Annotated in this window: 55 protein-coding genes, 2 tRNA genes, 1 other RNA gene and 1 pseudogene (1 of these 59 only partly in view); 28 read left to right on the top strand and 31 right to left on the bottom strand. The window is 70.0% G+C overall.

Annotated elements, in window-relative coordinates:
- Positions 1-238 precede the first annotated feature (238 nt).
- From QQX04_RS12945 to QQX04_RS12955, 3 genes are all read right to left on the bottom strand, one after another.
- Entirely contained in the window at positions 239-1,930 is a 1,692-nt protein-coding gene (locus tag QQX04_RS12945; RefSeq protein ID WP_301129875.1) for a methyl-accepting chemotaxis protein, read from the bottom strand.
- Between the two features lie 153 nt (positions 1,931-2,083).
- Entirely contained in the window at positions 2,084-2,779 is a 696-nt protein-coding gene (locus tag QQX04_RS12950) for a LytR C-terminal domain-containing protein (protein WP_301129876.1), read from the bottom strand.
- A 48-nt stretch (positions 2,780-2,827) separates the two neighbouring features.
- A tRNA-Ser gene (locus QQX04_RS12955) sits at positions 2,828-2,915 on the bottom strand.
- A gap of 128 nt (positions 2,916-3,043) precedes the next feature.
- Here QQX04_RS12955 and ffs point away from each other — a divergent pair.
- The 3 genes from ffs (at position 3,044) to recR (ending at position 5,992) form a co-directional block, all read left to right on the top strand.
- Positions 3,044-3,140, top strand: an RNA gene (gene ffs, locus QQX04_RS12960) — signal recognition particle sRNA small type.
- A 43-nt stretch (positions 3,141-3,183) separates the two neighbouring features.
- Complete coding sequence (locus QQX04_RS12965; RefSeq protein WP_301129877.1) at positions 3,184-5,292, top strand: DNA polymerase III subunit gamma and tau; 2,109 nt, start codon at positions 3,184-3,186, stop codon at positions 5,290-5,292.
- Positions 5,293-5,395: 103 nt separating this feature from the next.
- Complete coding sequence (gene recR, locus QQX04_RS12970; protein WP_301129878.1) at positions 5,396-5,992, top strand: recombination mediator RecR; 597 nt, start codon at positions 5,396-5,398, stop codon at positions 5,990-5,992.
- Between the two features lie 521 nt (positions 5,993-6,513).
- Here the strand turns inward: recR and QQX04_RS12975 are convergent.
- Complete coding sequence (locus tag QQX04_RS12975) at positions 6,514-7,758, bottom strand: ABC transporter permease (RefSeq protein WP_301129879.1); 1,245 nt, start codon at positions 7,756-7,758, stop codon at positions 6,514-6,516.
- Positions 7,755-8,693, bottom strand: a complete 939-nt coding sequence (locus QQX04_RS12980) for an ABC transporter ATP-binding protein (protein ID WP_301129880.1) — start codon at positions 8,691-8,693, stop codon at positions 7,755-7,757. The genes QQX04_RS12975 and QQX04_RS12980 overlap by 4 nt, the downstream gene beginning before the upstream one ends.
- Positions 8,694-8,942: 249 nt before the next feature.
- Here QQX04_RS12980 and QQX04_RS12985 point away from each other — a divergent pair, with 249 nt between their 5' ends.
- Positions 8,943-10,214, top strand: a complete 1,272-nt coding sequence (locus QQX04_RS12985; RefSeq protein ID WP_301129881.1) for an aspartate kinase — start codon at positions 8,943-8,945, stop codon at positions 10,212-10,214.
- Positions 10,211-11,254: an aspartate-semialdehyde dehydrogenase gene (locus QQX04_RS12990; protein WP_301129882.1), complete on the top strand. Its 1,044-nt coding sequence runs from the start codon at positions 10,211-10,213 to the stop codon at positions 11,252-11,254. The genes QQX04_RS12985 and QQX04_RS12990 overlap by 4 nt, the downstream gene beginning before the upstream one ends.
- Here QQX04_RS12990 and QQX04_RS12995 read toward each other — a convergent pair.
- From QQX04_RS12995 to QQX04_RS13010, 4 genes are all read right to left on the bottom strand, one after another.
- Positions 11,251-12,489 carry an ROK family transcriptional regulator gene (locus QQX04_RS12995; RefSeq protein WP_301129884.1) on the bottom strand — a complete coding sequence of 413 codons (1,239 nt, stop codon included), beginning with the start codon at positions 12,487-12,489 and terminating at the stop codon, positions 11,251-11,253. The two genes, QQX04_RS12990 and QQX04_RS12995, sit on opposite strands and share 4 nt — an antisense overlap.
- A gap of 167 nt (positions 12,490-12,656) precedes the next feature.
- Positions 12,657-12,730, bottom strand: a tRNA-Pro gene (locus QQX04_RS13000).
- Positions 12,731-12,795: 65 nt separating this feature from the next.
- Positions 12,796-13,719 carry a metallophosphoesterase gene (locus tag QQX04_RS13005; protein WP_301129885.1) on the bottom strand — a complete coding sequence of 308 codons (924 nt, stop codon included), beginning with the start codon at positions 13,717-13,719 and terminating at the stop codon, positions 12,796-12,798.
- Between the two features lie 5 nt (positions 13,720-13,724).
- Entirely contained in the window at positions 13,725-16,310 is a 2,586-nt protein-coding gene (locus QQX04_RS13010; protein WP_301129887.1) for a penicillin-binding protein, read from the bottom strand.
- A gap of 71 nt (positions 16,311-16,381) precedes the next feature.
- On the opposite strand from QQX04_RS13010, the gene sp36 reads away from it, so the two are divergent.
- Positions 16,382-16,534, top strand: coding sequence for a Sp36 family protein (gene sp36 / locus QQX04_RS13015; RefSeq protein WP_301129889.1), 153 nt, complete (start codon positions 16,382-16,384; stop codon positions 16,532-16,534).
- A gap of 2 nt (positions 16,535-16,536) precedes the next feature.
- Positions 16,537-17,007, top strand: coding sequence for a RidA family protein (locus tag QQX04_RS13020; protein ID WP_301129890.1), 471 nt, complete (start codon positions 16,537-16,539; stop codon positions 17,005-17,007).
- Positions 17,008-17,096: 89 nt separating this feature from the next.
- Here QQX04_RS13020 and QQX04_RS13025 read toward each other — a convergent pair whose 3' ends face one another.
- Entirely contained in the window at positions 17,097-17,810 is a 714-nt protein-coding gene (locus QQX04_RS13025) for a Crp/Fnr family transcriptional regulator (protein ID WP_301129892.1), read from the bottom strand.
- Positions 17,803-18,210 (bottom strand): hypothetical protein, encoded by a 408-nt coding sequence (locus QQX04_RS13030; RefSeq protein WP_301129894.1) that lies wholly within the window; start codon positions 18,208-18,210, stop codon positions 17,803-17,805. The genes QQX04_RS13025 and QQX04_RS13030 overlap by 8 nt, the downstream gene beginning before the upstream one ends.
- A gap of 103 nt (positions 18,211-18,313) precedes the next feature.
- Here QQX04_RS13030 and nth point away from each other — a divergent pair, with 103 nt between their 5' ends.
- Positions 18,314-19,021, top strand: coding sequence for an endonuclease III (gene nth / locus QQX04_RS13035; protein ID WP_301129895.1), 708 nt, complete (start codon positions 18,314-18,316; stop codon positions 19,019-19,021).
- An 89-nt stretch (positions 19,022-19,110) separates the two neighbouring features.
- On the opposite strand, the gene nhaA is transcribed toward nth, so the two are convergent.
- Together nhaA and QQX04_RS13045 are read right to left on the bottom strand one after the other, a co-directional pair.
- Complete coding sequence (gene nhaA / locus QQX04_RS13040; RefSeq protein ID WP_301129897.1) at positions 19,111-20,430, bottom strand: Na+/H+ antiporter NhaA; 1,320 nt, start codon at positions 20,428-20,430, stop codon at positions 19,111-19,113.
- Between the two features lie 116 nt (positions 20,431-20,546).
- Positions 20,547-21,257: a response regulator transcription factor gene (locus tag QQX04_RS13045; protein ID WP_301129899.1), complete on the bottom strand. Its 711-nt coding sequence runs from the start codon at positions 21,255-21,257 to the stop codon at positions 20,547-20,549.
- A gap of 56 nt (positions 21,258-21,313) precedes the next feature.
- Between QQX04_RS13045 and QQX04_RS13050 the strand changes: the two genes are divergently transcribed.
- The 8 genes from QQX04_RS13050 to QQX04_RS13085 all read left to right on the top strand — a co-directional run bounded on the left by QQX04_RS13050 (position 21,314) and on the right by QQX04_RS13085 (position 28,732).
- Positions 21,314-22,048 carry a hypothetical protein gene (locus QQX04_RS13050; RefSeq protein ID WP_301129901.1) on the top strand — a complete coding sequence of 245 codons (735 nt, stop codon included), beginning with the start codon at positions 21,314-21,316 and terminating at the stop codon, positions 22,046-22,048.
- Positions 22,049-22,060: 12 nt separating this feature from the next.
- Positions 22,061-22,495 carry a TlpA family protein disulfide reductase gene (locus tag QQX04_RS13055; RefSeq protein ID WP_301129902.1) on the top strand — a complete coding sequence of 145 codons (435 nt, stop codon included), beginning with the start codon at positions 22,061-22,063 and terminating at the stop codon, positions 22,493-22,495.
- Between the two features lie 129 nt (positions 22,496-22,624).
- The gene (locus tag QQX04_RS13060) at positions 22,625-23,062 is read left to right on the top strand and encodes a DUF4395 domain-containing protein (RefSeq protein WP_301129904.1); all 438 of its coding nucleotides are present in this window, start codon (positions 22,625-22,627) and stop codon (positions 23,060-23,062) included.
- A 139-nt stretch (positions 23,063-23,201) separates the two neighbouring features.
- Positions 23,202-23,753 carry a heme-binding beta-barrel domain-containing protein gene (locus tag QQX04_RS13065; RefSeq protein ID WP_301129905.1) on the top strand — a complete coding sequence of 184 codons (552 nt, stop codon included), beginning with the start codon at positions 23,202-23,204 and terminating at the stop codon, positions 23,751-23,753.
- A 13-nt stretch (positions 23,754-23,766) separates the two neighbouring features.
- Entirely contained in the window at positions 23,767-24,924 is a 1,158-nt protein-coding gene (gene ygfZ, locus QQX04_RS13070; RefSeq protein ID WP_301129907.1) for a CAF17-like 4Fe-4S cluster assembly/insertion protein YgfZ, read from the top strand.
- A 183-nt stretch (positions 24,925-25,107) separates the two neighbouring features.
- On the top strand, positions 25,108-25,440 hold the full coding sequence (locus tag QQX04_RS13075; RefSeq protein ID WP_301129908.1) for a DUF2516 family protein: 333 nt from the start codon (positions 25,108-25,110) through the stop codon (positions 25,438-25,440).
- A gap of 34 nt (positions 25,441-25,474) precedes the next feature.
- Positions 25,475-25,900, top strand: a complete 426-nt coding sequence (gene dtd / locus QQX04_RS13080) for a D-aminoacyl-tRNA deacylase (protein ID WP_301129910.1) — start codon at positions 25,475-25,477, stop codon at positions 25,898-25,900.
- Between the two features lie 258 nt (positions 25,901-26,158).
- Positions 26,159-28,732, top strand: coding sequence for an ATP-dependent Clp protease ATP-binding subunit (locus tag QQX04_RS13085; protein WP_301129912.1), 2,574 nt, complete (start codon positions 26,159-26,161; stop codon positions 28,730-28,732).
- 325 nt (positions 28,733-29,057) lie between these two features.
- Here the strand turns inward: QQX04_RS13085 and QQX04_RS13090 are convergent, their stop codons facing one another.
- On the bottom strand, positions 29,058-29,540 hold the full coding sequence (locus QQX04_RS13090) for an SRPBCC family protein (protein ID WP_301129914.1): 483 nt from the start codon (positions 29,538-29,540) through the stop codon (positions 29,058-29,060).
- A 101-nt stretch (positions 29,541-29,641) separates the two neighbouring features.
- Positions 29,642-30,553 carry a helix-turn-helix transcriptional regulator gene (locus tag QQX04_RS13095; RefSeq protein WP_301129916.1) on the bottom strand — a complete coding sequence of 304 codons (912 nt, stop codon included), beginning with the start codon at positions 30,551-30,553 and terminating at the stop codon, positions 29,642-29,644.
- An 84-nt stretch (positions 30,554-30,637) separates the two neighbouring features.
- On the opposite strand from QQX04_RS13095, the gene QQX04_RS13100 reads away from it, so the two are divergent.
- Positions 30,638-31,102: an anthrone oxygenase family protein gene (locus QQX04_RS13100; RefSeq protein WP_301129918.1), complete on the top strand. Its 465-nt coding sequence runs from the start codon at positions 30,638-30,640 to the stop codon at positions 31,100-31,102.
- Between the two features lie 108 nt (positions 31,103-31,210).
- Positions 31,211-32,227, top strand: a complete 1,017-nt coding sequence (locus QQX04_RS13105; protein WP_301129920.1) for an aldo/keto reductase — start codon at positions 31,211-31,213, stop codon at positions 32,225-32,227.
- Between the two features lie 291 nt (positions 32,228-32,518).
- Here the strand turns inward: QQX04_RS13105 and QQX04_RS13110 are convergent, their stop codons facing one another.
- The 4 genes from QQX04_RS13110 to QQX04_RS13120 all read right to left on the bottom strand — a co-directional run bounded on the left by QQX04_RS13110 (position 32,519) and on the right by QQX04_RS13120 (position 35,015).
- On the bottom strand, positions 32,519-32,935 hold the full coding sequence (locus QQX04_RS13110; protein WP_301129922.1) for an Imm26 family immunity protein: 417 nt from the start codon (positions 32,933-32,935) through the stop codon (positions 32,519-32,521).
- Between the two features lie 137 nt (positions 32,936-33,072).
- Complete coding sequence (locus QQX04_RS13115; RefSeq protein WP_301129923.1) at positions 33,073-33,669, bottom strand: SMI1/KNR4 family protein; 597 nt, start codon at positions 33,667-33,669, stop codon at positions 33,073-33,075.
- Positions 33,666-34,055, bottom strand: a complete 390-nt coding sequence (locus tag QQX04_RS14650) for a NucA/NucB deoxyribonuclease domain-containing protein (RefSeq protein ID WP_367312967.1) — start codon at positions 34,053-34,055, stop codon at positions 33,666-33,668. The genes QQX04_RS13115 and QQX04_RS14650 overlap by 4 nt, the downstream gene beginning before the upstream one ends.
- Positions 34,056-34,115: 60 nt before the next feature.
- A complete protein-coding gene (locus QQX04_RS13120; protein WP_301129925.1) occupies positions 34,116-35,015 on the bottom strand; it encodes an HhH-GPD family protein in 900 nt (299 codons plus the stop codon).
- Positions 35,016-35,074: 59 nt separating this feature from the next.
- On the opposite strand from QQX04_RS13120, the gene QQX04_RS13125 reads away from it, so the two are divergent.
- A complete protein-coding gene (locus QQX04_RS13125; RefSeq protein WP_301129927.1) occupies positions 35,075-35,689 on the top strand; it encodes a hypothetical protein in 615 nt (204 codons plus the stop codon).
- Positions 35,690-35,753: 64 nt separating this feature from the next.
- Here QQX04_RS13125 and radA read toward each other — a convergent pair whose 3' ends face one another.
- On the bottom strand, positions 35,754-37,151 hold the full coding sequence (gene radA, locus QQX04_RS13130) for a DNA repair protein RadA (protein ID WP_301129928.1): 1,398 nt from the start codon (positions 37,149-37,151) through the stop codon (positions 35,754-35,756).
- A gap of 120 nt (positions 37,152-37,271) precedes the next feature.
- Between radA and QQX04_RS13135 the strand changes: the two genes are divergently transcribed.
- The 5 genes from QQX04_RS13135 to proC all read left to right on the top strand — a co-directional run bounded on the left by QQX04_RS13135 (position 37,272) and on the right by proC (position 41,687).
- Positions 37,272-38,645, top strand: coding sequence for a hypothetical protein (locus QQX04_RS13135; RefSeq protein WP_301129930.1), 1,374 nt, complete (start codon positions 37,272-37,274; stop codon positions 38,643-38,645).
- The gene (locus tag QQX04_RS13140) at positions 38,642-39,247 is read left to right on the top strand and encodes a TetR/AcrR family transcriptional regulator (protein ID WP_301129931.1); all 606 of its coding nucleotides are present in this window, start codon (positions 38,642-38,644) and stop codon (positions 39,245-39,247) included. Before QQX04_RS13135 ends, QQX04_RS13140 begins: the two co-directional genes overlap by 4 nt.
- A gap of 27 nt (positions 39,248-39,274) precedes the next feature.
- The gene (locus QQX04_RS13145) at positions 39,275-39,994 is read left to right on the top strand and encodes an ABC transporter ATP-binding protein (RefSeq protein ID WP_301129933.1); all 720 of its coding nucleotides are present in this window, start codon (positions 39,275-39,277) and stop codon (positions 39,992-39,994) included.
- Entirely contained in the window at positions 39,991-40,740 is a 750-nt protein-coding gene (locus tag QQX04_RS13150) for an ABC transporter permease (protein WP_301129935.1), read from the top strand. Before QQX04_RS13145 ends, QQX04_RS13150 begins: the two co-directional genes overlap by 4 nt.
- Positions 40,741-40,853: 113 nt before the next feature.
- Positions 40,854-41,687: a pyrroline-5-carboxylate reductase gene (proC, locus tag QQX04_RS13155; protein ID WP_301129937.1), complete on the top strand. Its 834-nt coding sequence runs from the start codon at positions 40,854-40,856 to the stop codon at positions 41,685-41,687.
- Positions 41,688-41,738: 51 nt separating this feature from the next.
- On the opposite strand, the gene QQX04_RS13160 is transcribed toward proC, so the two are convergent.
- Positions 41,739-42,167 (bottom strand): cupin domain-containing protein, encoded by a 429-nt coding sequence (locus tag QQX04_RS13160; RefSeq protein WP_301129939.1) that lies wholly within the window; start codon positions 42,165-42,167, stop codon positions 41,739-41,741.
- A 77-nt stretch (positions 42,168-42,244) separates the two neighbouring features.
- Positions 42,245-42,820: a dienelactone hydrolase family protein gene (locus tag QQX04_RS13165; protein ID WP_301129940.1), complete on the bottom strand. Its 576-nt coding sequence runs from the start codon at positions 42,818-42,820 to the stop codon at positions 42,245-42,247.
- A gap of 220 nt (positions 42,821-43,040) precedes the next feature.
- Between QQX04_RS13165 and QQX04_RS13170 the strand changes: the two genes are divergently transcribed.
- Together QQX04_RS13170 and QQX04_RS13175 are read left to right on the top strand one after the other, a co-directional pair.
- Complete coding sequence (locus QQX04_RS13170) at positions 43,041-43,985, top strand: NAD-dependent epimerase/dehydratase family protein (RefSeq protein WP_301129942.1); 945 nt, start codon at positions 43,041-43,043, stop codon at positions 43,983-43,985.
- A 113-nt stretch (positions 43,986-44,098) separates the two neighbouring features.
- A complete protein-coding gene (locus tag QQX04_RS13175; RefSeq protein ID WP_301129943.1) occupies positions 44,099-45,376 on the top strand; it encodes an ATP-binding protein in 1,278 nt (425 codons plus the stop codon).
- 6 nt (positions 45,377-45,382) lie between these two features.
- On the opposite strand, the pseudogene QQX04_RS13180 reads toward QQX04_RS13175, so the two are convergent.
- From QQX04_RS13180 to QQX04_RS13200, 5 genes and pseudogenes are all read right to left on the bottom strand, one after another.
- Positions 45,383-45,958 (bottom strand): annotated as a pseudogene (locus QQX04_RS13180) (dienelactone hydrolase family protein); the annotation flags it as partial.
- Positions 45,959-45,979: 21 nt separating this feature from the next.
- Positions 45,980-46,441: a VOC family protein gene (locus QQX04_RS13185; protein ID WP_301129950.1), complete on the bottom strand. Its 462-nt coding sequence runs from the start codon at positions 46,439-46,441 to the stop codon at positions 45,980-45,982.
- A gap of 132 nt (positions 46,442-46,573) precedes the next feature.
- Entirely contained in the window at positions 46,574-48,364 is a 1,791-nt protein-coding gene (locus QQX04_RS13190) for a carbohydrate-binding domain-containing protein (protein ID WP_301129952.1), read from the bottom strand.
- Positions 48,365-48,382: 18 nt separating this feature from the next.
- Positions 48,383-49,159: a VTC domain-containing protein gene (locus QQX04_RS13195; RefSeq protein WP_301129954.1), complete on the bottom strand. Its 777-nt coding sequence runs from the start codon at positions 49,157-49,159 to the stop codon at positions 48,383-48,385.
- Positions 49,156-49,770 carry a DUF4956 domain-containing protein gene (locus tag QQX04_RS13200; protein WP_301129956.1) on the bottom strand — a complete coding sequence of 205 codons (615 nt, stop codon included), beginning with the start codon at positions 49,768-49,770 and terminating at the stop codon, positions 49,156-49,158. Before QQX04_RS13200 ends, QQX04_RS13195 begins: the two co-directional genes overlap by 4 nt.
- A 253-nt stretch (positions 49,771-50,023) precedes the next feature.
- Between QQX04_RS13200 and QQX04_RS13205 the strand changes: the two genes are divergently transcribed.
- Together QQX04_RS13205 and QQX04_RS13210 are read left to right on the top strand one after the other, a co-directional pair.
- Positions 50,024-50,713 carry a response regulator transcription factor gene (locus tag QQX04_RS13205; RefSeq protein WP_301129957.1) on the top strand — a complete coding sequence of 230 codons (690 nt, stop codon included), beginning with the start codon at positions 50,024-50,026 and terminating at the stop codon, positions 50,711-50,713.
- Positions 50,710-52,224 carry a sensor histidine kinase gene (locus QQX04_RS13210; RefSeq protein ID WP_301129959.1) on the top strand — a complete coding sequence of 505 codons (1,515 nt, stop codon included), beginning with the start codon at positions 50,710-50,712 and terminating at the stop codon, positions 52,222-52,224. Before QQX04_RS13205 ends, QQX04_RS13210 begins: the two co-directional genes overlap by 4 nt.
- Positions 52,225-52,250: 26 nt before the next feature.
- On the opposite strand, the gene QQX04_RS13215 is transcribed toward QQX04_RS13210, so the two are convergent.
- The 4 genes from QQX04_RS13215 to QQX04_RS13230 all read right to left on the bottom strand — a co-directional run.
- Complete coding sequence (locus QQX04_RS13215; protein ID WP_301129961.1) at positions 52,251-53,231, bottom strand: SRPBCC family protein; 981 nt, start codon at positions 53,229-53,231, stop codon at positions 52,251-52,253.
- A 22-nt stretch (positions 53,232-53,253) separates the two neighbouring features.
- Positions 53,254-53,601, bottom strand: coding sequence for an ArsR/SmtB family transcription factor (locus tag QQX04_RS13220; RefSeq protein ID WP_301129963.1), 348 nt, complete (start codon positions 53,599-53,601; stop codon positions 53,254-53,256).
- Between the two features lie 49 nt (positions 53,602-53,650).
- Positions 53,651-54,781, bottom strand: a complete 1,131-nt coding sequence (locus QQX04_RS13225) for a serine hydrolase domain-containing protein (protein WP_301129964.1) — start codon at positions 54,779-54,781, stop codon at positions 53,651-53,653.
- A gap of 82 nt (positions 54,782-54,863) precedes the next feature.
- Positions 54,864-55,404 carry the 3' portion of an NAD-dependent epimerase/dehydratase family protein gene (locus tag QQX04_RS13230; protein WP_301129966.1) on the bottom strand. It continues 464 nt past the right edge of the window, so only the last 541 of its 1,005 coding nucleotides appear in the window; its start codon lies off the right edge, out of view — the gene reads right to left on this strand; its stop codon occupies positions 54,864-54,866.

Consider the following 55,404-nt stretch of genomic DNA (forward strand, 5'->3'; position numbering starts at 1 on the left):
GGGCCGGGCCGGGCGCGCTGGGCGCTGGCCCCGCCCCCCCCCGCCGGGGGGGGGGGGGCCGGCGCCCCCGTGGGGGGGGGGGGGGGGGGGGGGGGCTGCGCGGCGACCGCCGCCGGGGCGGCGGCCGCGGGGTCTTCGGGCTGCACCGCCTCGCCGACCGGGGGGGCAGCCCCCTTGGCGGCCGGGGGCGGGGGGGGGGGCCCGGGGGGGGGCCCCCCCGCTCCTGTCATGCCACCTGTCAGTAGGTGAAGGTCTGCACCTTGTCGTGCATGCGCTGGGCGAGCTGCGCGAGCTCCTCCACCGCGGCGTTCATCTCGGTCAGCACCGCGGCCGACGTGGATGCGGCCTGCGCCACGCCGCCGATGTTGGCGGCGATGTCCTGCGACGAGGTCGCGGCGTCGGAGACTCCGCGGCCCATCTCGTTGGTGGTCGCGGTCTGCTCCTCGATCGCGGAGGCGATCGTGGACTGGAACTCGTTGATGCGCTCGACGATCGTGCCGATCTCCTCGATCGCGGTGACCGCGCCCTCGGCGTCGGCCTGGATCGCACGGACGCGGTTCGAGATGTCCTCGGTCGCACGCGAGGTCTCGCGGGCGAGCTCTCCGACCTCACCGGCGACGACCGCGAAGCCGCGGCCTGCCTCTCCGGCGCGGGCGGCCTCGATGGTCGCGTTGAGCGCAAGCAGGTTGGTCTGGTCGGCGATGCTCGTGATGACCTTGACCACGTTGCCGATCTCCTGCGAGGAGACACCCAGGCGGCCGATCTGCTCGTTGGCACCCTCGGCGGCCGTCGCGGCCTGCTGGGCGACACGAGCCGCCTCGGAGGCCGAGTGCGCGATCTCGCGGATCGACGCGGTCATCTCGTCGGAGCCCTTGGAGACGTCCCCGAGGTTCTGCGAGACCTGGTCGGCAGCACCGGAGACGTTGCCGGCCTGCACCGTCATCTCCTCCGCACCGGACGCGACCTGGCGGTTCGACGCGGACAGCTCCTCAGAGGCACCCGCCACCTGGGTGGCCGACTCGGCGACGCTCTCCATCGTGGAGCGCAGCGACAGGGTCGCGGCGTCGAGAGCCTGGCCCATGCGGCCCAGCTCGTCCTTGGACGAGGAGTTCGAACGGACGGTCAGGTCACCCGCAGCGAGCGCGTCGGCCACGGCGTGGACGTCGCGCACCTGACGACGGATCGTGTTGGCAGCGGCGAGCGCCACGCTGAGGGCGAGGGCCAGACCGATCGCCAGCGCGACGAGAGCGCCGACGGTCGACGAGTTGGCAGTGTCCTGCGCCTGCTGGGACAGCGCGCTGGACGTGTCAGCCACGAGGATCTCCTCACGCTCGAGCGCGTCGATAGCGGCGGACAGGTGCTCGGAGGCGGCGTCGAAGGCGGACTGGAAGGCGACGCGGTCACCGGTGGCGGCCGCGGGGAGCATCTCCGCGTCACGCTCGGTGGTCCAGTCGGCCCACGCGGCGTTGAAGTCGGCCCAGTCCTGGCCACCGAGAGCGGCGGCGGTCTCGCCGAGGGAGGCGATGCCCTCCTCGTACAGCGCGGCGGCAGCGGCGAGGTCGGCGTCGGTCTCCGCGATCTTCGCCTCCCACTCGGCCACCGCGGCCGGGGTGTCGAGCGGCATCGCGGCGGCGGTGCCGATCAGCATGCGCGCCTTGAGCTCCTCCTGGTGGACGAGCCCGATGTTGAAGGACACGTCGTTCTGGAGCGTGGTCAGCTCCGCGGCGTTGTTCGCGATCATGCGCATGCCGTACACGGAGAAGCTCGCGACGAGCAGCGCGACGGCAGCAAGCGCGACGACGATCGAGACGATCTTCGTGCGGATGCCCCAGTTGCGGAAGGCGTGGATGGGGTTGAGTCGGGAGAGCAGGGGCGTGGCCTGCTCAGCGGTTCCCGCCGAGGACGGCGGCGTCGAGACAGCGGAGCTCATGGAGGGGGATCCTTTCAGGCGATGTCGCCCGACCCATCGGCCCCCGGGTGCCAGAAGTGAGAGGGCATGCGCGCCCTCAGTCAAGAACTATCTCTCAGCAGGGACTATGCACACCTGTGCAGGAGACGTCGAGCTGCCTCCGGGCCCTCCGCGCTACTCCTCGGCGTCAGCGGACGGGCTGGCCGAGGGCTCCGGTGCGAGCGGGTTGTTCGGCAGGACCGCTGGCGCGGGGACCGCATCGATCTGGGTCCACGGCAGGCACTCGTCGTCCGTGAAGAGGTTCAGGTCCGGGTCCAGTAGGTCGTCGAAGGTGCTGCGGAGCGACACGGCGGCGTCGTAGTCGCCGCCGACGACCACGTCCACCGTGGGACCCTCACGGTTGTCGAGCATCAGCTCCACCTCGGTGAAGTTGCGCGCGAGCGTGTAGGCCTCGGCGATGCCGTCCGAGCCGAACAGGATCCGCACGGTGCCATCGAGGTTGCCGCGCGACCAGTTCGCCGCGCCGACCGTCAGGTAGCCGCGATCGGACAGCTCCGACTCGACCGCGCCGGCCAGGCCGTTGGTGTCGGTGCCGTTGAGCACGCGCACCACCACCTCGGCAGGATCCACCGGAGGCGTGCTGGCGGGCGGGCACACGAGGGTGATGTCCGACTCGAAGTCGCCGGCCGGTGAGACGAACTCGGTCTCGAACGGGCCGACGGCATCGCCTCGGTAGACGGCCGCAGCTCCGACGCTGAGAGCAGCGATCAGGATGATGAGCAGACCGAAGACGACGACCTGTCGTTCACGGCGGTGGCGGCGCACGACCTCGCGACGCGTGCGAAGACGCCCGCCCCTGCTCTCGCTCACGTGCACCACTCTCGACGACGGACCGGGATGCCACGATGTGGCCACTGCTGGCGGAGGATGGGGGATTCGAACCCCCGAGGGCTTGCACCCAACACGCGTTCCAGGCGTGCGCCATAGGCCGCTAGGCGAATCCTCCAGGCCCGTAGATGATACCCGAGCATCGGCCAGGGACGAAAACGGCGCGGGGAACCGCCGTCGACCCCTGCCCGCAGGGCCCATTCCGGCGGGGATGAAGAGGGCCGCCACGACACGATAGGCTTGTCCCTAGACCCCCCACGTGGCGCTATCTCGCCCAACTCCCCCAGGTCAGGAATGAAGCAAGGGTAAGCGGGCTCTGGCGGGTGCGTGGGGGGTCCTTTCATGCCCGGACCCGCGCGTCGGACCCGACGGTTAGGCTCATACCCGTGAGCACCGCCCTGTACCGCCGCTACCGCCCCGACAACTTCGGCGACGTCGTCGGGCAGGAGCACGTCACGCTGCCGCTGATGCAGGCGCTGCGGTCGGACAAGGTCAACCACGCCTATCTGTTCTCCGGTCCGCGCGGCTGCGGCAAGACCACGTCCGCGCGCATCCTCGCCCGCTGCCTCAACTGCGCTGAGGGCCCCACCGACACCCCGTGCGGCACGTGCGACTCGTGCGTCGAGCTCGCGCGCGGCGGTGCCGGCTCGGTGGACGTGGTGGAGATCGACGCCGCGAGCCACAACGGTGTCGACGACGCACGCGAGCTTCGCGAGCGCGCCGCCTTCGCGCCGGCGCGCGACCGCTACAAGATCTTCATCCTCGACGAGGCGCACATGGTGACGCCGCAGGGCTTCAACGCGCTGCTGAAGCTCGTGGAGGAGCCGCCGCCGCACATCCGCTTCATCTTCGCGACCACCGAGCCCGACAAGGTGATCGGCACCATCCGCTCGCGGACCCACCACTACCCGTTCAGGCTCGTGCCGCCGCCCATCCTGGTCGACTTCCTCGGCAAGATGTGCGGCCTTGAGAACGTGACGGTCGACTCGGGCGTGCTCCCGCTCGTCGTGCGCGCGGGAGGAGGCTCCGTCCGCGACTCGCTGTCGGTCCTGGACCAGCTCATGGCGGGCTCGGGGCCGGAGGGTGTCACCTACGACCGGGCCATCTCTCTGCTCGGGTTCACCGACGCGACCCTCCTGGACGACGCCGTGGGAGCCATCGCCGCCGCCGACGGGGCGAGCCTGTTCGACGTCGTCTCTCGCGTGATCTCCACAGGGCATGAGCCCCGCCGCTTCGTCGAGGACCTCCTGGAGAGGCTTCGCGACCTCGTCGTCCTCGCGGCCGCGGGTGAGTCAGGCGCGAAGGCGCTCGGCGAGCTCCCCGCGGACCAGCTCGAGGCCATGAAGGAGCAGGCGCGCGCACTCGGCCTCGGACGCGCGTCCCGTGCGGGCGACCTCGTCAACGAGGCGCTCACACGCATGGTCGGCGCCACGTCGCCGCGCCTGCATCTGGAGCTGCTGTGCGCGCGTCTCCTCGCCGCTGATGTCCCGGTCGCGGCGGTGGCTCACGCACCCGTGCAGTCGGCGCCCGCGCCGGCACAGACCGTTGCCGCACCCGCGAGTGCGGCTCCTGCCGCACAGCAGCCCTCGGGTGCCTCGGGCGTCGAGGCGGCCATGGCCGCCGTGCGCGCGGGCCGCGAGAAGCCGGCCGGCACGAAGCCCGCAGCAGAGCCCCAGGCGTCTCCCGCGGCCTCGACACCCCCCTCCCGCCCCGCCTCACCCGCACCCTGGGACGAGGATCCGACTCCGGAGCCGACCCCTGCAGCGAAGCCCGAGCCGACGGCACAGAGCGAGGCGGCGCCATCGCAGCGTTCCGGTCCTGCAGAGCCCCCGCCGTGGGACGAGGAGCCGGCACCCTGGGACGGCGCACCCTCCCCGTCGACCGAGGCGATCCGCACCGTCGCGAAGCCAGAGCGTCCCGCACCCCGGCCAGCCGCGGACGAGGCGCCGGCAGCTGCAGCCCCCGCCGCGTCCCCCGCAGCGCCCGAGCAGGCCGGCCACGCGCCCAGCCCTGCCGGGGGCGCAGAGGACACCGGGCTCGTCAGGCGGCGCTGGCCCGAGGTGCTCGGCACGCTCGAGAGGCACCGCGTCACCTGGGCGATGGTCAGCCAGAGCGCACAGGTGGCACGGCTCGACAGCGGCGTGCTCCACCTGGCCTTCGACTCGCCCGCCCTCGCCACGCGCTTCGGCTCGGGCCCCCACGCGGAGAACGTCGCTCTCGCGGTCCGGGAGACGCTCGGGCTGAAGGTGCGTGTCGAAGGGGCGCACGGAATCGCCGCAACGCCTGACGCCCCCGTCGGCGGCCCGCCCGCGAGCGCAGCAACCCCCCGAAGCGCCGCGTCCGCCCCCTCCGCACCTAGCGCCCCTGCCGCACAGTCCCACGCGAACGACGACTACGAGGAGATCTCGGACGACGACGCCTCCGCGGACGATGCGGCAACCGCCGGAGTCGACGTGGTGACCAAGCTGCTGGGCGGCCGTGTCGTCGACGAGTGAGACAGCCTCTGCGCGGGTGTCAGAGTCGCAAGTCGAGTGCCGGTCGCACCGTCGCACGCGTCGGTGACAGGCGCGGTCAGCCGGTCCGCCTACTCTTGACCCCATGTACGACGGCGCGGTTCAGGATCTGATCGACGAGCTGGGGCACCTCCCTGGCGTGGGCCCCAAGAGCGCCCAGCGCATCGCCTTCCACCTGCTCGCCGCGGACGCGATCGACGTGAAGCGGCTCGCGGACGCGATCACCACCGTCAAGGAGCGCGTGCGCTTCTGCGAGACGTGCGGCAACGTCGCGGAGTCCGAGCAGTGCCGGATCTGCGCCGACCCTCGCCGCGCGGAGGACCTGCTGTGCGTCGTCGAGGAGCCGAAGGACGTCGTCGTGATCGAGCGGACCCGCGAGTACAGGGGTCGGTATCACGTGCTGGGCGGAGCGATCGACCCGATGAACGGTGTGGGCCCGGATGACCTGCGCATCCGGGAGCTGATGGGGCGCCTCGGCGACGGGAAGATCCAGGAGGTCATCATCGCCACCGACCCCAACATCGAGGGCGAGGCGACGGCCACGTACCTCTCACGCATGCTCGTGCCCATGGGGGTGACCGTCTCGCGGCTCGCATCGGGCCTCCCGGTCGGCGGGGACCTCGAATACGCGGACGAGGTGACGCTGGGGCGCGCCTTCGAAGGACGACGCCAGGTCAGCTGACTCCAAGGCGACGGCCGCGCACCGGAGAGATCCAGCGCGCGGCCGTGCCATGCGATCGCCAGGCCGAAGGGGTGGTGCCTGGGATCTGGTCCGAACCGCCTCGGGGGGGGTGTGGCGGCTCGGCGTCTATCAAGCCTGGCTCCCGGGTCCCGCCGCGCGGGCCGCGGTGACGCGCGGCGCGTGGGCGGGCCCGGGGGCAATGCGGTGCCGAGCCGGGAACCAGCGGCTCGCACCGTCGGGCACAGCACCGTCGCGGGGGTGCGCGGCGCGGCATGCACGAGGCTTCGCGGAGTCGGCATGGAGGTAAGGAATCTCCCGCGAGGCCGTCGTCATGCGATCTGCGCCGAGATCGGTGACCGTGTCCATGTCTCCATACAAGCCCTCATGCCTGGGAGAACGCTGAGAGTGTGCGGTGAGGATCCGAAGAGTTCACCCGATGCCGAGGCACGTCGGCCGGCGGAGACGGCGCAGGGCCGGTCGATCTGCGCGATCGACCGGCCCTGCGCGTCAGGTGTCGGCGGTCAGGCCACGCGAGTGCCTGTTCGCAGCGTGCGGTAGGGCACGCGCAGGCGGCGGATCACGATCGCCATCGACCCGACGAACAGGACGGCCTGCACTGCGAGGCCGAGCCACGGCGCACGCGGATAGTTCGCCTGCTCCTCCTGCTGCTCAGCCCACTGGTCCTCCCACTCGGAGTCGTCCCACGTCTGCGTACCGGCCTCGGCCCAGCGCACGAGCTCGGCGCACTCGTCGTACGAGCTCGACTCCAGATCGAACTCCGTCGGTCCGATGCGTGCGCTGCTGACCATCTGATGCATCATCGCGAACAGGCCGGGCGCGGCGCGACCGTCCTCCTCGTAGGTCTCGGTGCTGACGATCGGCGACACCTCGCCGATCACGACCACCGGGTTCACCAGGACCATCCAGGCGGTGCGCTCGGTGTGGGCGACGCTCATGTCCCAGGTGTCCTCCACGCACACGTAGGACTCGGCGTCGAGCTGCGAGAAGTCGCCGGTCATGTAGGCCTCGTCGAGCGCCTCGCTCTGCTCCGGGGTCAGCCTCTCCCAGTCGATGTAGCGCTGGCCGTTGGTGACGGTCTCGGACACGAGCGGCATCGTGAACGCGAAGATCACGAGCGTGCCGATGAGGAAGAAGCCAGTGGTGAGGTGAGCGAGCGACACCGAGGCCACCGCGCGCGCGGCGATCGCGGACCACGCGAGCCCGATCGCCGTGGACACGAGCACCACGGCCATGATGACGCCCAGCACCGTCAGCAGCTCGTGCCAGTGCCATCCGGAGCGTGAGTACGCGTAGAGGAGGAACGGCGCCGTCGTGACCAGTACCGCGAAGGACACGAACCACGACGCGAGGAGCTTGCCCACGGCAAGATCACCCGCGGTGAGGTGGGTCATCTGGAGCGGTGCGAGCACGCCCTCGCCCGAGTCACCGTTGATCGAGGTCGCCGAGAGCGACGGACCGATCAGCATGCCAGCGCCGAGCACGAGCACCAGCACGAGCTCGAGCGGTGTGGACGTCATGTCGTCGCCAGCGACGACCGCCACCAGGATGCCGAGCGCCAGGATCGCGGCCAGCAGCAGGCCGTAGAAGATGTAGCCCTTCACGGAGGGTCGACGGCGGAGCAGCTCCACCCGCGTGACGAGCCAGACGCCGCCGAAGGTGGGGCGCCATGGGTTGCCCTTGCGCGGCGGCACCTTGGTCGCCGGAGTCGGCGTCGGCGGGAAGGGAGCGGTGTCGGTGGCGGTCATCGGCGCTCCTCATCCATGGCCATGTAGGTCTGCTCGAGCGCGCTTCCGGCGGGGCCGAAGCGGTGCACCTGAACGCCCTGGCCCACGAGCCAGGCGAGCGCATACGCTGCCTCGGTCTGGTCGGCGATGCTGACGATCACTCCACCCTCGGCCTCCTCGAACGGGACGTTGCCGCCCGTCAGCGCCTCGCGGAGCTTGACCTCGTCCAAGGCCCAGACCCGATACCTGGTGCGCGCGTGCGCGACCATCGCGGCGGCGTCGTCCCCGAGCGTGCTGCCCTTGGACATGAACACCGCGTCGTCGACCATCTCGTCGAGCTCGGCGAGGACATGGCTGGACACGAGGACCGCAGCCCCCTCCGCTGCGATCTCACGCACGAACTCCCTCAGCTCCACGCGGGAGCGGGGGTCGAGCCCGTTGGCAGGCTCGTCGAGCAGCAGCACCGACGGGTCGTTGACCAGGGCACGCGCCAGGGAGAGCCGCTGCTTCTGACCACGCGACAGCACGCGCGTCGGCCTGTCCGCGAACTCGTCGAGGTGGACACGGTGCAGCAGCGCGAGCCCCTTCGCGCGCGCCTCCGCCTGCGGGATGCGATAGGCCCGTCCCACAAGGGTGAGGGTCTGCAGGCATGTGAGGTTGTCCCACGAGCCGAGCTGGTCAGGCATCCATCCGATCGCGGCCCTCACCGCGGCGGAGTCGGTACGAGGGTCTGCGCCTGCGACACGGATCTCCCCCGCGTCCGGCTTGAGCAGCCCGGCGAGCATCAGCATCAACGTCGTCTTGCCACAGCCGTTCGGCCCGATCAGAGCCGTGACCTTCCCTGCCTGCACGCTGAGCGTGGCGTTCTGGACCGCCTTCACGCTCCCGAACGCGCGGGCCACGCCCCGCGCCATGATCGCCTCCGTCATCGGCGGCGCCTCCTCGAGGATGGACATGGTCCCCCTTCTTCGATTGTGCGGCCGACGCCCCCCGTCGGCCTCGCTCATCCTGACACAGCGCAGCCTCCGACGGGATCAGGGAAGCCCCTGAATCGGCGGCCGACGCGGGGATACGACGGTATGACGGGCCGCGCTACCCAGGTATCTCAGCCCCGTTCAGCCGTGCTCAGCCGTCTGACTAGAATGAGATGCCGCGCCGCGCCCGCGCGGGCGGCGTCCCACGAACGAATTCGTAAGGAGCGCGCTGTGTCGCTTGTGGTGCAGAAGTACGGGGGTTCCTCCGTCGCGGACGCCGACGCCATCCGTCGCGTCGCCCGTCGCATCGTCGACACGCGCAACGCCGGGAACGACGTCGTCGTGACCGTCTCCGCCATGGGCGACACCACCGACGAGCTGATCGACCTCTCGAACGACGTCTCCGGCAAGGAGCACCCTCGCGAGATGGACATCCTCCTCACCGCCGGCGAGCGCATCTCGATGGCCCTTCTCGCGATGGCGGTGCGCGACCTCGGCGTCGGCGCCCAGTCGTTCACCGGCCCGCAGGCCGGCGTCATCACCTCCGGCTCGTACGGCCGCGCACGCATCATCGACGTGGCACCCGGGCGTCTGCGTCAGACCCTCGACGGCGGAGACGTCGCGATCGTCGCCGGATTCCAGGGCCTCAACCAGGAGACGCAGGACATCCAGACTCTGGGCCGCGGCGGCTCGGACACGACCGCCGTCGCTCTCGCCGCCGCGCTCGAGGCCGACGTGTGCGAGATCTACACCGACGTCGACGGGGTCTTCTCCGCCGACCCGCGCGTCGTCCCCGCCGCGCGCAAGCTCGACTCGATCACCTACGAGGAGATGCTCGACATGGCGGCCTCCGGCGCGAAGGTGCTCATGCCCCGCTGCGTCGAGTACGCGCGCAGGTTCAACGTGCCGATCCACGTCCGCTCGTCGTTCTCCGGCCTGGAGGGCACCATGGTGGTGGGACAGACCGAAGGAGAGGAAGCAATGGAGCAGCCGATCATCGCAGGCGTCGCCCACGACGTGTCCGAGGCCAAGATCACCGTCATCGGCGTGCCGGACGTGCCCGGTTCCGCCGCCCGTCTCTTCGAGGCCGTCGCGACGGCCGAGGTGAACATCGACATGATCGTCCAGAACGTGTCGGCCACCCACACGGGCGTCACCGACATCTCCTTCACGCTCCCGACCGCCCAGGTCGAGGCCGCGCGCTCTGCGCTCGAGGCCGACCACGAGGCGATCGGCTTCCGCGAGCTCGTCGTCGACGACACCATCGGCAAGATCTCGCTGATCGGCGCCGGCATGCGCTCATCATCCGGCGTCTCCGCCAAGTTCTTCTCGTCGCTGCGCGACGCCGGCATCAACATCGAGATGATCTCCACCTCGGACATCCGCATCTCGGTGGTCACCCGCTCGGAGCTCGTGGATGACGCCGTCCGCGCCGTGCACACCGCTTTCGGCCTCGACTCCACGCAGGGTGAGGCCGTCGTCTACGGAGGTACCGGACGATGACCCTCTCCCTCGCAGTCGTGGGCGCCACCGGCCAGGTGGGCGCCGTCATGCGTCAGCTCGTCGCGGAGCGCTTCCCCGAGGCGGACGTGCGCTTCTTCGCGTCGTCCCGCTCGGCGGGCAAGACCCTCGAGCACCTGGGCCGCGAGATCGTCGTCGAGGACGTCGCCTCCGGCGACTACGCCGGCATCGACATCGCGCTCTTCTCCGCCGGTGGCGGAGCCTCGAAGGAGTACGCTCCCAAGTTCGCCGCCGCCGGCGCGATCGTCGTCGACAACTCCTCGGCCTGGCGCAAGGACCCCGAGGTGCCGCTGGTCGTCTCCGAGGTGAACCCTGACGCCCTGAGCGACATCCCCAAGGGCATCGTCGCGAACCCGAACTGCACCACCATGGCCGCCATGCCGGTCCTCAAGCCGCTCCACGAGGCCGCGGGCCTCGAGCGGCTCGTCGTGTCGAGCTACCAGGCCGTCTCCGGCTCCGGCCTCGCGGGCGTCGAGGAGCTGCACGGCCAGGCCGAGGCCGTCATCGACGGCGCCAAGGCGCTCGCGCACGACGGCTCCGCTGTGGAGTTCCCTGAGCCCGTCAAGTACGTGGCGCCCATCGCCTTCAACGTCCTGCCCATGGCGGGCTCCGTCGTGGACGACGGCTCGAACGAGACGGACGAGGAGCAGAAGCTCCGCAACGAGTCCCGCAAGATCCTGGACCTGCCCGAGCTGCGCGTGAGCGGCACGTGCGTGCGCGTCCCCGTCTTCACCGGCCACTCGCTGTCGATCAACGCCGAGTTCTCCCGAGACATCTCCCCGGAGGAGGCCTACGGCATCCTGGCCTCCGCCTCAGGAGTGAAGGTCGAGGAGGTGCCGACGCCGCTCGCGGCCGCCGGTGGCGACCTGTCGCTCGTAGGACGCATCCGTCAGGATGGCGCCGCCGAGGGCAAGCGCGGCCTCGCGTTGTTCGTGTCGGGAGACAACCTGCGCAAGGGCGCAGCCCTCAACGCTGTGCAGATCGCCGAGATTCTCGCGGACAAGCTGACCGCACGCTCCTAGTCCGCGGCGACCACCCCGTCGACGCCGAGCCTGACGACCGCGTCGCGCGCGGCGAGCAATCCCTGAGGGTCCTCGAGAAGCCCCGCGAACGCCAGCTCTGCGGCACCCACGGGCATCATCCGCTCGCGAAGCGCATTGCGAACGATCGCCACGCCCGCCACCACCTCGGGCATCCCCAGCTGCTGCACCCGGGTCACGAAGGACGAACCCTCAGCGTCCAGGATCGCTCCCGGCAGCCCGCCGAGGATGACCCTCCTGGGCGCGAGGATCGTGATGATCGTCGCCACCGCCTGCGCGAGCTTCTCCGCTTGACGCTCGAGCTCCCGCCTCACCGGGAGCGGCGGGTCGCTCAGCAGCGCGTCCAGCTCCGCGAAGCCCAGGTCCGGGATCCCGGACGCAGCCCTCATCCGCGCCATCGAGACGTGCGCCTCAAGGCAGCCGTGGCGCCCGCACCCGCACCGCGCTCCGCCGGGCTGCACCGTCAGGTGGCCCAGCTCTCCCGCGAAGCTGCGGGAGCCGCGGAGCAGCCGGCCCTCCATGATCACGCCCGCACCGATGCCCGAGACCGAGCCGTTGAGGTACACCAGGTCCTGCACCCCCCTGCCGGCCCCGAACAGAGCCTCCGCCACGGCGCCCACATTCGCATCGTTACCCGCGACCACGGGCACGCCCAGCGCGTCCTCGAGCGCCGCAGAGGCACCCACCTCGCGCCACCCGAGGTGGTGCGAGACCTCCACGAGCTGCCCGTGCTCGTCCACGAGTCCCGGGACCGCCACCCCCGCGCCGACCAGGCGTCGGCCGGGCAAGGACTCGGATGCCGCCACCATCTCCCGCACCAGACGGACCGTCATCTCGGGCGTCGGCGGCGACGAGACCGAGCGGCGCATCATCTCGTGGACGGCTCCGCCCAGACCGATCACGCCGACGTGCACGGCATCGATCTCCGGGTTGATGCCGAGCGCGACCACGTCCCTGCTGGCGTGCACGAGCGGGCTCGGACGGCCGGAGCGGGAGGGGTGTGGCTCGGGCTCACGCTCCTCGACGAGGCCCAGCTCGACGAGCTCCGCGACCAGCACGCCGACAGTGGACCTGTTGAGCCCCGTCAGCCGGGTCAGATCGGCTCGAGAGGTGTCGCCATGATGGTGGACGTAGCGAAGGAGCGCTGAAAGGTTGCGACGGCGCGTCGCCTCGTTGCGCGAGCCCACGGGAGCACCGTCGACCTCCGGCTCCGCCATCCGCTCCTCCACCCCCGCGTCTCACCAGCCAGACCCAGGATAGGCGGAGCACGAAGATGGCGCTCGGTGTCACGTCCCGCGCACAGCGACGAGGCTGGCTCCAGAGACGACGAAGGCCCTCCCCGAAGGAAGGGCCTCAGCGCCGATGCTGTGCACATCGATCACGGTCGGGGTGACAGGATTTGAACCTGCGACCTCCTCGTCCCGAACGAGGCGCGCTACCAAGCTGCGCCACACCCCGTGATTTGAGCCTGCTCAGCATAGCCGACCGCAGGCCGTGTTGAGAAATCCGTCCCCGCTCGCCCGTCAGCTCGCCGGAACCAGCGTCAGGAGCGTCGCCTCCGGCCTGCACGCGAAGCGGAACGGCGCGTACGGCGAGTGCCCGAGTCCGGCCGAGACATGCAGCCAGGTCGAGTCGGTCCCACCCTCATCGGGCCGTGCTCCAGGCCAGCCGTGAAGGCCCTTCACCCGTCCCGTGTCGAGGTCAGAGTTGGTGACGAGCGCGCCGTAGCCCGGCACGCACACCTGGCCCCCGTGAGTGTGACCGGCCAGCATCAGATCGCAGCCATCCGCCTTGAGGTCCGCAAGCACACGCAGATAGGGCGCGTGAGTGACGCCCAGGTGCAGATCCCCGCGGTCTGACGACGGCGCAGGCATCGCGTCCCGCTCCAGATGCGCATCGTCGGTGCCCACCAGGCTGATCCGCCGGCCCGCGGCCTCGACCTCGCCACGGGTGTTCGTCAGGTCGACCCACCCCGCCTCACGGAGGATGGTCCGCAGAAGCTCATGCGGCAGCTCGAGCCGCTCCGGATCTTGGAAGGACGGGCCGCCGAAGTACTGGAACGGGTTGAGCGGCTTGGGACCGAAGTAGTCGTTCGAGCCGAACACGAAGGCTCCCGGCCTCGCGAGCAGCGGGGCAAGGGCCTCCACGAGCGACGGCACCGCGTCGGGATGCGCAAGATTGTCGCCCGTATCGACCACCAGGTCGGGCTCGAGGCCTGCGAGATCCTTGACCCACGCGATGCGATCCTTCTGCGAAGGCGTGAGGTGGATGTCCGACAGATGGAGGATCGTCAGGGGCGCAGCGCCGACCGGCAGCACCGGCACCTCGACCTCACGCAGCACGTAGCGACGTGCCTCGACCACTCCCCACGCGAAGCATGCCGCGCCCGCGAGGGCGACCGTGGCGACGCTGCGGCCGAGAACGCCCGCAGCGCCACGCGACTCCACGCGGGTCAACCCTCTTCGCCGGGATCCGGCGACTGGTTGTTGCCGTTTCCTCGGCCATTGCCGTTGTTGTCCGGCTCCTCAGCGACTGGCCAGCCGTCGGGCGGGTTGGTGGAGAACTCGGACGGGGGCCACGTTCCGCCCCAGTAGTCGTCGGGCGCGACGCTCGGGTCCCAGCTCGACGGCCAGCGGTACCACCAGTCGGGCCGCTGATCGGTCGCCAGGTAGTACGAGATGGTCGCGCCGGGCAGGGCCTTCGAGTTCGCGGACGGGGCCTGTCCCGCGACCGTTCCAGGCGAGTACAGGTTCGAGTAGACGGTGCGCGCCTGGGCTCGGAATCCAGCCTGGGCGAGCGCGTACCGCGCCTGCGACTCCGACATGCCGATCAGGTTCGGGATGTCCTGCGGCGTGCCGTACATGATCTCGTTGGAGGGTGTCTGGATGAAGTCGATGTTCGGCTCATCCTCGAGCGCCTTGTCCATGTAGCGCTTCCAGGTGGGCGCGGAGATCGTGCCTCCGTAGATCCACTGGTTGTTGTAGTTCACGCCGTTGAGCGTGATGTCGTAGCCCTTCTCGTCCTGGTCGGGGTTGCCGAGCCACACCGCAGTGGTGAGCTGAGGCGTGTAGCCGACGAACCAGAGGTGGGCGTTGAGCTGCGAGGTTCCGGTCTTTCCTGCCGCCTGGCGACCGCCGGCGAGCTCGGCGCGCGTGCCGGAGCCGTACTCGATGACCTTGGACATCGCGAACTGCACTCCGACCGCGATCTCCTCGCTCAGCACCCTGTTGCAGTTCTGCACGGGTGGCACGATCTCCTCGCCGTCGGAACCGACCGGCACGTCGCCGTTCGCGTCGGTGATCGACAGGATCGCGTACGGCTCGCAGTGGACGCCGTCGTTCGCGTACGTCTGCATGACCGACGCCATCGTGAGCGGCGAGGCGTTCTGGGTTCCGAGCGTGATCGAGGGCAGGTACTCCATGTCCTTGCCATCGGCACGGTGGAAGCCGAGCTTCTCCGCGACGTCCACGACATCGCACAGGTCGAGCTGCGAGGACATGGCCACGTACGCGGTGTTGATGGAGTTCGCGGTCGCGTTGAGGACGGTCATGCTCGTGCCTCCGCGGCCACCGACGTTCGTCGGCTTCCAGGTGCCGGTGAGGTTCCCGTCGAGGCAGGAGGCGGTCCAGTCGGAGAGGTCGTACTCACGGATCGAGGCGCTCACCGTCTGGTTGAGGGAGCGTCCGGACTCGAGCCAGGTGGTGAGGATGATGGGCTTGAACGTCGAGCCTGGCGAGAAGCCGCGGGAACCGCCGTAGTCGCGGTCCGTGGCGTAGTTGATGGAGGTCGAGTTCGGAGCCTCATTGGTCGGGTCGAACTCGCGGGTCTGGCTCATGGCGAGGATCTGTCCCGTGGACGAGTCGAGCGAGACGAGCGCCATCGCCCAGCCGGACGGGTCGTCGTAAGGCAGGGACTTCTTGAGCTCCTGGTTGGCGATCCACTGCTTGGAGACGTCCAGAGTCGTGATGATGTCGAGGCCACCCGAGTACAGCAGGTCAGTGCCCTCGCCGCGGAAGGCCTCGTCCTGCTTGATGACCTTCGTCACGTAGTCGCAGAAGAACGGCGCGATGTCCGACGCGCGGCACGAGAACTTGGGGTACGAGATGTTCTTGTAGTCGTCGAACGTGGTCGCGACGTACTCGTCGTACTCGGCCGTGCTGATGAGCCCCTGCTGCTCCATGCGCAGCAGCACGATGTTGCGCCGGTCCATCGACTGCTCAGGGTTGCGGATCGGGTCCCACTTCGTGGGGTTCTGCGTGATGCCGGCGATCGTCGCGGCCTCGAGGGCGTTGAGCTCAGCAGCGGACTTGGAGAAGTAGTACTGCGCCGCGGCCTCGACGCCGTAGGTGTTGGTGCCGAACTGCGCGATGTTCAGGTACTGCTCGAGGATCTGCTCCTTGCCGCAGTCCACGCCGGGGTCCTCGGAGCAGACGGTCCCGTAGGTGTCGTTGACCTTCTCCTCATAGGCGAGGGCGAGGCGCCACTCACGGATCTTGCGCTCGACGGACGTCTCGGTCGCCGCGGCGATGGCCTCCTCGTCGCCCGAGTCGATGGCCTTCTGGAGGATGGTGTTCTTGACGAGCTGCTGGGTGAGGGTCGATCCACCCTGGGTGCCCTCGGTCGTGACCGTCGTGTAGACGGCTCGGAGGATTCCCTCGCCGTCCACACCGTTGTGCTCCCAGAATCGCTGGTCCTCGACCGCCACGACGGCCTTCTGGATCCATGGGGAGATGTCCTCGAGCGGCACGACGACGCGGTTCTGCGAGTAGAAGGTCGCGATGAGCTTCTGGCCCGTGCGGTCGTAGATGTTGGACTGCTGCGGGAGCGTCACCGACTCGAGCTCGCCTGGCAGCTCCTCGAAGAGGTCGGAGGCCCCTTCGGCCGAGTTTCCCGCGACGGTCACGACGGGGAGCGCGAGCCCCGCCACCAGGATTCCGCCGACGACGGAGAGCACGACGAAGGCGATCACGCCGCCGATGAGCTGCGCGAATGTCGCGCGCCCGTCCTGGCGCGCGCGTTCGGAGACGAAGAGACCCATGCACCAACCTTACGTTGCCCCCACAACGATCCACGCCTCGGATGTGTTGCACAGGGGATAGGCTCGAGCGCATGACCTCGTGGGAGTACGCAACAGTTCCGCTCATCGATCATGCCACCAAGCAGATCCTCGACCAGTGGGGCGAGGACGGCTGGGAGCTGGTCCAGGTGGTCACCGGACCGACCGGTGGCCTCGTCGCCTACATGAAGCGGCCGAAGGCCTGACCGTGAGCGCCAGCCAGCGTCTCGCAGCCCTCGGCCTCACCCTGCCCGAGGTGGCCATCCCGGTCGGCACCTATGTGCCGGCCCTGCGGCATGGCGACCTCGTCTACACGTCCGGCCAGCTCCCGTTCGTGGACGGCGCCCTGCTGGCGACGGGCCACGTGGGCCAGCGCTCTGACGATGTGACGCCTGAGCGCGCCGCCGAGTGTGCCCGCGCCGCGGCGCTCAATGCGCTCGCCGCGGCGGCGCAGGCTGCGGGCGGCCTCGACTCGATCGAGTCGGTCGTGAAGGTCACCGGCTTCGTCTCATCCGCGCCGGAGTTCACCCAGCAGCCCGCGATCCTCAACGCCGCGTCGGCGCTGATGGTCGACGTGTTCGGTGAGTCAGGTCGCCATGCCAGGTCGGCCGTCGGCGTGGCCGCGCTGCCGCTGGGCGCACCCGTGGAGGTCGAGATCGTGGTGGCGGTCCGCCACTAGCGCCCCGACCTCACCGGCCGCCCTCTGTCGAGGTGCGGTGGCGAGGCGCAGTCCAGCGAGAGGCGCAGTTCAGCGAGAACGGGCCCGACTCAGCGGGAGCGGGCGCGGAGCCTGTCGGGCTCGTACACCTCGACCGAGCCGATGTGGACGTCGATCCATCCACGCGACGCGAAGTCGGCGAGGGCCTTGTTGACCGTCTCGCGCGAGGCGCCCACGAGCTGGGCGAGCTCCTCCTGGGTGAGACCGTGACGCACGGTGACGTGTCCGCGCTCCATGCGACCGAAACGGTGTCCGAGGTCCAGGATCGCCTTGGCGACACGACCCGGCACGTCAGAGAAGACGAGGTCCGCCATCGTGTTCGTGGTGCGGCGGATGCGCTGGGCGAGCGCGCGCAGCAGGTGGCGGGACATGTCGAGGTGCTCGTCGAGCCACGCGTCGAGCGTCTCCTTCGGGAGCTCGTAGAGGACCGACTCCTCGACGACATGCGCACGCGACAGGCGGGGCCCCGGGTCGAAGACGGAAAGCTCCCCGACCATGTCGCCGACACCCTGGAGCCCGAGGAGGTTCTCGCGGCCGTCGCGCGCGGTGCGGGCGAGCTTCACCTTGCCCTTGACGATGATGTACATCGCGTGGCCTTCGTCGCCCTCGTTGAAGATCGTCTGGCCCTTGGAGTACTCGCGGCGGATCATCTGCGCGATCAGAGAGCGGGCGCTCGCCGAGTCCATCCCCCCGAACAGCGGGGACGAACGGAGCAGCTGCTCCTCACGCGGGGTGTGGGCCGAGCCCTGGGGTGCCTCAGGCATAGCGGCGCTCCGCGACATCGCGCCGGTGTGCCTCACCCATCGCCTTGACCATCAATGCCGTCACCGTCTCCAGGTTCTTCGCGACTCGTGCCTCATAGGACTCGAGCCGTGCGTCGAGATTGTCCAACTCCTCGATGCTACCGGGCGCGACGGCTCCTCTCTCGGGCCACACCGCATCGGCGAGTTCTCTTGAGCTCGGCGCGTCGGCGGCGAGGGCCTCCCAGAGGTCGTCCAGGTCGAGCTGCTCGACGCCTCCTGGGCGGGCGAGAGCAGCGATCGACAGCTCGCGACGGGCGGCGACGAGGCGCCTCCACCATCGGACGCGTGCCACCTCGCGGCGGATGTCGCGTCGCCGCTGTCGCAGCTCCGCGATCCGCTCTGCGGACGCCATGGTGCTCACGTCACCCCCTAGGGACTTCAAGGACGAGGTCTCGGCCGTTTCCTGACCACCCGTCTATCGGTCGCCGCACCGGTTCGCTTGAGGGTCGCCTAGGGTTGTCGCCATGCCTCGCCGCACGCCTCTCACTGTCGCCTCGTCGGGGGCCTCCGAGCCTCCTCTCGCGCTCGTCAGGAGGGCGCGGGCGATCAATCGGGCGCTTGCCGACGTGTACCCGGATGCGCACTGCGAGCTGGACTACGGGACTCCCTTCCAGCTGCTCGCGGCGACCGTCCTGTCCGCGCAGTGCACCGACGTGCGGGTCAACCAGGTGACCCCTGGACTCTTCGCGCGCTACCCGGACGCGACGGCGATGGCCGGCGCCGATCGGGACGAGCTGGAGGCACTGATCAAGCCGACCGGGTTCTACAGGGCGAAGGCGGAGTCGCTCCTGGGGCTCAGCCGCGACATCGTCGAGCGGTACGACGGCGCGGTGCCCGGCCGCCTGAAGGACCTGGTGACGCTGAGGGGCGTGGGACGGAAGACCGCGAACGTGGTGCTCGGCAACGCGTTCGACGTGCCGGGGATCACCGTCGACACCCACATGGGTCGGCTCGCGCGTCGGCTCGGGCTGACCGTGAACGAGGACCCGGTGGTCGTCGAGCGTGACCTGATGGCGCTGATCGAGCGACGCGAGTGGACGCTGTGGTCGCACCGGGTCATCTTCCACGGGCGCCGCCGGTGCACCGCGCGCAAACCCGACTGCGGGTCGTGCGAGATCGCTGCGCTGTGCCCCACGGCGCCGGGCGCGAAGGTGCGCAACGGCTCGTCCTAAGAGTCCGCTCCTCACCCCTGCGGCGATTCACCTCGGAGAGAGCCGGCGGCGCGGCCCCGCGTCGCGGGGCCGTCGGGCCGACGCTAGTGCTAGTCTTCCTTCTTGCTCGACTCGTCGACGCTGCCACCGATCTCGGCGGCGAGCTCGTGCGCGTCTCCCATGCGGTCGTGGCCGACGACGGGGTTCGAGCGGGACTCGTAGAGCTTCCGGTAGAACCTGTCGCGCCACGCAAGCATGGCCGACCCGATGATCGCGGCGAGCAGCGAGGCGGAGAGGACCGCCATCTTGACCTCGGCGACCCTCTCGCCGTCGAAGGCGAGGTCACCGATGAGCAGCGACACTGTGAACCCGATTCCGGCGAGGAACGAGACCCCGAGCACGTCGAGCCAGTTGAGCCCTCGGTCGAGCTTGGCATTCGTGAAGGTGGCGACGAGCCAGGTGGCCAGAAGGATTCCTAGCGGCTTGCCGATCACGAGGCCGACGACGACACCCTGAGCGACGGGGTCGGACACAGCAGTTGCGATCGCGTCGCCGGAGATCGCGATGCCTGCAGCGAACAGGGCGAAGACCGGGACGGCGAAGCCCGCCGACACGGGGCGCCACTTGTGCTCCCAGTGCTCGGCCAGCGCGTGCTTCTCGCCCTTGCCGCGCAGGGCGGGAACCATCATTCCGAGCGCGACGCCCGCGATGGTCGCGTGGATGCCCGACGCGTGCATGAACGCCCAGGCGGCGATCGCGATCGGCATGAGCAGCCACCAGTAGGTGATCCGCTTGTAGGCGAGGAACCCGAAGATCGCGATGCAGGCGACGGCGGCGGCGAGCCACTGGAAGTGGATCTCGTCCGTGAAGAAGACGGCGATGATGATGATCGCCAGCAGGTCGTCGACCACGGCGAGCGTCAGCAGGAACGCGCGCAGCGCGTTCGGAAGCCATCGACCCACCACGGAGAGGACAGCGACCGCGAAGGCGATGTCAGTCGCCGTCGGCACCGCCCAGCCGTCGAACGAGCCGTTGTCCTGCAGGTTGACCACCGTGTACAGGATGGCGGGCACGGCCATGCCGCCGACTGCGGCGACGATCGGCACGATCGCCGAGGAGGGCTTGCGCAGCTCGCCAGCGACGATCTCGCGCTTGAGCTCGAGTCCGACGACGAAGAAGAAGATGGCGAGGAGGCCATCCTTGGCCCAGTCCTCGACCGACAGGTTCAGGTGGAGCGCCTCAGGCCCGAAGTGGAAGTCCTTGATCGACTCGTACGAGTCCGCCCACATCGAGTTGGCCCAGACCAGAGCGACGACTGTGCCGATCAGCAGGAGGATTCCTCCCGCACGCTCGGTCCGAAGAATGTCGGCGAGGGTGCGCTCCGTCGACGGCGTGAGCCGTGAGAAGAGCCGTTCGGGCTTGTGCGACATGCAGTCAGTCTCCTCGTTGGGGAAGTCGGGGAACCGAGTCCAGAGTACTCAGCACCAGGGCGTGCCGACGTCCTGCTCGAGGATGAGATCAGGCTGCGGCGCTGCCTACCGCAACGCTACTTGGAGGCCGTCTGTTCCTTGTCCGCCGGGGCGGGGGCGGGCGGGTCGAAGCGGTAGCCGACGTTGCGGACGGTGCCGATCAGCTGCTCGTGCTCCGCACCGAGCTTGGCGCGCAAGCGCCGGACGTGGACGTCCACGGTGCGGGTGCCGCCGTAGTAGTCGAAGCCCCACACCTCCTGCAGGAGCTGGTCGCGCGTGTAGACGCGGCCGGGGTGCTGCATCAGGTACTTGAGGAGCTCGAACTCCTTGTAGGTGAGGTCGAGCGGCACTCCCTTGAGGCGCGCGGTGTAGCCGCCCACGTCCACGGTCAGCTCGCCCGAGGAGAACTCGGCGGCCTTCTCGAGGGGGTCCTGGGAGCTGGCGCGTCCCATGAGGAGGCGGATCCTGGCCTCGACCTCGGCCGGGGACGCGTCGGCGAGCACGACGTCGTCGGCTCCCCACTCGCTCGTGACGATCGACATGCCTCCGTCGCGAAGGACGAGCAGGAGGGGGACCGTGACACCGGTGACCTGGACGAGCTTGCAGTTGTTGCGTGCTTCAGCCAGGTCGTTCCGTGCATCGACCACGAGGACGTCGGCGTCCATCGCGTCGAGCATCGCGGCTGGTTCGGGCTCCACGACGCGGGTACGGTGGCTGAGGAGCGAGAGCGCAGGCAGGACCGCACCCGCCCCGTCTCCCGACGGAGTGAGGACAAGCAGGTCTGCCATCGCCACCTCCCGACTGGCTTTACTGTAGCGGCGCAGCGCGTGACAGACTAACCACCATGGCTCCGACCACCCGCGCGTCGATCACTGCCGTCGCCGCAGCGGTGGTGGCCGGCTCTGGCTACCTGGGCGCCCGCTACCTCGCGCTCGCCATCCTGGTGCTCGCCCTCGCGATGTCGATCGGCTGGTCCTCGCTGGTCCACATGGGCCGTCAGTGGACCACCACCGCCATCGTCGGCGGCGGCGGAGCGGTCGCGATCGTGGCGGTCGCGATCGGCCGCAACGAGCCCTATCTGCGGTACATCGTGATCGCGCTGGCCGCGATCACGATCGCGTCCCTCATCGCCGAGGTGTTCCTGCCGTCGCCGCGCGGCCACGTCCTGAACGCCGTCGCGGGCACCGCCGCCGGCGGCGCGATCGCGACGGCCGGCTCCGCGTGGATCGCGTCGGTCCGCACGCCCGGCTCCGAGGACCTCATCGTCGCCGGGGCCGTGACGCTCGCGATGGCGGCAGTGTTCTCCACGGCGACGCAGCGCCCAGGCGTGAACACGTTCCTCACCTTCCTGCTGGGAGCAGGCGCGGGCGCGGCGATGGGCCTCCTCTTCGTCTCGCTCAGCTGGTACGGCGGCGTGCTCGTCGGCCTCCTGACGGGCGCCACCGTCGTGCTGATGACGGAGCTGTACCGGCGCGAGCCCCGCACCCGCACGCGGTGGGCGGGAATAGCGTCGGCCATCGCGCCCGTTCTTATCGCCGGCGTGCTCGTCTATCTTGCGGGACGCCTGCTCATCGGTTGACGGAGGTCCCCCTTGCTCGTCCGCGTCCTCATCGTGCTCGCGCTGCTCGCGGTCGCGTCCCTCGCCTACTGGTGGTGGGCGCGTCGTCAGGGCCGTGTGACCCGCGTGGAGATCCCCGGCGCGCTCACACCGGCGGTGCTGGGAGCGCCGCGCGGCTACCGCGCCACCTTCGTGCAGTTCTCCACCCCGGTGTGCGCGAAGTGCCCTCCCACGCGGACGCTCCTGAAGCGCGTCGCCGAGGAGTACGAGGGCGTCTCCCACATCGGCATCGACGCGTCCGAGCGTCTCGACCTCGCTCGCGAGCTCGACATCATGCGCACGCCCACCACGCTCGTGCTCGACACGAACGGCGTCGTGGTCGCCCGCATCTCCGGCGCGCCCACCGAGGCTCAGGCGCGCGAGGCGATCGACGCGACGCCGCCCGCCGACTCCGAGTACGCCATCTGACCGGTCGGCGGCATCGACCTGGCGCCGGCACGCATACCTGCCAGGGCATGACGCCCTACCCACCTCTCCCCGTAGAATCTCCGCACGTGCCGTGAGGCACCCCGATCCCCCACCCCCGGAGGAATCCCCATGGCCAAGGACATCCGCATCGACCCGCGCGGCCCGCGCTTCGGCGCCGCCGTCACCCTCGTCGTCGCCGTCGCCACCATCGTGATCGGCGCCAACAGCGTCGGACTGGTGCTCGCCTTCCTGCTGGCCGCCCTGTTCCTCCCCGGCGCGATCGTCGGCCCCCAGGCCACCGTGCAGTCCGCGATCTTCCAGAAGTGGGTGCGTCCGCGCCTCGATCCCCCGGCCGAGACCGAGTCGTTCCGCGCCCCACGGTTCGCACAGCAGGTGGGGCTCGGCTTCTCGATCCTCGCCATCGTGTTCCTCGGGCTGAACGTGGTGCTCGGCTTCTACATCGCGATCGGCTTCGTGGTGCTCGCCTCGTTCCTCAACGCGGTGTTCGACTTCTGCATGGGCTGCGAGGTCTACCTGCTCGCGACGCGCGCGACCCGCCGCGCCTGACCCGGCCCTCCCTTTCGTCTTAGGATGACTGCATGACAGCGCTGGGGCTCATCTTCACCATCCTCGCGGTGCTCGGCTTCGCCGCCACCGCGTGGGTTGTCGGCATCGTCGCCTACCGTCTGCTGAAGGATGGAAATCGTTGACCTTCACTCTTCCTGACGGCCTCGCGCCCGAGGTCTACCCGCTTGCCTGGCTCGTCGGCGAATGGGAGGGCTCCGGAGAGCTCTCCTACCCCGGCATCGAGGCGTCGGCCTTCCGCCAGCGCGCCACCTTCGACCACGACGGCGGCCCGTACCTCACCTACTCCTCGTCGATCAGCCTCATGGGGCCCGACGGCGAGGCAGGCCAGGTGTGGCAGGTCGAGTCCGGCTTCTGGCGCGTCGCGCCGCAGGCGCCCGAGGGCGTCGAGCTGCAGGACTTCCAGCACCCGCTCGAGGTCATCATGACGGAGGCCTCCGGCGTGATCTCCGCCTACATGGGAGCTGTCGGCAACGGGCGCGTCGATCTGGCGACGCGCTTCATCGCGTCCACCGAGAGCGGCCCCGAGGTGCGCGGAGCCACCCGCATGTACGGCAACGTCAAGGGCGAGCTCATGTGGGCGTGGGACATGGCCGCGTTCGGCCAGGAGCTGCAGTCCTACGCCGCCGCACGCATGTCCCGGGTCGACGCGGAATCGTCCGACGAGTCCTGAGCGTTCCTCTCTCATGAGCACCACCACGACCAGCCCCCTTCTCGCGCGCCATGGCGCCGTCGAGGCGACCGGCCTGGATGCCGGCGTCGCCTGGCACTACGGCGATCCGACGGCGGAGCAGCGTGCGCTCGCACAGGGACGCGCCGTCGTCGACCAGTCTCACCTCGGCATCGTCACCGTCACCGGTCCCGACCGGCTGTCATGGCTGAACTCGCTGACCACGCAGGAGGTCACCTCTCTCGCCCCCGGCGTCTCGACCGAGCTGATGATCCTCAGCCCGCAGGGCCGGATCGAGCACGTCGCCTCCGCGGTGGACGACGGCGAGACGACGTGGCTGATCACCGAGACCCCCGAGGGCCTCTCGACCTTCCTGGACCGGATGCGCTTCATGCTGCGCGTCGAGGTGTCCGACGTCACCTCCGAGTGGGCGGCGCTCGGCGAGGCCGTGCGCGCGCCCGCCGCCGAGGGTGAGCCCGTCACATGGGTGGATCCGTGGCCCGACGTGGCCGCCGGAGGCACCACCTACGCAGCCGACACCTCGACCCATCCCGGCTCGATGCGTGCGTGGCGGCTCGTGATCGTCCCGCGCGCGTCGCTCGACTCCGAGGTCGACTCGCGGCTCGCCGCCGGCTGGACGCTCGCCGGCACCTGGGCCAGCGAGGCGCTCCGCATCGAGGCCTACCGCCCCCGCGCCGCCGCCGAGGTCGACGGCGCCACGCTCCCCCATGAGCTCGACTGGCTCCGCACCGCCGTGCACCTGCACAAGGGCTGCTACCGCGGCCAGGAGACGGTCGCGAAGGTCCACAACGTCGGGCGGCCGCCGCGTCGTCTCACGCTCCTGCACCTGGACGGGTCCGCCCACGCCCTGCCTGAGCTGGGCGCCGAGGTCATGATCGGCGAGGGCGACGACGCGAAGGTCGCCGGCCACGTCACCTCCGTCTCGCGCCACCACGAGCTCGGGCCCATCGCGCTGGCCATCCTCAAGCGCTCGACCGACCCGTCGGCCACCCTCGTCGTGCCGTCCGACGGCGGTCCTCTCAGCGCAGCCCAGGAGCTGATCGTGAACGCCGACGGCTTCAGCGCCGACCGCCCGCCCAAGGTGGGCCCCACCATGAAGGGCCTACTCATGGGCAAGGGCTGCGCCGCCGACGGCGGAGACATGCCCGCCTGACCGCCACCCGCGTCGTCCGGGTACCTGACGGTCTCCCTCCGGGTACCTGACGGTCTCCCTCCGGGCACGTGATGATCGCGCCCGACCCACCCCGACCGGGCGACCCCGCGTCGTTCCCCCCGGCGAGGCGCTGCGCTACCGTGGTGCGCGTCGCCCGCCGCCCGTCCCCACGAGGAGTCATACGTGTTCGGTTTCCTTCAGAGCTCAGTCGTGTTCGTCCTGTCGCTCGGCGCGCTCGTCGGCTCGATCTGGGCACTCGTGGACGCGGCGAAGTACTCCAACTCGGCGTACGTGGCCGCGGGCAAGCAGACCAAGACGATCTGGCTGGCGATCCTCGCCGTCGCGACGCTCATCGCGTTCATCTCCGTCCCGCCGCCCATCGGCCGCGGCGGCGGCATCATCGGCTTCCTGGGGATCATCTCGATCGGCGCCGTGATCGTGTACTTCGTCGAGGTGCGCGTGAAGGTCGCCCCTCACCACCGTCCGGGCTCCGGCCCCAAGGGCGGTACCTGGTGAGCCTCCGCTCCCTGGTCTCGGCGAGCGTCGCCCAGTGAGGGCGGTCCTCCAGCGCGCGTCCCGCGCGTCCGTCACGGTCGACGGTCGGGTCACCGCCTCCTTCGACCGTCAGGGCATCGTCGCGCTCGTAGGCGTCACCCACGACGACGGCGCCGAGCAGGTGGACCTGATCGCCCGCAAGATCGCCGACCTGCGCATCCTCGATGACGAGCGGTCCGTGCTCGACGAGAGTGCGCCGGTCATCGTCGTGTCGCAGTTCACCCTGTATGCGGACACGCGCAAGGGTCGCCGCCCCACCTGGAACCAGGCTGCACCAGGCCCTGTCGCCGAGCCTCTGGTCGACGCCGTCGTCGAGTCCCTGCGGGGCCGCGGGCTCGAGGTCGGGACCGGCGTCTTCGGCGCGGACATGAAGGTCGAGCTCGTCAACGACGGGCCGATCACGATCATCGTCGAAGCCTGAGCGTGATCCTCAACCTCCTGGTCCGCATTCGGCGCATTTGGGGCGCACGCCCCGCCGACCCAGTCTGAGGCGCCCGTCACACCCCGTGTTTCCTGCGGGTGAACAGCATCACGCCCCTGGCGAACATGGGCATTCGGTGCCCCCCTCGCTGGTTAGCCTGGAAGCGCTCCGGGACCAGTCTCGGCGCAGCCGGCCCCTCGCCACCGCGGGAGGAGCCGCGTATCCCGGCCTCGGCCGGACGACTCTTGGGAGGTACACATGTTCGAGCGGTTCACCGATCGAGCCCGTCGCGTCGTGGTGCTTGCGCAGGAAGAGGCGCGCATGCTCAACCACAACTACATCGGGACGGAGCACATCCTGCTCGGCCTGGTCCGTGAGGGCGAGGGCGTCGCAGCCAAGGCTCTCGAGGCCATGGACATCTCCCTCAACGGCGTCCGCGAGCAGGTGCAGGAGATCATCGGCGAGGGCTCGCACGCCCCCTCCGGCCACATCCCCTTCACGCCGCGCGCCAAGAAGGTCCTCGAGCTGTCGCTGCGTGAGGCGCTGCAGCTCGGACACAATTACATCGGCACCGAGCACATCCTGCTCGGCCTCATCCGCGAGGGCGAGGGCGTCGCAGCGCAGGTGCTGAACAAGCTCGGCGCCGACCTCGGCGGAGTGCGCCAGCAGGTCATCCAGCTGCTCTCCGGCTACGAAGGCAAGGAGCCCGCTGCCGCCGGCGCAGGCTCCGGTCCTGCCGAGGGCACGCCCGCCGGCTCGACCGTGCTCGACCAGTTCGGCCGCAACTACACGCAGGCCGCGCGCGAAGGAAAGCTCGACCCGGTCATCGGGCGCGAGATGATCCAGGAGCGCGTCATGCAGGTCCTGTCGCGCCGCACCAAGAACAACCCCGTCCTCATCGGCGAGCCCGGCGTCGGCAAGACCGCCGTCGTCGAGGGCCTCGCCCAAGCGATCGTGCGCGGCGACGTGCCCGAGACCCTCAAGGACAAGCACCTCTACACGCTCGACCTCGGCTCGCTGGTCGCCGGCTCCCGCTACCGCGGTGACTTCGAGGAGCGCCTCAAGAAGGTCCTCAAGGAGATCCGCACCCGCGGCGACATCATCCTGTTCATCGACGAGATCCACACCCTCGTCGGTGCCGGAGCCGCCGAGGGCGCGATCGACGCCGCCTCGATCCTCAAGCCCATGCTGGCCCGCGGCGAGCTGCAGACCATCGGCGCCACCACGCTCGACGAGTACCGCAAGCACGTCGAGAAGGACCCCGCGCTCGAGCGCCGCTTCCAGCCCATCCAGGTGCCGGAGCCGGAGCTGTCGCACGCCATCGAGATCCTCAAGGGCCTCCGCGACCGCTACGAGGCGTTCCACCGCGTCACCATCACCGACGACGCGATCGTCGCCGCCGCGCAGATGGCCGACCGCTACATCTCCGACCGCTTCCTGCCGGACAAGGCGATCGACCTCATCGACGAGGCAGGCGCACGCCTGCGCATCCGCCGCATGACGTCGCCGCCCGAGCTGCGCGACCTGGACGAGAAGATCGCGAACGTGCGTCGCGACAAGGAGTCCGCGATCGACGAGCAGGACTTCGAGAAGGCCGCGTCGCTGCGTGACGTGGAGCGTCGCCTCACCGAGGAGCGCTCCTCCAAGGAGGAGGCCTGGAAGTCCGGCGACCTCGACGTCGCCGCCGTCGTGGACGAGGACCTGATCGCCGAGGTCCTCTCGATGTCCACCGGCGTCCCGGTCACCCGCGTCTCGTCCGACGAGTCCGGCCGCCTCCTGCGCATGGAGGAGGAGCTGCACAAGCGCATCATCGGTCAGGAGCAGGCCATCAAGGTCCTCTCCCAGTCGATCCGCCGTACCCGTGCAGGCCTGAAGGACCCGAAGCGTCCCGGAGGCTCGTTCATCTTCGCCGGCCCGACCGGTGTCGGAAAGACCGAGCTCGCCAAGACGCTCGCCGAGTTCCTGTTCGGCGACGAGGACGCGCTGATCTCGCTCGACATGTCCGAGTACGGCGAGAAGCACACTGTGGCTCGACTGTTCGGTGCGCCTCCCGGCTACGTCGGCTTCGAGGAGGGCGGCCAGCTCACCGAGAAGGTCCGCCGCAAGCCGTTCTCCGTCGTCCTGTTCGACGAGGTGGAGAAGGCCCACCCGGACATCTTCAACTCGCTGCTGCAGATCCTCGAGGATGGAAAGCTCACCGACGCCCAGGGCCGTGAGGTGAACTTCAAGAACACCATCATCATCATGACCACCAACCTCGGTGCGGACGCGATCTCGCGCCGCCAGGCGACGGGCTTCTCGGTCCAGCGCGAGGGTGGCCAGACGTACGAGGAGATGCAGAGCCTGGTGAACACCAAGCTCAAGGAGCACTTCCGCCCCGAGTTCCTCAACCGTGTGGACAACACGGTGGTGTTCCCGCAGCTCAGCCAGGACGAGATCATCCAGATCGTGGACCTCATGGTCGCCCGCCTCGACGAGCGCATGAAGGACAAGGACATGGGCATCGTCCTCACCCCGGCGGCCAAGGCGCTGCTGGCGGAGAAGGGCTACGACCCGGTCCTCGGTGCCCGTCCTCTGCGTCGCGCCCTCCAGCGGGAGATCGAGGACACGCTGTCCGAGAAGATCCTGTTCGGCGAGCTCGTCTCGGGTCAGATCGTCCGCGTCGACGCGCAGGGCGAGGGCATCCTCGGCGAGTTCACCTTCGAGGGACTCGACAAGGACGACGTGACCGGCGAGCCGACCGCTGAGGCGATCGTCGGCTCCGCGCAGGACATGACCGACCACAAGGCCGAGGGCTCGGACGTCGAGTCGCACCGCGGAGACGCCTCCTAGCCTCTGGCTTCACCGCCAGGCTCCGGCTTCATGAAGGCCCGTCGCCCCTCAGGGGGTGGCGGGCCTTCGTCGTGCACGCGGGAGGGCGGGCCGCTACGTCGTTCAGCGACGCGATGCACCGCGGCCCGCCGATAGCGCGCCGCTTCCACAGAAACGGCGTCGCGTCGCGCTCGTCGCACACATTCGCGAAGTTCCACCACTCCTTGGCCCAACGTCTGCGCGCTGGCAGTACATGAGTGCCGGTTTCGCGTCGGTTCCCGGCACTCATGTACTGCCAGGAAGCATCGCGAGCAGGTAGCGGGGTGGGGTTGGGGCGGGCTCCCGTTCAGATGGCGGCGCGTGATTCCGCGGCCGACTTGATCTCGTTCAGGTCGGTCTGCATCGCCTTGCGCGTCGCGGAGGCACCCAGCGGCGCAGTCAGCTTCGCCATGAACCGTGAGAATCCTGAGGCGTCGGCGCTGGGGCTGCCGGTGAAGCGCATGGTGAGTCGCGTGCCGGAGGCCAACGGCTCCACAGTGAAGCCCGAGACGTAGTCCGCGCCGTGGCTGTGCGCGACGACGGTCGTCGACCTTGGCGCGTCGACCGAGGCGACCTCCATGTCCTCGGTCGCCTCCTTGCCGAACATCTTCCGCGTCTCACGCCAGCGCGTGCCCACCTCGTAGCCGTTTGGGCCGCCCAGCCTCTCCACCTTGAGGATCCCGGACATGACCTCCGAGGCTCCGTCCAGGTCCGTGATGATCGCCCACACCGTGTCGGCCGGGGCCTCGATGTCGACGGAGACGTCGACGCTCCACTCGTCCTTGGTCATGGTCCGCTCCCCTCGGGCCGCCCGGGGATGCGGCCCTCTCTCGGAACGTAGCACGCGGCCGCTGGCCCGGCTCAGCCGCGTCGGGCGTCGCAAAGCCCGGTTCAACCGCGTCGGAAGTCGCGGGGCCGCACGCCGACCACCCGCTGGAACGCGTCCGAGAGCGCGAACCCGTCGGCGTAGCCCACCGCGCGTGCGACGGAGTCGACCGTCGCGTCCGTGGAAGCGAGCAGCGATGCCGCCTCATCCATGCGCCACCGGGTGAGGGCGGCGCCCGGAGTCTGGCCGAAGAGCGCGGAGAAGCGCGCGGTGAACGCCGAGCGAGACATCCCCGCCCGCGCCGCCATGGATGCGACGGTCCAGTCGCCGGCGAGGTCAGAACGCACCGTCGCGGCCACCTCCCGCGTCATGCGATCCCCTGCACCTTCGGCAGGGAGCACCGTCGCAGTCCGCATCGCATCCAGCGCCACCAGCTCCGCGAGCCGCCGGAGCACGCCGTCGTCGTCGGCGACCGACGGGGACGCTGCCTCCTCCGCCAACGCGGCCGCATACCTGGACGCGGTCCGCAGGCCCGTGACCACCCGCAGGTCATCGCCGACGCGGGTGGCCGCGAGCGCCGCGAGCCGCGGGTCCTCGACGGAGGCGACGAGCAGGCGCACTCCGGCGTCGGCCCGGTGCCCCCACATGCGGATCCCGAGCGCCCACTCGTCCTTCAGGGGCCGGCCGTCGACGCTGTGGCAGACATGCTGGGCGTCGACCCGGGCGGCGAGCGCAGCCCCCGGGTCAGTGGCCAGCACGTACGGGGCGCGGCCCACCATCAGCAGCGCATCTCCGGGCGCCACCTCGGCATGCCGATCGCCGCGAGAGACGTGAAAGCCTCCGGTCTCGGCGACGAGGATCGTGAGGTCGCCGGCGTCGTGAAGCTCGAGCGCAGCAGGCGCGTCCAGGCACGCGCGGAGCACGAAGACGGGTGGGTCGCTCCACTCGTCGCCGGGCGCGGCATCAACGGGCGACATCCGCCCATTCTGTCGCGACACTCACCCATGGGAGAAGGGGCCGCGAGCGCGTGGACTGGTGGCACACAGGAAAGGACCACTCCCATGCAAGCTCTCACCACAGTCGCCCTCGGCACCGCGGCCGCGTTCGCTGCCGTCAACGCAGGTTCGTTCGCAGCGTTCTCCACCTTCGTCATGCCCGCGCTCAAGGACGTCGGCGCTCCAACGGGTTCGTCGGCGATGCGCGCGATCAACGTCACCGCGCCAAGGCCGTTCGCCCTGACCCTCCCGCTCGGCTTGCTCGCTGGCGCTGGCGCTGCCGTGCTCGCGTTCCGGTCGGGTCCGGATGCGGGCTGGTGGGCTTCGGTGGGCGCGGTCGGCGCCGTCGGCATGACCGCTATCACCGCGGCGGCCAACATCCCGCTCAACAACCGTCTGGAGCGGTGGACGCCCCGGGACGACGCCGAGTGGCGTGGCTGGGTGCGGCCGTGGACGCGCGCGAACTCAGCGCGCACGACGGTGGGCCTGGGATCCGTCGTCGCCTTCGTGGTGAGCGCGGCGCTGTCGTAGGCGCCGCGTGGTCTCGGCGCCGCGAAGCGCCCCAGTAGTCGTGGGGTGCGGGATTCGGCCCCGCTCTCAGCACTCAGGGACTACTGGGAGCATGGCTAGGCTGGCGGCATGACCCACGATCCGTATGTGGCCGACGCTGCCCGCTACGACACGATGACCTACCGCCGCTGCGGCCGTTCCGGCCTGCGCCTTCCGGGCGTCAGCCTCGGCCTGTGGCAGAACTTCGGCGACACCAAGCCGTACGAGACGATGCGCGCGATCGTCCTCGCCGCGTTCGACGCCGGCGTCACCCACTTCGACCTGGCGAACAACTACGGGCCGCCCCCGGGGAGCGCCGAGACCAACTTCGGGCGCATCGTCGCCGAGGACCTTAAGCCGTACCGCGACGAGATCATCATCAGCACCAAGGCCGGCTACACGATGTGGCCCGGCCCGTACGGCGACTTCGGTTCGCGCAAGTACCTGCTGTCCAGCCTGGACCAGTCGCTCGCGCGCATGGGCCTCGACTACGTGGACGTCTTCTACCACCACCGCCCCGATCCTGACACGCCCATCGAGGAGTCGATGATGGCGCTGGACCAGGCCGTGCGCTCCGGCAAGGCGCTGTACGCGGGCATCTCCAACTACGACGCGCACGGCACCCGCGAGGCCGCGCGGATCCTGCGCGAGCTCGGGACGCCGCTGCTGATCCACCAGCCTCGCTACAACATGTTCGACCGCCGGGTGGAGCAGGGCGGCCTGCTCGACGCGCTCGGCGACGTGGGTGCGGGAGCGATCGTCTTCTCACCGCTCGCGCAGGGCCTGCTCACCGACCGCTACCTGGGCGGCATCCCGTCGGGCTCGCGCGTCACGCACTCTGCGTTCCTGTCGGAGAAGAACATCACCGACCTGTACCTGGAGCGCGCGCAGGCGCTGAACGACATCGCGGTGGGCCGGGGCCAGACGCTCGCGCAGATGGCGCTCACCTGGGTGCTGCGCGACGAGCGGGTCACCTCGGCGCTCATCGGCGCCTCCTCGGTGGAACAGCTGCATGGGAACCTCGCCGCGCTCGACGCCCCGCCGCTCACCGCGGACGAGCTCAAAGCGATCGAGCCCCACGCCGTGCACGGGACGGAGTGGCTGTAGGCCGGCGCGGCTCGATCTGCGTGGCGGACGGTCACCAGACGTGGTGAGCGAACGGTTCAGTCTCACGAACGACAGACGCCCGCCAAAGCCGGACGACTCCGTAGTGCCGACGCTCTGCTTGCGGGCGCCAGCCTCGAGTTGAGCGGGCAACAGCGTCATGACTGACGTCCCAAGTCACCGACCTCAGGGGACGCGGTGACTAGTCATCGCCGAACATCTCCTGCGTCGAAGGGCCGTCCAACCGCATCGCGTCGAGACCGGCGATCCATGGCTCCATGCCGAGAAGAGACTTCAGGGCGTACTCGACAGCGGCCGCAGAGAACGAGGATCGCAGAGGAAGATGGGGGCCTCTTCGGGCGTGGCGGGACGCCTGCGCGTCATTGCCCAGTCCTCCAAGTGAAAGTTCCTCGGACCACCGACAGCGACCTTGAAAGCAGGTCTGGGGAGATCATCACGTGCGGACACGTTCCCGAGTACCTTCCAACGGCCGATCTCGACAAGCTCGGAGCCCGCAGATGCGGCCAGATGAAACTCTGCTGTCGCCACGATCTCTGCAAGGTCAACGATCTCGGACTCATCAGCAAACACGGCGTCGAACACCACCATGTAGATGCTGTCGAAAGGCCCAACCTCTACAGCTTGGCCGAGGCCGAGGCGGCCATCCCCGAGCGGGATCGTGAACGCGTCACCACGTTCGAGAGTCTTCACTGCCTTTCACTCCTCTCTCAGCTCCAGTTCGCCCCGAGCAAGATCCCGCGCTGAGGCCCGCAGGCAGGTCAGCGACGCGACCGACGCGGCCCTTGGACTCTCCGGTCACCGCTCTTGCCAGGCCCTGCCAGCAGCCGCTATCCGTGAGTCGGAAAGTCGATCACGTCGCCCTGCACAATGCCCTGACCGTCTACCCAGTACTCGCCCGACTCGAGCCTCGAGATCACGTCCTCGACGAAGGCATGGATGCTCGGCCACGCAATACGTGCACTCTCTTCAGGATCAGCGTCGAACCACACGACACGAAGCGCACCCGAGTCGAACTGGTCGTCTGCCAGTTCGACGACCAGGTCGCCCTTGTCCATGCGAAGCAGAGGAAACCACGTCGATCGCCAGCGCCGTTCGAAGAAGTCCGCCGTCTCGGAGTGCTGGCGCACGAGTTGCCGCTGGAGTCCGCGCTGCTGGACGCACCACCCGCTGAGGTTGGTCAGTGTGTTGAACTCCCCGCCGGGAACGATCTCGACCGCCAAGCGTGAAACGCCATCTGAATGTGCTCCGTCGTGCCAGCCGAACCACTCGATGATCTCGCCCGATGAGGCTAGGCCGAGCTCGGCCAGCACGGAGCGCACGTGGCTTTCCGGAAGGCCCGGACGCATGATCGGGATGATTGCCGCACCGGCCTCGGCAAGCAGGTGCTCCCAACGCCGAAGCGCGGCGACGAGGTCCCCGGTCACTTGTTGCACACGAAAGTGATCGTGGGCGCACTCGGCATGGGAGCGACCACGAACCTGTCACCGGCGACACTCCCGCATGCACTGTAGAAACCCGCCATGAATCCTCCCGGCTTCGACTGCTCCCGTCCCGGGACCCACCTGATCGATGCCCCCGGTCCGCCCTCTGCAGTGCTGGCAGAAGGGTACTCGTCGCACGACAGCTCGTCGCCGGCCGCGCCTGCGCATCGCGGTTCTGACCTGCACCAGCTGCGCGACTGCGTCTCGGACTTCGTGAGCGTCGTGTCACCCGACGCGTCAAGACTGAACGACGCCGAGTCGCCGCCATCGGTCGAGACCCCCGTCAGGCGACCGCCCGCGTCGTACGAGTACGAACCCCCACGGTCCACTCCCGCAAGCGACTCCTCGAACGCCTCGATCCGGCCCGCGTCGTCGCGCCCTAACCCCTGCTAAAGCACGTACAGGCCCCGCTCCGCGTCGGCTGCCCGCACCAGCCCGTCAGCCACGAGCGACTCCAGGCAGGAGTCGAGCTGGCCGGGCTCGATGTCCTCAAGCGCAGCGTGGCCGCTGATATTGACGGGCACATGGGCGGCGCGCAGGAGCGCCATGATGCGGCCGCGCACCTGACGGTCGGTGCCGTGCCAGGGCTGCACCCGCCGGGGTGCTGCCTCGAGCCCGGTGGCGCCTTCGGCGAGCCAGCGGCAGTCAGACGCGAGGGGGCACTCCCCGCAGCGGGGCGCGCGGGCAGTGCAGACGAGCGCGCCGAGCTCCATCGATCCGGCGGCCCACGCGACGGCCGCCTCGGGCGAGGCTGGCACAAGCTCCGCCGCATGCGCCCGCTCGCCGACCGTCTGGTGCAGCGCGGGCAGCGGGAGGCCGTTCCATGCGCGCCCGATCACGCGTCGCACGTTGGTGTCGAGCACCACCGACCGCTGCCCGAACGCGAAGGCAGCCACCGCGGCGGCGGTGTACGCGCCGATGCCTGGCAGGGCGAGCAGCGTGTCCTCGTCCGACGGCACCTCTCCCCCATGCCGCTCGACGAGCGCGACCGCGCACTCCCACAGCCGCTTGGCCCGTCGCGGATACCCGAGCCGACCCCACGCGCGCACGGCGTCGCCCTGCTCGGCGGCGGCCAGGTCGGCGGGCGTCGGCCAGCGAGCCATCCACTCGCGCCACACGGGTTCCACTCGGACGACCGGGGTCTGCTGGAGCATGATCTCGCTGACGAGGACGCCCCACGGCGAGCAGTCGGAGCGCCGCCACGGCAGGTCGCGTGCCTCCCTTGAGAACCAGGCGATGACCTCGTCGACCATCGATGCGTCGCGTGCGTGTTGCGGCGTGGTCGGCATGGCTTCATTGTTCCAGCCCCGTGCGTGACTACCGTGAAGTGACGAGGGAAGGAGGAGCCATGGACGGTGTGCGTCATCCCGTCGGACGGCAGTCCGCGAACGTGTACTGGCGACGGCGCCTCGTGGTGCTCCTGGGCCTGATCCTGGTGGTCGTGGTCGCGTGGTTCCTGATCACCTCTCCCAGCGGTGACGGCTCCGAGGAACCGGTCGCCGACTCCAGCATCTCCCCCGGAGCGACAGTGACCGCCGACGCTGCGGCGGACGGCGGCGACCCGAGCCGCGCCTGCGGCGTGGACGACGTGGAGATCACCGTCACGCCGAACCCGTTCAACGTGACGCTCGGCTCGATCCCCGCGTTCGACGTCTCGATCGCGCACGTGGGCAGCTCCTCGTGCCTGCTCTCGACGGGCGGCACCGACAGCGAGCTGCTGATCACCTCGGGCAGCACGCAGATCTACACGACCGCGGACTGCCCGTCGAATTCTCCGATCAACGAGCGCGACTTCCTGCTTTCGGGCGACACCACCGAGTCCTTCTCGGTCAACTGGAACGGCCAGTGGTCGGCGCCTGAGTGCGGTACCTCGACCAACTCGACGCAGGCGGGCTACTACTGGGCGACGCTCACTCTGCAGGGCATCGAGGCTGAGCCCGCGCAGTTCCAGCTCTCCGAGTAGCGTCACGTCGCCTTCGGGCGCACTCCACCGCGCCTCACGCGCAGCCGGCCGATGCGAGGCTCGCCTAGAACGGCGCCGGTTCCCTCTCACGGTCGTCGGCGGGCAGTGCTACGTGCACGGCCTCCGCGAGCGTGGACACCGCATGCAGCCTCACCCCGGCGGGGGCCTTGACGTTCGTCGCGCTGGCGGGCACAACGATGTCGCGAAACCCAAGGCGCCCCGCCTCGGCCACCCGCTGCGACAGCGCTGACACCGGCCGCACGGCCCCGGACAGCGCCACCTCTCCGACGGCAGCGAAGCCCTTGCGGACAGGGCGATCGAGACGCGCGGACGCTAGCGCAAGGGCGAGCGCCACGTCGGCCGCGGGCTCGGTGACCTTGGCGCCGCCGATCGTGGAGACGTAGACGTCGTCGGCGGCGACGGCGAGCCCTGCCCGTCGGTGAAGGACGGCGAGGATCATCGACACCCGCGCGCCGTCGATGCCGGACGTCGCACGGCGAGGGTTGCTGAGCGCGGAGGGCGCGACGAGCGCCTGGATCTCCGCGGGCAGGGGCCGCTTGCCGTCGAGCGTGATGGTGGCGCAGGTGCCGGGCACGTGCGCGCCGTCGTGGGACAGGAACAGCCCTGACGGGTCGGTGACCGACTCGATGCCGTCGTCCACGAGCTGGAAGCACCCGACCTCGTCCACCGACCCGAAGCGGTTCTTGATGGCGCGCAGCAGCCGCAGCGCGGAGTGCTGCTCGCCCTCGAACTGGCACACCACGTCGACCAGGTGCTCGACGAGCCGCGGACCGGCGACGGAGCCCTCCTTGGTCACGTGGCCCACGAGGACGGTGGGGATGCCTCGGGTCTTGGCGGCCTGGATAAGCGACTGCGCGACCTCACGCACCTGACCGACGCCACCCGCGGTGCCCTCGATCTCCGCGGAGGCGAGCGTCTGGATGGAGTCGACCATCATGAGGTGCGGCTCGGTGGAGTCGATGTGCGACAGCACGGCGCCCAGATCCGTCTCGGCCGCCAGCAGCACGCCACGCTCGAGCGCACCGATCCGCTCCGCGCGCAGTCGCACCTGGCCAGCTGACTCCTCGCCGGTGACGTAGAGGACCCGCTCCCCCGAGCGTGCGGCGCGCGCGGCGACATCAAGCAGCAGAGTGGACTTGCCAACTCCCGGCTCACCGGCGAGCAGGATCACCGCGCCCGGCACGAGCCCGCCGCCGAGCACGCGGTCGAACTCGCCCACGCCCGTGGCACGACGCTGCGACGACTCCGCAGAGACGTCAGGGATGGGGGTCGCAGCCGTGGTGGGTGCCGTCGCCTTGGTCGCTGGCCCTGCGGCCGAGGCCCCCGCCTCCACGACGGTGCCCCACGCCTGGCACTCGCCGCATCGTCCGACCCACTTGACGGCCGTCCAACCGCATTCAGTGCAGCGGTATCCGGGGGTGCTCTTGCTCTTCGCGGCCATGGCACACACGGTAGCCGCGGGGTGAGACATCCACGGCGTCGGCCCACCGGCACCCGGCACACCAGGCCACACGCCGCGACGCAACGGCTGCGGCGGAGCACGAAGCCCTAGGCTGGGGCCATGTCGGACACCACGTGGGGCGCCTCTCAGCCGACGCCGGACGAGCCGTCGGCCGGTGGGGCCAGGGGCGAGACCGCCCCGACCAGGCCTTCCATGCCCGCGCCCTCGCGCGCAGCCGCTCCTACTCCGATCGAAGGGGACGTAGGCGAGATCGTGGAGGCGGTCACACCGCCCGAGAACGACGAGATCATGCCGACCACGGGCGGCATCCCGTTCGCTCCGGTGGCGGGCCGCCCCGTCTCGCCCTACGACCGCATCTCCCCTGCCGCGCAGGGCCCGGACGACGTGCACCTGCTGGGCGAGACCGCGATCGCGAACGCGTCCATGTCAGCCTCCGGCGCGCCGACCCCCATGGCGGGAGTGCCGATGCCTCACGCGCGGTCCGCCGGCTCGCCGAGCGCGGCCGCAACGCCGCCTGCGAGCTCCTTCGGCAACGATGACCAGTCGCCCACGCCGCGCTATGAGCCGCGGTACGAACCGCGCACGATCTTCGCTCCGGTCAACCCACCGACCACCGAGGCTGCGGGCGCGGACCAGCCCGACGCTTCCGAGGCTCCTCACGACATCGCCACGCACGAGGTGGCGGGCGCCGACGTCCCGATGGCCGTCGCGATCGCCGCGATGGTCGACGAGGAGGGCCGGGAGATCGAGCCCGAGTCGGCCGACGAGCCGGACGAGGCCTCGGACGACACTGCGGAGACGACGCGCGTCGCAGCACCCGCCGCGACGGACGACGAGGCTGACCACGACACCGAGCACGACGGTGCCGGCGACGGTGACGGCACCACCCCGTCGGACCCGGACGAGGAGGGACCGCGCAGGAACGTGGGCGCGATCGTCGGCCTCGTGGCGCTCGGCGTGGCCGTCTGGGCGGGTGCCGCCTTCGGCGCGGTGCAGCTGCTGGGCCCCGACCCCGTCGTCGTCCCCCCGGAGACGCACGTGACCGGTGAGCCCGGTCCAACGGTCTCGCCGATCGCGCTTGAAGACCCCACCGACTTCCTCGCGGCGATGCCGTCGACGGTCGGCTCGCTCGCGCTCACGGGCGTGGAGACCCTCGATCCGATCGAGGCCGGTGTGCCCGAGCGTGCGGCGGAGGTGTACGACCTCCAGTACAGCGATGGCACGACGATCGTGACGGTGCGGGCGATCCAGCACTATTCGGAGGATGCGGCCACGGCGGCGTACGAGACGCTCGCGGGCGACGCCTCCGACGTCGAGCCCGTCACGGACAGCGAGGGCACCGAGGTAGGTGAGCGTGCCGTCGTCGCCGGCGCGGAGGCTACGGCCGTCGTGTGGCGCAACAGCACCGCGGTCCTGGTGGCGGAGGGCCCGGAGGACGCGGTGCTGGAGCTGTACCGCCTGTTCGCGCTGTGACTCCCGCGCCGCGCGGACCTCGCGGAGCCGGCGCCGACACTCGCGCCGAGATCCTGTCCGCGGCGGCGAACGTCTTCATCCGCGACGGCTACTCCAGCTCGATGCGCGCGATCGCGCGGGCGGCTCACGTGGATCCCGCGCTGGTGCGGCACTGGTTCGGCTCCAAGACGCAGCTGTTCGTCGAGTCGCTGAGGCCCGCCCAGGCCGACGATCCTCGCATCACCCGGTTCGCGACGATCCCGGAGGAGGAGCTGGGCGCGGCGATCGTGGAGCAGTTCCTCACGCTGTGGGAGGACCCGGTCGACGGCGTGCGGCTGCGCACGATCCTGCGCACGGCGATCGCGTTCGACGAGGTGGCCGAGGCGATGCGGGGGGTGCTGTTCGACGAGGTCCTGCTGCACGTGCTCCTTCAGCGCGGCTACGAGGAGGGCGATGCGCGCCTGCGCGCGTCGCTCACGGCGTCGCAGATGATCGGGTTGGCCGTCGCGCGCCACGTCCTCGGCTTCGCCACACTGGAGGAGACGTCCCGTGACCGGCTGGTCGCGTTGTACGGGCCGACGCTGCAGCACTATCTGACGGGGGACCTCGGTCCGGTTGCATGATCCGTGGAAAGGAGCATAATTCCTCACATGGAGAATAATGCGATCGAGATCACGGGTCTGCGCGTGGTCCGCGGCCACAAGGAGGTCCTTCACGACCTCTCACTGACGGTGCCTCGCGGCGCCGTCGTCGGACTGCTCGGCCCCTCAGGCGGCGGCAAGTCCACCCTCATGCGCTCGATCGTCGGCGCCCAGATCGTCGCCGACGGCGACGTGAAGATCTTCGGACTCGACGCCGGCACTCCCCCGCTGCGGCACCGCGTCGGCTACGTCACCCAGGCGCCCTCGGTATACGGCGACCTGACCGTCCGCCAGAACCTCTCCTACTTCGGCGCCCTCGTCGGCGCCGACGCCGACAACGTCACCCACACCATCTCCAGCGTCGGCCTCGCGGACCAGGCCGACCAGGTGGTCGACACCCTCTCCGGCGGCCAGCGCTCACGCGTCTCGCTCGCCGCCGCCATCCTCGGCCACCCGGACCTGCTCGTGCTCGACGAGCCCACCGTCGGCCTCGATCCCGCCCTCCGCGACGACCTCTGGAAGCTCTTCCGACACTTCGCCGACCAGGGCACCACGATCCTCGTCTCGAGCCACGTCATGGACGAGGCCACCCGCTGCGACCGACTCCTCTTCCTCCGCGAGGGCCGCATCCTCGCCGACGGCACGCTCGAGGAGATCACCCAGGACACCGGGACGACGGACGCCGAGTCCGCCTTCCTCGCGCTCGCCCGTCGAGGGGAGGCGGCATGAACGCCCGGCTGACCGCGGCCACTGCACGCCGCGTCCTCCTGCAGCTCCGCGCCGACAAGCGCACGATCGCGATGCTGATCGTGCTCCCGATGCTCCTGCTCACCCTGCTGTGGTGGCTCTTCGGCGACACCATCGACCCGATGACGCAGGCCCCCATGTTCGACCCGCTGGGCGCACGGCTCATGGGCCTGTTCCCCATGCTGCTGATGTTCATCATCACCTCGGTCGCCACGCTCCGGGAGCGCACGTCCGGCACCATGGAGCGCCTCATGGCCTCCCCCATGCGCCGCGGCGACGTGGTGCTCGGCTACGCGATGGCGTTCGGCCTCGTCGCCGCCGTCCAGGGCACGCTGCTCACCCTCTACTCGGTGTACGTGCTCAGCCTCGACGTGCAAGGGCCAGTGTGGGCGCTCGTGCTCATCATCGTGCTCGACGCCCTGCTGGGCACCGCGCTCGGCCTCGCCGCCTCGTCGCTCGCACGGACCGAGTTCCAGGCCGTCCAGATGATGCCCGTGGTCCTGCTGCCGCAGCTGCTGATCGCGGGCCTCTTCATGGCTCGCGAGGACATGCCCGACGTCCTCTACTGGATCTCCACCGTGCTGCCGCTCAGCTACGCGATCGACGCGATCAACGACATCCTCGCCGACAACGCCGCGGGCATCTGGCCCGAGGTGCTGATCCTGATCGGCTTCATCGCCGGCTCGCTGATCCTGGGAGTGACGACGCTGCGTCGCCGCACCCCCTGACCAACCCCCACCCCAAGCCCGTCCCGCAACCCCCGGCGGGACGGGCCTTGTGGCGTCCGGAGCAGCTCGCGGGCCGCACGCCCCTCGTCAGGCATCGCCGATAGCCTTGACGCATGAGCGAGACGACCTTCCCCCGCGTCGCCGTCCTGGGCGGCGCCGGCACCATCGGCACCACTGTGATCGGCGCGATGCGAGGCGCGGGCTGGCCCGCTGATCGCATCGTGGCAGCCGGCCGTTCCGGCGACAGCCTCGACGCCGTCGCGGAGCAGTACGGCGTGGAGACCTCCACCGACGCCACGGCGGCAGTCCTCGGGGCCGACGTGGTGGTCACCTCGGTCAAGCCGCAGGACATGCGTGCGCTGCTCGCGCAGATCGCGCCCACCCTCCCGGCCGACGCACTGGTCCTCACCCCCGCCGCGGCGCTTCCCGCGTCGTTCTACGAGTCCCTGCTGGCCGACGGCGTCGCCGTGGTCCGCGCGATGCCCAACACGCCCGCACGCCTGGGCAAGGGCGCGATCTCCATCTCGCCGGGAACCCACGCGACCGACGCGCACATGGATCTGTCCGAGCGGATCCTGAGCGGCGCGGGACTGGTGGTCCGCGTGCCCGAGGAGCAGATCGACGGGGTGTCCGTCGTCTCCGGCTCCGGCCCCGCGTTCTTCTACGCCGTCGCCGAGGCCATGGCGGCCGCAGGCATGGCGAACGGGCTCGACAAGGAGCTCGCCGAGGCGCTCGCCGCGCAGACCCTGATCGGTGCGGGTGCACTGCTCGAGGAGTCGGGCGAGACCCCGGCCGAGCTGCGCGCGAAGGTCAGCTCCAAGGGCGGCACCACGCTCGCCGCGCTCGCCGCCATGGAGGCCGCAGGGCTTCAGGGCGTGTTCTCCGCGGGCGCCAACGCCGCGATCGCACGCGCGAAGGTGCTGGGCGAGGAGCTTCAGCAGGGCTGACGCGCACTCGCCGGTACGGGCGCACGCTCACCGGCGCGCACGCGGGCACCCTCACCAGGGTGACGGGCGAGCCTCGTCGCGCTCAGCGTCGTCCGGCAGGTGGGGAAGCTCGCCGCCATCGGCGCGAATGCACAGCCACCGCAGCTCGCTCGGGCTCTCCGGAAGGCAGCGCCACGTGCGCCACACGCCCTGGCCTACGCGGATGCAGGTCCCCGCGCGCACGTCGACCACCTGGTCGTCGAGACCCATCTGACCCTCGCCGCCCAGGAACACGTACAGCTCCTCGTCCGATGCGTGCGTGTGCCAGTACCCGGCCTCCTCGCCCGGGACCAGGGCGTTCGCCGTCATGCCGATGAACTGCATCGGCAGCTCGTGGTCCACCACTCGCCGTCCCTCGCGGGACCGGTCCGGCACGAAGCCGCCGTAGTGTGCGCGCCAGTCGTCGAGGGCGCCGAGCTCTGTCACCTGGTAGTCGCTCATGCGCCCATCCTGTCATCGACCTGCGAGGCCGCTCGGGTCCACGGCGCTGTCACCGGCACCAGTCGCAAGACGGGGCCTCAGCCGTCCAGCTCGGACATGAACTCGCTCACTCGCTCGTACATGTCGTGCGACGCGACGTCGTCGTACTCATGCCAGCCCTCGAAGCCGAACAGGTGGCCGTCGCCGGGATGCACGAACTCCTCGCACGCGTCCCCCGCGAGCGTGAGGAACGCGGCGTTGTCATCGGCATCCACCCAGGGATCACGCTCGGCGTAGTGGAGTTGCGCGACAAGGTCCGCCGGCCACTCGTCGATCTCGAACCATGCCGGTGAGATCGCCCCGTGCATGACGACGAGTCCCGTCGCGTCGGGCTCGGTGAGCGCGAGGATCTCCGCGACCGCACCGCCGAGCGAGAATCCGGCGTAGACCCGCGGTCCGTCGAGCGCGGCGGTGAGCGCCCGGGCGCGCGCGATCCAATGCTCCATGCCTTCGGAGTCCACGTGATCGACGGCGGTCTCCAGATCGCCGAAGGTGCGTCCGTCGAACAGGTCAGGGGTGTGGACGTCGTGGCCGTCGGCGCTCAGGATCTCGGCCCACTGCTGCACGTGACGTGTGAGGCCGAGCGCGGAATGCACAAGGACGATCTGGGTCATGGGCACCTCCCCGGGGAACACGGTTCACAGTAGGCGACGAGCGCTCACCGAGCACCTGGAACCGAGTTGACTCACTGACCGCATACCCCCACCGGAATACCGGTTCACTTCTCCACCGTCGGTGTGAACGCTTGACTTGGACGCTTTTGAGGACAAGTGTGAAAGTGGCGCGCGATGGGGGCTCGCCAAGGCCACACACACCGCTCCAAGGGGGAGAGACGTGTCGACGCATGTCGTCCTGGGCACCGGATCCGTCGGCGCCCCGCTTGCTCGCGAGCTCGCGCATCGCGGCCACAAGGTCGTCTGCATCAACCGGTCGGGTTCGCGCACGGGCCTGCCCGCGTCGGCGGAGCAGCGTGTGGGGGACATCTCCGATCCGGGCTTCGCGGCGGAGGCGCTTCGCGATGCGGACGTGGCCTATCAGTTGGCGCAGCCGCCGTATCACCGATGGCCCCAGGAGTTCCCGGCGCTCCAGGAGACGATCCTCAAGGCGGCCGAAGCCAACGGGACGCGGCTCGTGATCGGCGACAACCTGTACTGCTACGGCATGGTGGAGGGCCCGATCTCGGACTCGACCCCTGAGCACCCGGTGAGCACCAAGGGGGCGCTTCGCAAGTCGATGGCACAGGACGCGTTGGCGGCGCATGACCAGGGGCGCGTCCAGGTGGCCCTGACGCGCCCCTCGAACTACTTCGGCGGGGACTATGGGCTCACGCGGGAGCTGCTCGCCAGGCCCGCGATGGAGGGGCGGCGGATGGCGGTGCTCGGGCGGCTCGACCAGCCTCACGCATTCGCCTACGTGCCCGACGTCGCTCGTGCCATGGCAGATGTCGGCACCTCCGAGGATGGCTGGGGACGCTCGTGGGTCCTGCCCGCGATGGCGCCCCTCACGCAGGGCGAGCTGTGCGCGCGACTGTGGGCGGAGGCGGGACGGGACAGCCGCCCTCGCGTCGCGGCGCTGCGCGGGCTCACGATGCGGATGGTCGGCCTCTTCGCGCCACGCGTGAGGGAGAGCGTGGAGATGCTCTACGAGATGGAGCGGCCCTTCCTGGTGAACGCATCCGAGTTCGAGGAGAGGTTCGGCTGGACGGCGACGGGCCTTGACGACGCTGTGCGGCAGACGATGCGCGACTCACGTCCTCACGAGATCGTCGCATCCACCTAGCGGCTGAGGCGGGGGCCTCGCGGCGGCCCTGGCGGATGTGGCTCACCACCGCTACTCTCGATACCCACCCGGGTACCCCGGGATTGCACGATGAGGTGCAGAAGGAGGCTGACATGACCTCGTGGCGGATCCGCGACGCGCATGCGGAGGACCTGGAAGACGTGGTGCGGCTGTGGGAGCGGTCCCGCGCGGCAGGCGTGGAGCCCGTCTACGCCCTCGCCGAGGTGCTCACCTCGGCCCAGGAGGACATCGCCGTCGTCGCCTCGCTCGGCGAGGAGATCGTCGGCGCCGCAGTCGGCCGCCGTGCGCACAACCAGGCGTGGGTGGTCTTCCACGCAGTGGACGAGCAATGGCACGGTCACGGCATCGGCGCGGGCCTGCTGGGTGCGCTTGAGTCTCGCGTGGCCGAGCACGGGGTCACGATGCTGTCCGCCCTGGTTCCCGCCGAGCAGGACTACCTCGACGCCTACAGGGACGCCGGCTTCGGCGAGAAGAAGGCGGTGCGCTACCTGGAGCGTCGGCTGCCCGTGCAGCGAGAGGAACGAGGCCCGCTCGCCGAGCTGGGCGGTCGCGTGCTGCCTCGAGGGCTGTGGGACGCCGTAGGCGGCATGCGCCATGAGAAGGAGCTCCTGGAGAAGCGGCTCGTCCTCCCCCTCGCGCAACCCGACCTGGCGGACAGGTTCGGCGTGGACCCGCCGCGCGCAGTCGTGCTGTTCGGCCCTCCCGGCACCGGGAAGACGACGTTCGCCAAGGCGGTCGCGTCGCGGCTCGAGTGGTCCTTCGTCGAGGTCTTCCCGTCACGCCTGGCCGCCGACCCCAAGGGGCTCGCGGGAGCGCTGCGCGAGACGTTCACCCAGATCGACGAGCTGGAGCATGCCGTCGTGCTGATCGACGAGGTCGAGGAGATCGCCTCGCATCGCCGCGGCGATCCCCCGTCACCCCTCCAGGGCGTGACGAACGAGCTGCTCAAGATCATCCCTGCGTTCCGCGAGCGTCCGGACCGGCTGCTCGTCTGCGCCACGAACTTCATCCGCTCGCTCGACTCGGCGTTCCTGCGGCACGGACGATTCGACTACGTGATCCCGATCGGTCTGCCCGACGGTGAGGCGCGCGCCGCGATCTGGGAGCGCTTCATCCCGCCTGCCGCCGGCGACGTGGACCTTCCCGCGCTTGTGGCAGCGTCGGACGGCTTCACTCCCGCGGACATCGAGTTCGCCGCTCGCAGAGCATCGCAGTCCGCGCTGGAGAAGGCGGTGGGCCCGGAGGCCGGCACCGCGGCAGGGCCGACCACCACCGACTATCTCGAGGCGATCGGGTCGACCCGCGCCACGGTCGCTCCGGAGGTCGTCGCCGAGTTCCAGGAGGACATCGAGTCGGTGGCGCGACTCTAGGGCGCGCTACATGGAGGCGAGGAAGGCCAGCACGCGCTCGTGCATGAGCGCCGCCTGATACGAGTCGTAGTCCGGTGACTCCTCGAAGCCGAAGAGGTGGCCGGCTCCGTCGTACTTGAACTCCTCGAGAGCGTCGTCGGGCGCCATCCTCACGAAGGCCTGCACCTCCTCCGGCTCGCACCACGGGTCGTCGACGGCGTAGTGGAGCTGCCCGATGAGCCGCTCGCCCCACGCCGCGTCGAGGATCGACGACGGCGGCAGCGCGCCGTGCATGAGCACGACGCCGCGCGCGGCCGGGTCGGTCAGCGCCAGGATCTGGGCCACGGCCGCGCCGAGCGAGAACCCTACGTAGACGGGCATGCCTTCAAGGCCCTGCAGCTCGTCGCGCGCGATCGAGACGTATGCTGCCATCTCCCCGGAGTCTGCGCGCTCGACGCCTTCGGCCAGGTCGGTGTAGACGTCTCCGCCGTAGAGGTCGGGGGTGGCGACGTCGTGACCCTCGTCGCGCATCTCGTCGGCCCAGCGGAGGACGGTGTCGGTGAGGCCGAGCGCCGAGTGGACCAGGATGATCGCAGCCATGGGGACTCCCTTCCTTCCACCAACCTACGCGGGTGTGCCCTGGTTCGCCTGCGGTTCGGCGGGGGACACGAGCATCCAGTGGGTGCCGTACCGGTCGGTGACGGTCGCGTACTCGTCGCCCCAGAACATGCGGGTGGGACCGTAGGTCTCCACGGCACCTTCGGAGAGGGCGAAGTACAGGTGGTTGAGCTGGTCCACGTCGTCGCAGTTGAGGGTGACCTGGATCGCGTTTCCTGGCTTGACGACGCGGCCTCGGCTGACGAGGGCGTCGGAGCCCATCAGCAGGTGCCCTCCGAGGATCGGGATGGCGAGGTGCATCACCAGGTCCGCCTCCTCGGGCGGGACGGGGCCCTCCCCGTCCTCGGGCGGGATGTCGCCCATCCGCATGATCCGTGCGGGAAGCTGTGCGCCGAAGACCGAGGCGTAGAACGTGAACGCCTCCTCGCAGGTGCCGTCGAAGGTGAGGTAGGTGCTGACGCTCGCCATGTGGGTGCCTCTCCGCGGCGCCGCTTCGCGCCCTCGACCTCAGGCTAGTGCGGGGGCGCAGGGCCCGCGCGGCGGGGACGACGGGGCCGCCGCACCCCTCAGCGGATGCGGCGGCCCGGCTCGTGTCGCCTGCTAGGACGCGGAGAGCGTGCCCAGCTCGTCCCCGCCGGAGAGGGTTCCGCCGACGGTGAGCCCGTCGACCGTCTCCCCGCCCGTGACGGTGGCGTCGGCGTAGACCGTGTAGGTCTCGCCGGGGACGATCGCCTCGGTCGAGATCACGAGCGACGCCGACGACTTCGTGGTGGTGAAGGATGCGACAAGCTCCCCCTCCGGGTCCACGATCGACAGGACGGTGCCGACGGGAACCGTCGAGCCGAAGCTCATCGACAGGTAGCCCTGGTCGCCGCCGCTCGGCGACTGCGCCATGCCTGCGGATCCGGAGGCGGCGAGAGAGCCGCCCGTGATCTCGAACGTGCCGTTGAAGTCGAGCGCGCCGTTGCCGTTGCCCTCGGGCCCGTTGACGATGACGGTCCCGCCCGTCATCACGACGTTGCCGTTGGAGTCGAGTCCGTCGCCGTCAGCGTCGAGCACGTAGGTGCCGCCGCTGATGTAGACCTCGACGCCCTCCTGCGCGCTGTCACCGCCCATCGCGGCCGTCGTGGTGGATGCCGAGGAGATCAGGGCTGCCGTGGAGAAGGACGCAGTCGCGGCGGCCGTGCTCGCGTCCTCGGCGGTGCTCGTGTCGGAGGAGTCGCGACTGCCCGGGCCGCCGGCGCCTCCCCCAGGGCCTCCGCTCATGCCGCCGCCCATGTCTCCACCCATGCCTCCCATCTCGCCACCGGACCCTGAGCCGTCGGTGCCGTTGATGCCGTCATCGGAGGAGACGACCGTGACGTCGCCGGCGTCCAGGTAGATGAGGGCGCCCTCGATGCCTTCGTAGGAGTTCGTGATGTCGATCTCGGTGTCGCCGATGCGGACGAACACGCCCGACGTGAGACCGTCGTCCCCTGCGTCGATCGCGAGGCTGCCGCCATTGATCGTGATCTGGTTCGCGGCGTCCAGCCCGTCGACACCCGAGGTGATGTCGAAGGTGCCGTCCTCGATCCAGATGACTCCGACGTAGGCCTCGGGCTCGTCGGCGTCGGCCTCGTTGTCGGACTTCAGCGCGTCACCGGCTGCGTCGACGGTGACGTCGCCGTCGAGGACGACGAACGAGTCCTTGCCGCGGATTCCGTCGTCCGCGGCGGTGACGTCGTAGGTGCCGGAGACGATGACGAGCGAGTCCTTGGAGGTGATGCCGTCGTTGCGACCGCCGTCCACGATGAGGGTGCCCTCGCCGGCGAGGAACAGGTCGGCGGTGGAGAAGATCGCGGCGTTGCCCGTCTCCTCGTCGGTGTCGTCGTACGTGCCGCTGTCGGTCACGGTGCTCGTGGTGCCCGCCTCCGTGTAGAGCACGACGTTGTCGGCGTCGTCCACCTGGATGGCGGGCGCGTCGACGTTGGCGATCGTCGCATCATCCAAGACCAGGGTGACGTCACCGTCGGCCACGTTCACGACGATCTGGCCCTGCGTCAGGGTGCCGGTCAGCACGTAGGTGCCCGCCTCGGTGATCGTGACCATGTCGCCGGAGATGGCGACGCCGTCGCCATCGGAACCGGATGCGCCGTCGGCGAGGGTGACGGTGGTCGCGTTGGCGTAGTCGGGGCTCAGGTCCACCTCGGGGAGGTCGAGCTGCTCGTAGCTGGCTTCGCCGTTGGCTGTGGCCGAGGCGACGGTCTCTGTCGACGACTCGGAGGTCGTGACGTCGGAGGCGGAGTCGGTGCTCTCGGCATCGGCGGCGTCGGAGGTGCATGCGCTGAGGAGCAGCGCTCCGGTGGTGGCGAGGGTGGCGAAGGCCAGCGCGGGCCTGCGGGACAGCTTCATGGGGTTGCCTTTCGGGGATCAGCCTGCGAGCGCGGCGACGCCGTCGACATGACGGCGGAGGGTGCGCGCCCAGCGGTTGGCGGGGAGGTCGGGCCGCAGGGCGGCCATGGAGGTGCAGTACTTGCTGACTCGGGCGGGACGGATGCCGCGCGCCCAGAGGGCACGGTCGACTTCGCCGGCGTGGCGCTCGACCTTCGTCTCGACGATCAGCCTGTCGTCGTAGGAGACGGAGCGGCTCTCGGCGTCGCGTGCGGCCACGCCGGAGTCGACCGTCAAGCGGCCGTCGGGCGTGACGAGCGTCGTCCGCCGGTAGGTGGTGGTGAGCGATGGCCGCAGCGTCGCGCCGAGTCCCGTGAGGCGAGGGAAGCCGTCGACGAAGGCCGCGGCCTCCGGGGTGAGGCGATCGCCCGTCGCCCCCTCCTCGAGGAACATGCGCGTCTTCACGGTCGATCCCGAGGCGCTGCGCTCCTTGACCTCGATCGCGAGCCCGCCCGTGTCGACGTATCGGCGGGTGCGGACCTTCGTGCGCCGAGGACGGCGGTGCGCGGCGTCGCGGTACATGCGGAGGTCCGCGGTGTCGAAGTAGACGGACTCGTAGCGGAAGCTGCGCCGCCCATCGATCTGGAGCACTCGCAAGGGGAGGTCGAGGGACTCCATGACCTCCGCCCAGCGTGCCGGCTCGACAAGGTACTTGCGGTCGACGCGCGTGAGCATGGCCGCGGTCGCGTCCAGCTCGTCGAGGGTCACCGGCGGAAGCTGGGCGACGCGCGCCTCCCAGGCGTCGGGCGCCGTCATCGCAGCCCCGCCGGCGCGCTCTCGTGGAGGGGCTCCGTGGCGGCGAGGTCCGCCGCCTGCGCCGACGGCGAGAGCAAGGTGTAGCGGACCTCGCACGCCGTCGTCTCGGCGACGTAGTCGACCTTGCGGATGGCGATGCGGTGCACGTGCGCACCGAGCATCGCGCCCGCGAGCTCCGAGGCGACCTGCTCGTCGGCCACCGCACGGTCCAGCACGAGCTGGGTGAGACGGGTGCGCCCGAACAGCGCGGGGTGGTCGCCGATGAGGATGACGCCCAGCAGCACGATCATGAGCGTGAAGCTCACGGCCGCGTTGCCCGACGGGAAGCCGCCGAGCAGTCCGAGCGCGATCGCCGTGAAGTAGTAGGCGATCTCGTTGTGCTCCATCTCGGTGGAGCGCAGGCGGATGATCGAGAGGACGGCGAAGATGCCCATGCCGAAGCCGAGCGTGAGGTCGGCGGTCGCCATGGCGTAGGTGACCCCCATGACTCCCACGTTGATCGCAAGGAACGAGACGATGAGGTCCTTGCGCCTGTGGCGCGGGAAGTAGAGGCCGAAGACGAGTGCGGAGATCGCGACCAGGTCGGCGGCGATGTAGATGAAGACTGACATGACGGGTTCCCCCTGAGATGCGGACGAATGACGGGAGGGGCGACCGGCGTCGGGCCGTTCACCCTTCGTTCACACAGCGAACTCGTCGTGCCTGGGAAAGGCCTGAGAACCAGGGCAGAGACCCCGGGGATCGATCCCGACGGGCCTTCCGCCGCCCGATTTCGCCGGTTTCGGCGGGAACCTCCCCGCCGGTCTCAGCGTTCTTCATGCCCGTTCCCAGCGAACGTGGAGGCGTCTCTGTGAGACTGAAGCCATGTCACAGCGCCGCATCCTGGTTGTCGATGATGAGGACAACCTCCGCACCATGCTCGTCGCCGCCCTCAAGTACGAGGGCTACGACGTCTCGTTCGCACCCGACGGACAGACGGCGCTCAAGATGGTCCGCGAGTCAGCACCCGACCTCATCGTGCTCGACGTGATGATGCCCGACCTCGACGGCTTCGCGGTCTGCAAGCGCCTGCGCGACAGCGGCAACCGGACTCCCGTCATCTTCCTCACGGCGCGGGACTCCGCGACGGACAAGGTGCAGGGCCTCCAGCTCGGAGCCGACGACTACCTGTCGAAGCCGTTCGCGCTCGAGGAGCTGGTCGCACGCGTCGAGGCGGTGCTGCGTCGGGTCGACGCCTCGCCGGACGCGTCGGAGACGCTCACCATCGCCGACCTCCTGCTGGACGACGTGGCTCACCGCGTCACCCGCAACGGCGAGGAGATCCACCTGTCGCCCACCGAGTACAACCTCGTGAAGTACCTGCTCCAGAACACCGGCCGCGTACTGTCCCGCGGACAGCTGCTCCAGAACGTGTGGGGCTACTCGCCCGACGACGACCCGTCGGTGGTCGAGACGTACGTGGGCTACATCCGCCGCAAGGTGGACGCGTACGAGCCGAAGCTGATCCATACCGTCCGCGGGGTCGGCTACACGATGCGGGTGCAGCAGACGTGAGCGACGCACGTCCCGGGCTGTCCCTGAAGGCCCGACTCCTGATCGGCCTGTCGATCGTCGCGGCCATCGCCGTAGGCGTCGCGGCGACCGTCACGGTGACCACCCACAGCTATCTCGTGACTCAGCTCGAGGAGCGCCTCAAGTCGTACTCGGAGCCGTTCGAGCACCGAGGCGCGCCGATCGACGAGGTCGCCTCGGACATCGCCGATGCCTTGAAGGGCATCATCCCGCAGCTCCCGTCGAGCGACGACGACTCCGATGCATACGAGCGTCCGTCGGACGCGTACACCGGTCAGATCTCCTCCAAGGGCGGCATCTACCCGAACTACGTGGCGAACACGGGCGACAGCAGCTCGTCCGGACCGGACCTGCTGTCCATCAGCGGCTCCGATCTGCCCACCTCGGGCGACGTCTACCTCACCGTCGGCGCCGAGGAGGGGGACGACACCTTCCTGCTGCGGATCGAGTACGTGGAGAGCCCGTCGAGCAACGACTACTGGTGGGAGTACACGGCGCTGTCCAAGGAGGGCGTCAACGACGCCACCCAGCGGCTGATCGTGATCGAGGCGTTCGGGATCGGGGCGCTGCTCGCCGGTCTCGCGCTCGTGGGCCTGTGGGTGACCCGGCTGGGGATCTCGCCCATGCGCCGCATGGTCGACGCATCCAAGCAGATCGCGGAAGGCGACCTCTCGGTGCGCCTCGAGGGCGCATCGGCGGGCTCCGAGAGCCACGACCTCGCGCTGGCGCTCAACGCGATGATCGGGAGGCTGACGGCCTCCCTCGCAGAGCGGGAGCGATCCGAGGCGAAGCTGCGAGAGTTCGTCGCCGACGCGTCGCATGAGCTGCGCACCCCGCTCACCACCGTGCTCGGCTACGCGCAGCTGTACCGCAAGGGCGCGCTCGCGGACAAGGCTGACGTGGACGACGCATGGGAGCGGACCGAGGCGGAGGCGGGGCGTATGAAGCGCCTGGTCGAGGACATGCTCGAGCTCGCGAAGTACGACGCCCTGCCGGAGCTGCAGCGGGTGGAGACCGACCTGTCGGAGCTTGCGGCAGAGGTCGTCGGCGACTCGGCGGCCGCAGACCCCGACACCGAGTTCGCGCTCGAGACCGAGGGCCCGGCCCGTGCGGCGGTGGATCCTGACAAGGTGCGCCAGGCGGTCATCAACATCGTGCGCAATGCCGCGGTGCATGGCGGCGACCATGTGGTGGTGCGGGTGTCCTGCACGGACGGCGCAGTGCGTATCGCGGTGGAGGACGACGGTCCGGGCATGAGCCCGGAGATCGCGGCACGCGCCTCGGAGCGCTTCGTGCGTGGTGACACCTCACGGTCACGGGCGACGGGCGGCGCGGGCCTGGGGCTCGCGATCACGGCCGCGATCGTCGACGCGCACGGAGGCACGCTCTCGGTCGCGAGCGCGGAGGGGGACGGCACGACTGTGACGCTCACCCTGCCGCGTGCGGCACTGCCTGGCTCCCCGTCAGCCCCGACGGCGCAGTCCTCCGACTGACGCCGCGGGCCTGGCGGCCCGGGCCGTCAGTCGTCCTGGAGCATCGTCTCGAGGCGGGCGTAGCTGGTCTCCATGCCCTCGACCATCCCGGTGCCGAGGATCATGTCCTTGGTGGCCTCGTCTGGGTACTGGATGAGCAGCGTGATGAGGGTGCCGCCGTCGTCGTCGATCATCGTGAGGTCGTTCATGTTCTGGGGCCCGGGCACGCCGATCATGCGCTCGGTGGTGACGGCACGGCGCGGCGCGTCGACGTACAGCACCTCCCCTTCGAAGCCGAACGGCTCGCCCTCGGTGCCCGGCTCCGGGGCCCACGCCGTCCGGTGGGTGCCGCCAGGTTCGAGCGTCAACTCGCACTCGGTCATCCGCCACCCGTCCGGACCGAGCAGCCACTGCTTCTGCAGCTCCGGGGTCACGTACGCGTGCCATACGGTGTCGCGGTCCGCCTCGATCCAGCGGGAGATCCGCACGTGGACCTCGGAGAGCTCCTCGAGCAGCGTGCCCTTGCCCGCGGCGAACTCGCGCAGGCCCTCGAGGACGCGGTCGATCTGTCCCATCGCCATGACTGTGCCCTGCTCCATACCCATCTCGAGCAGCTGCTGGAGCTCCTCGAGCGAGTTGAACCAGGTGGTGGTGAGGAGCCTGCAGCCGTCGTCGGTGGACTCGAAGGCCATGGCGACGCGCATCGTGGGCATCTCTCCATTGGGGACACCTGCGTCGTCCGCGAAGCCGTCGATGACCTCGATCAGCTCGCCCGGCACCACGCGGGTGAACTCCCAGTAGCCGGCGGTGGTGGTGCCGTCGGGTCCTGTCATGGAGTAGTTCGCGACGCCACCGACCGTGACGTCGAGCCGGCTGAAGTGTGCGGGCCAGCCGGGCGGCCCCCAGAACAGCTCGAGCTGGCGGGGGTCCGTGTAGGCCTCCCAGAGCCGGGTGACGGGCACGGGGAAGTCGGCGGTGATCGTCATCGTGAGGGCGTCGAGGTCCTTCTCGACGTTGGTGATGGGCATGGTGCTCCTTCCGGGGGAGGCTTCAGGATGTGCGGGGATCGGCGGTCAGGACGACGTCGAGGGCGTCGATGCGGTGGCGCCAGACCTGCTCGAAGGCGTCGAGCAGCCGCTGCGCCTGGGCGAGCCGCTTGGGGTCGGCGCGGACGAGCCGCTTGCGACCGTCGGGGCGGCGTGTCACGAGTCCCGCCTCCTCGAGCACGGCGACGTGCTTGCTGACCGCCGCGAAGGACATGGAGTACTCGGCGGCGAGGTCGGTGACGGACTCGTCGCCGGCCAGGGTGCGGCGGACGATGTCGCGTCGCGTCGCATCGGCCAAGGCGTGGAACAGGCGGTCCACCTCGGCGTCGGAGAGCTCAGTTTGTACAACCATATGGTTGAACGATACGTCCTGCGAGCGCACTGCGCCACCGCAACGGCGCTCAGGCGTAGATGGCGTCGACGATCGCGCGTGCCGTAGGCCCGGTCTGCCCCTCGGGTGCCGTGTTCGTGAGGGCGACGCACGTGATGCCCGCCTCCGGGTCCACGAAGAACTGGTGGCCGTACACCCCGCCCCAGGCGAACGTGCCCGCAGATTGCGGCACACCTGCGGCCTCAGGGTCCACAAGCACCGCACCTCCCAGGCCGAAGCCCCAGCCAGGACCGTTCGCCTGCGCCTCGGCACCCACCTGCGCGCTCAGCATCGCGCGCGCCGACTCCTCCGACATGATCCCGCGCCCGCCCCGTCGGAGCGCCTCGAGCAGTGCGAGCACCTCGTCCGCCGTGCCGACCATGCCCGAGCCGCCGGAGGGGTAGAGCTGCGGGGAGAGTGCGCGGCTCGGAGAGAACACTGTGGACGTGCCGTCCTCGTACATCAGCGAGTACGGATCCGTCATCGGGATCGGCCCGGAGGCCTCGAGCGCATAAGGGACCGCGAGCCGCTCGGGGTCCTTGGCGACGAAGCCCAGGTCGCGCAGGCCGAGAGGCTCGATGACCGCATGTCGCATGATCTCGATCAGCGGCACACCCGAGGAGGCCTCGAGAAGGTGCCCGGCAACATCGAGGCTGAGCCCGTACTCCCAGCGCTCCCCCGGCGTGAAGTGAAGCGGCGCCTTCGCCAGCCGCGCGAGGTTCTCGTGCAGCGTCTCGACGGATGAGTCGAGGCCGTCGGAGACCCCGAGCGCGTGGTACGGGTGGCCGGGCCTCTTCGCGAACCCGTATCCCAGGCCGGAGGTGTGCGTGAGCAGGTGACGCAGCGTCATCTCCGGCTCGGAGCCGTCGGGCAGCCGCGGGTGGAAGCGCGTCAGCCACAGCGACGTGGGCTCGTCAAGGCCGACGATGTCCTCCTCCACCAGCCGCATCGCCGCCGCGGTGACGAACGTCTTGGTGATCGACGCGAGTCGGAACACGGTGTCGCGGGTCATCGAACTGCCGGACGCGCGGTCCCGCATGCCCGCCGCCCGCGCGTAGGCCACCTCGCCATCCACCGCGACGAGCACCACGGCGCCCACCAGCCTGTCGGCGGCGAGGGCGGTGTCGAGCACCGCATCGAGGCGGCTTGAGAGGCTGGTCACCCGTTCATGGTGTCACGAGGTGAACGCTTCGCGGAACGCCAAGGTCCCGTCAAGGGCCAGTAGGACGCGAGCAAGGGGCAGGTCAGCGCGCGAGCTCGCCGATCAGCTCGAGCTCGCGAGCGCGACCGAGGCCGGCAGTGCCGGGCCGACCCAGACCCAGCTCGCGCTCCTCGTCCAGCACGTCGGCGAGCGTCTCGGCGAGCGGCCTGCGCCGCCCACCCGTCGCAAGGTAGCGCGAGTCGGAGTGGTAGCCGCAGCGCGCCGGTCCTCCGTCGTCGTCCACCCACAGGCCCATCGAGCCGTCGCCCTTCCACTGGCGCACGCCATGCTCCTGCAGCCACGGGCCGGGCGCCTCGACCACGGGTCCAGCCGCACCCGCGACCTGGCGCGCCAGGTCGATCATGGCGCGCATCGACATCGCCTCGCCCACGGCGTTCACGGCGCCTCCCAGCCCAGACTCGATCGAGTCGAGCATCCACGCGACGAGGTCTCGCACGTCGATCACCTGGACCGGGACGGACGGCTCCGCCGGCACGAGCATCGGCCCGTCGCCGGCCTGCGCGGCCCGCCGGGGCCAGTACGCGAGCCTGTCCGTCGGGTCCCCGGGGCCACCGATCACGCCC

Origin of the sequence: Demequina zhanjiangensis, from assembly GCF_030418315.1 — a bacterium.
In the GTDB taxonomy this organism is placed as follows: domain Bacteria; phylum Actinomycetota; class Actinomycetes; order Actinomycetales; family Demequinaceae; genus Demequina; species Demequina zhanjiangensis.

Excerpts from the sequence above, each read along its gene's own strand:
- QQX04_RS13085 (WP_301129912.1), top strand. The coding sequence starts at position 26,159 with ATGTTCGAGCGGTTCACCGATCGAGCCCGTCGCGTCGTGGTGCTTGCG.
- QQX04_RS13220 (WP_301129963.1), bottom strand. The coding sequence starts at position 53,601 with ATGGTTGTACAAACTGAGCTCTCCGACGCCGAGGTGGACCGCCTGTTC.
- nhaA (WP_301129897.1), bottom strand. The coding sequence starts at position 20,430 with ATGTCGCACAAGCCCGAACGGCTCTTCTCACGGCTCACGCCGTCGACG.
- QQX04_RS13135 (WP_301129930.1), top strand. The coding sequence starts at position 37,272 with ATGTCGGACACCACGTGGGGCGCCTCTCAGCCGACGCCGGACGAGCCG.
- QQX04_RS13120 (WP_301129925.1), bottom strand. The coding sequence starts at position 35,015 with ATGCCGACCACGCCGCAACACGCACGCGACGCATCGATGGTCGACGAG.
- QQX04_RS13205 (WP_301129957.1), top strand. The coding sequence starts at position 50,024 with ATGTCACAGCGCCGCATCCTGGTTGTCGATGATGAGGACAACCTCCGC.
- QQX04_RS13190 (WP_301129952.1), bottom strand. The coding sequence starts at position 48,364 with ATGAAGCTGTCCCGCAGGCCCGCGCTGGCCTTCGCCACCCTCGCCACC.
- QQX04_RS13010 (WP_301129887.1), bottom strand. The coding sequence starts at position 16,310 with ATGGGTCTCTTCGTCTCCGAACGCGCGCGCCAGGACGGGCGCGCGACA.
- QQX04_RS12945 (WP_301129875.1), bottom strand. The coding sequence starts at position 1,930 with ATGAGCTCCGCTGTCTCGACGCCGCCGTCCTCGGCGGGAACCGCTGAG.
- proC (WP_301129937.1), top strand. The coding sequence starts at position 40,854 with ATGAGCGAGACGACCTTCCCCCGCGTCGCCGTCCTGGGCGGCGCCGGC.
- QQX04_RS13165 (WP_301129940.1), bottom strand. The coding sequence starts at position 42,820 with ATGACCCAGATCGTCCTTGTGCATTCCGCGCTCGGCCTCACACGTCAC.
- QQX04_RS13060 (WP_301129904.1), top strand. The coding sequence starts at position 22,625 with ATGGCCAAGGACATCCGCATCGACCCGCGCGGCCCGCGCTTCGGCGCC.
- QQX04_RS13125 (WP_301129927.1), top strand. The coding sequence starts at position 35,075 with ATGGACGGTGTGCGTCATCCCGTCGGACGGCAGTCCGCGAACGTGTAC.
- sp36 (WP_301129889.1), top strand. The coding sequence starts at position 16,382 with ATGACCTCGTGGGAGTACGCAACAGTTCCGCTCATCGATCATGCCACC.
- recR (WP_301129878.1), top strand. The coding sequence starts at position 5,396 with ATGTACGACGGCGCGGTTCAGGATCTGATCGACGAGCTGGGGCACCTC.
- QQX04_RS13195 (WP_301129954.1), bottom strand. The coding sequence starts at position 49,159 with ATGACGGCGCCCGACGCCTGGGAGGCGCGCGTCGCCCAGCTTCCGCCG.
- QQX04_RS13145 (WP_301129933.1), top strand. The coding sequence starts at position 39,275 with ATGGAGAATAATGCGATCGAGATCACGGGTCTGCGCGTGGTCCGCGGC.
- QQX04_RS13045 (WP_301129899.1), bottom strand. The coding sequence starts at position 21,257 with ATGGCAGACCTGCTTGTCCTCACTCCGTCGGGAGACGGGGCGGGTGCG.
- QQX04_RS13090 (WP_301129914.1), bottom strand. The coding sequence starts at position 29,540 with ATGACCAAGGACGAGTGGAGCGTCGACGTCTCCGTCGACATCGAGGCC.
- QQX04_RS13175 (WP_301129943.1), top strand. The coding sequence starts at position 44,099 with ATGACCTCGTGGCGGATCCGCGACGCGCATGCGGAGGACCTGGAAGAC.
- radA (WP_301129928.1), bottom strand. The coding sequence starts at position 37,151 with ATGGCCGCGAAGAGCAAGAGCACCCCCGGATACCGCTGCACTGAATGC.
- QQX04_RS13200 (WP_301129956.1), bottom strand. The coding sequence starts at position 49,770 with ATGTCAGTCTTCATCTACATCGCCGCCGACCTGGTCGCGATCTCCGCA.
- QQX04_RS12990 (WP_301129882.1), top strand. The coding sequence starts at position 10,211 with ATGACCCTCTCCCTCGCAGTCGTGGGCGCCACCGGCCAGGTGGGCGCC.
- QQX04_RS13025 (WP_301129892.1), bottom strand. The coding sequence starts at position 17,810 with ATGCCTGAGGCACCCCAGGGCTCGGCCCACACCCCGCGTGAGGAGCAG.
- QQX04_RS13215 (WP_301129961.1), bottom strand. The coding sequence starts at position 53,231 with ATGCCCATCACCAACGTCGAGAAGGACCTCGACGCCCTCACGATGACG.
- QQX04_RS13095 (WP_301129916.1), bottom strand. The coding sequence starts at position 30,553 with ATGTCGCCCGTTGATGCCGCGCCCGGCGACGAGTGGAGCGACCCACCC.
- QQX04_RS13105 (WP_301129920.1), top strand. The coding sequence starts at position 31,211 with ATGACCCACGATCCGTATGTGGCCGACGCTGCCCGCTACGACACGATG.
- QQX04_RS13050 (WP_301129901.1), top strand. The coding sequence starts at position 21,314 with ATGGCTCCGACCACCCGCGCGTCGATCACTGCCGTCGCCGCAGCGGTG.
- QQX04_RS13100 (WP_301129918.1), top strand. The coding sequence starts at position 30,638 with ATGCAAGCTCTCACCACAGTCGCCCTCGGCACCGCGGCCGCGTTCGCT.
- QQX04_RS12980 (WP_301129880.1), bottom strand. The coding sequence starts at position 8,693 with ATGTCCATCCTCGAGGAGGCGCCGCCGATGACGGAGGCGATCATGGCG.
- QQX04_RS13185 (WP_301129950.1), bottom strand. The coding sequence starts at position 46,441 with ATGGCGAGCGTCAGCACCTACCTCACCTTCGACGGCACCTGCGAGGAG.
- ygfZ (WP_301129907.1), top strand. The coding sequence starts at position 23,767 with ATGAGCACCACCACGACCAGCCCCCTTCTCGCGCGCCATGGCGCCGTC.
- nth (WP_301129895.1), top strand. The coding sequence starts at position 18,314 with ATGCCTCGCCGCACGCCTCTCACTGTCGCCTCGTCGGGGGCCTCCGAG.
- QQX04_RS13150 (WP_301129935.1), top strand. The coding sequence starts at position 39,991 with ATGAACGCCCGGCTGACCGCGGCCACTGCACGCCGCGTCCTCCTGCAG.
- QQX04_RS12995 (WP_301129884.1), bottom strand. The coding sequence starts at position 12,489 with ATGGCGGAGCCGGAGGTCGACGGTGCTCCCGTGGGCTCGCGCAACGAG.
- QQX04_RS13160 (WP_301129939.1), bottom strand. The coding sequence starts at position 42,167 with ATGAGCGACTACCAGGTGACAGAGCTCGGCGCCCTCGACGACTGGCGC.
- QQX04_RS12975 (WP_301129879.1), bottom strand. The coding sequence starts at position 7,758 with ATGACCGCCACCGACACCGCTCCCTTCCCGCCGACGCCGACTCCGGCG.